The sequence below is a fragment of the Rhodococcus sp. K11/5 genome, assembly GCF_055193735.1.
In genome coordinates this window covers 3,159,401-3,216,573 of the sequence record NZ_CM143721.1, presented here as the reverse complement: position 1 = coordinate 3,216,573, position 57,173 = coordinate 3,159,401, and the positions used below count along the sequence as shown (strand labels likewise).

Below are 57,173 nucleotides of genomic sequence, written 5' to 3'. Positions count from 1 at the left end.
GGGAGCCCCGAAGTCCGGTGCCGCGAAGATGTCGCTGGGCAAGCCGGCCGGTGCGGCTGCTGCAGCCACCGCCGCAGCGTCCGTTGCGTCCGAGGCCTCGCCGTCCGAACCCGTCGCCGAGACCCCGGCCGTCGATCTCACCAAGGCCGAGTCGGGGACCACGGCGATCGTCGGGGGCGTGGCGATCCCGGCGGACGCCGACACCGAGTCCTTCCCGGTGGTGCCCGGCGCGAAGGTCGTCGATTCCGACGCGCGGACCGAGTCGATCCCCGTCGTTCCGGTCCTGCTTCCCCCGCCGCCGGAGCCCCGTTCCCCGCGTCGGCTCCAGGCCCTGGTGGGCGTGGCTGCGCTCGCACTGGTCGCTGCCGGCATCGGCTCCGCCGTCGTGTTGTCGGCCGGATCCGACGAGTCACCGCCGCAGAACGCTGCGTCGACTCTGGAGAACCGAGTGGCCGAGGGCGGCAACGCGAACGCGGCGGCTCCTACCGCGGACGTTCCGGCGGCGGGCGCACCCGCCGCCCCGCCGTCACCCGTTCTTCCGCCGCCGCCGCCCGTCGACGATCCGGCCACCGCGATCGACGAGAGCGTCGTTCCCCCGGCACCCGGCACCACGCCCGAAGCGGCCGCGCCTGCCCTGGCTCCGCGCGTGGCGACACCGTGGACGTCGACGCCTGCCGCTCCGCCGCCCCCGTCGTGGACCGCGCCGCCGGCAGCATCGAACCCGCCGCCGACGTCGGTGACGAAGCCGCCGTTCGCCATCCCGGTTCCCGAATCCGATCCCAGCAAGTCCCCGCAGCAGTTGCAGGACGAAGCGTGGGCTCGGCACTGGGCGGAAACCGGCCAGTGGCTGAACCAGGAACTCGTCAACTAGTCCGACGCGGTGCAAGACTCGGGGTATGAACGCTCCGACGACCGACCTTCTCACCACTCTGCGCGCACGCGTGACGGCAGACATGCCGCGCGTGCGCGCCGAGTTGTCCGAGCTGGTGTCCTTTCGCTCCGTCGCGGACCCGGACATCGCGCCCGCCTCCGAATGCCGCGCGGCAGCGGAGTGGGTACGCGACAAGTTCGTCGACGCGGGGATCCCGACCGTCGATCTGCACGAGACGATCGACGGTTCGCTCGCGGTGATCGGTCGGCGTCCCGCCCGTCACGGCGCCCCCACCGTTCTGCTGTACTCGCACTACGACGTGCAGCCCGCCGGTGAGCTGTCCCTGTGGGAGACAGAGCCTTTCGAGCTCACCGAGCGAAACGGTCGGTGGTACGGACGCGGTGCGGCCGACTGCAAGGGCAACGTGCTGATGCACCTGGCGGCGCTGCGCGCACTGGGTGACGACGCCGACACGGGCGTCGTGATCGTGTGCGAGGGTTCCGAGGAAACCGGGGCGGGCGGCCTCGAGGCGTTGGTCGAGAGCGATCCCGAGTTGTTCGCAGCCGACGCCATCGTGATCGGTGACGCGGGGAACATCGCCGTCGGAACACCCACGGTGACGACGTCGCTCCGCGGCATGGCGATCGTTCGCGTGGACGTCGAAAGCCTGCAGGGCGCAGTGCATTCCGGGATGTACGGCGGACCCGCACCCGACGCCTTGGTGGCCCTGATCTTCGTGCTCGCGTCGCTTCACGACGCCGAGGGGAACACGACCATCGACGGCGTCGACGGCACCGGAACCTGGACAGGTGCGGATTATCCCGAGGATCGATTCCGCAGTGACGCCGGAATGCTGGACGGCGTCGACGTGGTGGGCGGCGGGTCCATTGCCGATCACCTGTGGGCGCGACCGTCGGTGACCGTGATGGGTGTCGATTGCCCGCCCGTGGTGGGCAGCGCGGCGGCCGTGGTGCCGCGGGCCTCGGCGCGACTGGGGCTACGCGTCCCGCCGGGGACGAACGCCGTCGCCACGCGCGATGCACTGGTCGCTCATCTCCGCGCCGCCACTCCGTGGAACGTGCGACTGACGGTGACCGAAGATGCCGTCGGGTCACCGTTCGAGGCGCGCACGGACGGTCCGGCCTACCGCGCGTTGCTGCAGGCCCTGTCCGACGCCTACGGCGAGCCGGTGCAGTTCGCGGGACAGGGCGGGTCGATTCCGTTGTGCACCGCTCTGCAGAACGCGGTCCCCGACGCCGAGATCATGCTTCTGGGCGTCGAGGAGCCGCTGTGCACCATTCACGCGCCGAACGAGAGCGTGGACCCGTCGGAGATCGAGAACGTCGCCGTTGCCGAGGCCGCGTTCCTGGCGGGGCTGGGGGTCAGAGCTTCAGATCGCGGATGAGCTTGGCGACGTGGCCGGTGGCCTTCACGTTGTACTGAGCCACCTCGATGGCGCCACCGGGATCGACGACGAAGGTCGACCGGATGACACCGTTCACGACCTTCCCGTACAACTTCTTCTCCCCGAACGCGCCCCACGCTTCGAGCGTGGTCTTGTCCGGGTCGAAGAGCAGCGGGAAGGTGATGCCCTCGGCGTCGCGGAACGACGCGAGCTTGGCGGGCTTGTCGGGGGAGACGCCGAGGACGTCGAGGCCCGCGTCGTTGAGCTGGCCCAGGCTGTCGCGGAAGTCGCACGCCTGCTTCGTGCACCCGGGCGTGCCGGCCGCCGGGTAGAAGTAGACGACGACGCGACGGCCGCTGTAGTCGGTCAACGAGACGGTGTTGCCGTCGGCGTCGGGCAGCGCGAGAGCGGGTGCGGGGTCACCGGCGGACAGCCTGGAGGTTTCGGTCACGGCGTCGAATCTAGCCGACGGGTCCGACGTCGAAATCGGTCCCGACGCCGTATGCAGTGCTACCGGGGCCCGTGCTCTAGGCTCGGGGTCTACTCGGGCGAGATCGATCGCCCCTGTCTTCGATCTCTTCTGGGAGGGAACTTCGTGGCACGCAACACCGACAGCATCGAACGTGACATCGAGGCGGCACGTGATCAGCTCGCATCCACCCTCGACGAACTGAGTGTGCGCGCGAACCCGAAGCGACTGGTGGAGACCACAAAGAACTCCGTCGTCGAGACGCTGAACGAGCCCGCCATCAAGTTCACGCTGATCGGCGTGGGTGCCGTGGTCGCGATCCTGGTGATCCGCAGCATCGTCCGCTGACCCGCCTCGTGGGGTGGTCGAGGCCGATTTCACTCCGCGCGTGCCAGATGTTAATGTCTTTCTCGCACCAGTTGAGCGGCTCGCCGCTCCGAGTGTGCATGCGCCTATAGCTCAGTTGGTAGAGCAAGTGACTCTTAATCACTGGGTCCGGGGTTCGAGTCCCTGTGGGCGCACACCGAAAAGCCCCCGATCAGCGGCAACGCTGACCGGGGGATTTTTGTTACTCGACACTCCGGTGCCGACTCACTACTATTTCAAGACTTGCAGGTCGAACAGGGCTGAAAGCGCCGGCAACATCCCCGTCGCAATCCACGCCCGCCCCAAGTATGTCGAGACATCCGAGGTCGCGTCCGCCGAACCGGACCGCCGCGGCGACCTCACCTCGGAGTTCGCCGCCTCGCAGGAACGGCGACGCGGACCGGCCGCGAAGCCGACACGCGCAGTGGCCGCCCGCACCGCCGATACCGCGACAGACCGGACCCGCGGTCTCGGTCCGGACCTGTGAGGCTCCTCGGCAGTGCAGTCGGGATCGGTGACCGACCCGAGCTCGCACCACGCACCCGTCGGCAAGCGGGCTGCCGGGCAGACGCCTACGTTGCAGGGATGGGAAACATGCGCACTGGTGCAGTCGGCCTCTACCTTCTGGCCGTGCTTGTGCGTGTCCTGACATGGGGAGGAACCTCGGCCACAGACCGCAGCGACGACGTTGTCTTCATCCTCCTGGCGGGAGCCGTCATCGCAGCCATCCTGTCCGCTGACCACCGTCGGAGGAAGTCATGACCCACTGGACCGACGTCTTGCACGCGCTGACAACACCGACCGACATCTCGCTGAACGGAACGATTCGCGAGACACCGGCCGAACCTCAACGGGACCCGACTACATTCAAGACAGCTGGGTACCGTCCGATGTTCGTCCGCGCGGGCGACGACTGCACGGTGTGGCTGCGCGGAGCGTCCACCAGAGTCGAATACGACAGACGTCCCGTGTTCGTCACCGACGGAACCACCGCCTGGGACTTCACGCCGGACCCGGAACGTCCCCTCACGGGACCGGTGGACCGAGTGCACTACTTCGGGAGGAACCAGTTCCTGATCCGGAGGCGGTCCGCTGCGGAGTGGGCCGGCACCGACTTCACCAGCCCGGCCGGTCCGATCGACACGGTGTCCTTCCTCGGGCGCGACTGCTGGACAGTCGAACTCGCACCGCCGCCCGGCAAACCGCATCCGATGCGAATCTGGGTGGACATCGAGACCGGCAGAATCCTCGGTCACCACGTCGACCTCCTGGACACCGGCGCTCACTACGTCGACGTGACGGTCGGCGAGCCGCTCGATGACGGCCTTTTCACGTGGAGCGGACCGACCCAGACGCAACAGGAACGGCAGCAAGACCTACAACGTCGCGGCGAAGAGGCGCGCCGCCAGCAAGCGGAATGGTTCGCGGCAACCGTCACCAGAACTCCTGTCGTGGCGCGTGTCCCGGTCGACTTCACCCCAACCACGGTGCCGTTTCGCGACGACGAGACGGGCGCTTTCGACGGGCACAACGACCACACCATGCTCGCCCGTTCGCCGCGTTCGACGGACGGGTGCTGGGCGCCGCGATGGGGTCCTCTGCACTACGTATGGTCGACCCCCGAATGGGATTGGGCGGCAGCGATTATGGAATTCGACCTCGACGAGGACACTGTCCGCACCCTGCAGTCCATCCTGCATCCGGGTGTCAGTGTCGACCGCCAGCGGCGCATCGACCCACCACGCCGCGGCCGGGTCGACTGACCCACCTGAGCGCTCACCTCGGACGCCCCCGTCGCCGGTTGCTTGTCGGGTCGTGCGTTTCGTCAGTGTCCTGAGCTGGAGAGGAACAGGGTCACTCGTTGTTCGTCGTGCGTGAGGAGGGTGGTGACGGCGTCGGACCATCCTGATGGTGGATATTGGGTGGTCAATGTGCCGGGGCCGCGAACGAAATCGTGACCGGGCCAGTTTGCCGGTGGGGCTGCAGTAGCTTCTGTCCCAGCAGCGCGAGATGGAGCGGCTTGGCAGCGAGTTGACCGAACTGGTGCGTCAGGTCAACCCAGCGTTGCTCGCAGTGCCGGGCATCGGCGTTGAAAACCCGTCCAGCGCCGCAGCAACTGCGGTGGAAGAGCTTCCCAGTGCTACTACTGCGGCAGTACCTGCGGTAAGCAGCACATGGCGGCACGAGCGGGAAGCTGAACAGTCAGCCTTACGATACGAATATCGCCCGAACCCGCCAGTCCGTTTCACGACCACTGCTGCGGGCCAGACCGGAATCGACCGCCCATGAATGGATCGGTTGTAACGCCAGCAACACGGGCAGCGCTTGTAATGAGGTGCAGCCGAAGCCGGACCTGGTCGCTCCGCACTCGGACTGCACGCCATGGCCGGGACGCAGACGACGACTGGCACGGTCGACTCCATAACGACGAAAGTGAACTCGTGAGATTCAAACTCGCTGTCCTCATCCCGGCCTTGATACTTGCCCTGACGATGTCCGCATGTGGAGGCGGCGAGATTGATTCCAAACCTTCACCCACCTCATCCGTGACGACAACAGAGTCCAGCGAAGTGGCGACGCCACCTCCGTTGACCACGGCCGCGGTCGCCCCACCCGAGGCGCCGGCACCTGTCGCGCCAGAACCGACTCTCGTCACGATCGTGGGGTGCCAGTCGGGGTATGACCCAGTCGCGACAACATGGTCGGACGGGACAATGACCGGATACTCCGATTACTGCCAAAGCGTGCGCGACGAATTCCTGCAACAGCAAGTAGTTCCGGAGTCAGGCCCGACCGAGTATGTGTGCGAATCCGGTTACGCGTGCGGCATCACCGAAGCCGATGGCGTGGTGTGCGACGAAACCGGCTGCCACGCAATCTGAAGATCGGAAGCTTTGCCCAATGTACAACTGAATACCTCTGGCGGTCGTACAGTCGCCGATCTGCACTCTGATACTTATTGGGTATGAGTGAGTCAGTCGGCGGCGTTTACGAACCCGCCGCGTCTGCAAGCCCGTTCCGCTTTCGCCGGTGACGGAGCTTTCCGTGATGCGGCCGCGGGTTGCTAAGCAGTCAAGCAGAGACGGAGGCAGTCCCCTGGTGTTGTACCGTCCTACTATGGCCAAGTTCCCCAAAGTTCGAGAGCAGCACATAGCCGTCTTCGGCGAGAGCGGTTCTGGCAAGACCGTTCTCGTTTCGTCGTTCTTCGGTCCGACCCAGGAGGGCTCCTACAAGAACGATCTCTGGGATCTTTCAGCCGATGACATCGGCCAAGGGGTCCGGCTCTACAAGAATTATCTCGGCATGAAAAACAAAGCGTCTACGCCGATGCCCACCCGCTTCAAGAGCACTACCTACTATTTTTCCGTCAAACTCAAAGGCGGAGAAGATGACGTAGCCAAGAAGAGGCCCTTCGACGTCCTCAGGCTCGCGTGGCACGACTACCCCGGCGAATGGTTCGAAGAAGAGCCCAGCCGCGCAGCAGAACAAGACCGGCGTAGCGACACCTTCCGTTCGCTACTTCGATCCGACGTCGCAATTCTGCTGGTGGACGGGCAGAAGCTACTCGATCATCGTGGCGAAGAACAGCTGTACCTCAAGTCGCTCCTGTTCAACTTCCGGCAAGGGCTTCTGCGACTCAAGGACGACCTGCTCGAGGACGGGCCCATCGTCGAGTTTCCCCGAATCTGGATCTTGGCCCTGTCAAAGGCCGATCTGTTGCCAGACTGGGACGTCGAAACATTTCGCGATCTGGTCATACTCGAAGCAGCCGAAGACATCGAACACTTACGATCAACAGTCGCCGAACTCATCGAGTCGCCCGCTGCCCTGTCGATCGGCGAAGACTTCATGCTGCTCTCATCCGCCAGGTTCAAACTCAGATCCGATGACCCGCAGCATGTCGACATCGACTTGACGAAACGCGTCGGCCTCGACCTGGTCCTTCCGGTGGCGTCTCTTCTTCCGTTGGAACGGCGCGTGCAATGGCAGCAGAAGTTCAACATTCCATACAAAGTGCTCGACTCACTCGCCGACGGCGCCGAGTTGCTCGCAGTCGGCCTGACCGGCGGGAAGTTCCCAGCAGTCGAAAAGTTGCTGAACAAGATGGCCAAGCTGGACACGCGAGGCAAACTCGCGTCCATTGCGCTGTCGATCCTCGTCGATGCAGTCAAGTTGGCTGGACCGAAACTCAAGGAAATGAACGAGCAAGCGCGGGCGCGGCAGGACTACCTCAGAGCAACTCTGACGCAGTTCAAGCTCGATCTTGAGCAGGGCGTCAACGACAAGGTGATCAGGAACCCGAAGTGAGCGGCGATCCCGCGCGCCCGGAGGACTTGATTTGGGCGACCCGCGGCCGGAATTGGGGCTTCCGATTTCTTCTGGACTCCGGACTCGCAGACCCCCTCCCCGCCTACGAGCGCGCCTTCAACGACCTCTCCGACACACCGGCCGCATGGGGCCGGCAAGGGAGGCAAGTCGCGTTGCGCATCCCTGACCCGCTCGGGCGTCGAGACTCCGCCGGGCGTGTAATCCCCCACGAGTTCGTCATCTTCGGGGACCTCGCTGCTGCAGTTGGATCCGTCGAGGACGGTCTACAACAAGTGTGGCCATTAGTTGCCGATAGGTACGCGAACATCTGGGAAGCCCAGAACGCGCAGGATGCTCGATAGCACGTGCCGGGCAACTACGAGTACCGAAACTCCATCACTCGCCACACGAGGGCCAAGTCATGACTTACTGATGACTTTCAACGCGAATCCACCTGAACGCCGGTGAACTCAACGGGAAATATCACCAAATAGACACCTGTTCAGACGGCCTTGCAGGTCCACGTCGAGTGAACTCGTGGCACCGGAACGTCGGCGCGGCCCAAGAACGCCGGCGGTGCGGCACCGCAGGAAAGGAATCACACACAAGGCAACTGAACGAAGCCCCTGGTGCCTGACTTCGCCGTGCGCACGGAATACGCGCCAAAGGACACCTAGCGGACGCCGATTCGTCCGCTGCACGTCGACGTGTCAACGAAACGTGTTGCAGGGCGGTATGGCACGTTGCGCCAGGCGCACGTTCGACGCGTCGATGACTCCGGGGTAGAAGTAGTGGCCGTTGTGGGATTCGACGTGGTCGGTGTGGACGATTCCGTCGACCTCCCATAGGTCGACGTCGCCGCCGGTGTTGTTCATCTGCACGAACCAGTCCCGCTCGTGGGCATCGGCGGCGAGGAAGCATCCGTGTTGCTCGGGTCGGGTGCTGCCGGCGATGCCGCGCGCAGCGCCCAGGTGGTTCCAGTCGAGTCCGTGCAGCGCGATGGATTCGCGGTTGCACGTCGACGTGACGTGCCAGTGGGTCATCGGTCGGAATCCAGTCGTGTCGGGCGCCGCAGAAAATTCGGTTCTCGTGCCCTGTGATGACGGTTGTCAGGGTTCGGCGCATTCGGCGGTGAATCACCCTAGGTTCTGTGCCGCCTCCAATCGGGGCTGATCCTCGTTGGTGAGGCCAGAGTAGTGCAGTGTCTCGTACTCCCCCGCGAGCGGGAGGTACCCCCAGATCGGGGGCATGTAGCCGATGCTCGAATGCAACCGTGTGTTGTTGTACCAATCGACCCACCCGGCCGTCGCGAACTCGACTTCGGAGGCCGTCCGGTACGGGCCGGAATGGAAGATCGTCGTGCGGATGCACTCGGTCTTGTAGAGCCCGTTCGCCGACTCGATGAGGGCGTTGTCGTAGGCGTCCCCGACGGACCCGATGGATGCGGCGATGTCCGGGGGTGCCAATCTCTCCGTCAGCGTCACCGACGTGTACTGGCTCCCGGCGTCCGAATGATGTATCAGCTCAGCAGCTTTCACCGGATGACCTTCCCGCCGGCGTTGCCACAACGCCATCCTCAGCGGCACCGTCACCAGCTCCACCGACTTCGACGTCGAGGCGTGCCAGGCGATGATGCGGCGGGAGAAGACGTCGACGATGAACACCACGTTCCCCCAAGCACTGCGTGCAGGGAGGTACCCCCACCCCACCCTGCCCACGATCTGACATACGTGAAGTCAGTAACCCATACGCGGTTGGGTTCGTCCGCACGGAACTGCCGGTTCAGCAGATCCCCGGCCCGGTTGCCGTCGGCGGACGGGATCGTGGTCCTGATTCCCTTGGCGCGCCGGATTCCGTTGTGCTGCAGCGTCCTCATAGCTCGATCGACGGCCCCGTAGGACACACCCGGAGCGACCACACGGTCGAGGTGAGCGCGCATCTTCACCCGCCCGTACAGCCCTTCCGGCGTCATCCGCCGCCGTCCGTCGTCGTCGGTTCTCCACACCACGTCCCGTACCGCGTCGACGACCACGGCGTCGGAGACCGTTCGCGCCGCCGGCCGGCGCGTCCTCCACGCCCGGTAGGTTCTCGCGGCGATCGCCACGCCCTGCTCACGCAGGACCCGGCAGATCGACTCGACCGCGAAACCGTTGGAGCGCAACGAATCTATGAATCCAATGATCAACGGCCCAAGGGGGTCAGTTCCCCCGCGAAGAAAGTCGTCGCCGCTTTGAGGATGGCGACGTCCTCGCGCAGCTGCTTGTTCTCGGCTTTGAGCTTCTCGAGCTTCGCGGACTCTTCGGTGGTGGTGCCGGTCCGTGTTCCGCCGTCGACCTGAGCTTGCACCGCCCACCGGCGCACCGTCTCGTGACCGACACCGACCTGCTTCGCTATCGCCGCTGCCGCCGCGGTCAGCGACGGGTACTCCTGGCCGTGGGTCTCCAACAACCTCAGGGCCCGCGCACGGACCTCCGGATCGATCTTCTTGGGCATGGCGTGCATCCTTCCAAACTCAGAAGGAAGCGGCACGATACCTAGGGCGATTCAGACTGACCCCGGTTCGGTTGCCTCTGATCCGTGAGGATCGCTCGGTATTGTCCCCACTTCAGTTGACGTGGGGGTAAGGGATTTCTAGGCTCCAAAATGGAGCGCCCCTGGCATGCGAGCGCCGCCAGGAATTGCGGTGATCGACGCACGTGGTCACGACGGGTGCGGAACTGCTGTTTCGGGTGTGCAATTCCCCGTCGTGATCCACGTTGCGCGTAGATCGAATACGTTTCGCGTGATTGCCGCCCCGGCATCCGGCCTGGTTCCGAGCCGTTATGGACTGGTCGGATCATGTCTGAGTTCTCGGGCCCAGGTGGCGAAGAACAGTCGTAGTTCGGCGACGCTGTCGGCGTCCACTGGAATGTCGTCGTCGGTGAATCGTTGGAGGCTGTCGACCATGGTGGCGAGGATCTGGTGGTCGAATCCGGCGTCGACGTCGGCCGCGAGGGTCAGCAAGGTGTTCTTGTCGTACCGCGTGGTGAGTGCATGAACGTCTGCGAAGTCTCGGGCTTCGGCGCGGTCGAAGAGTGCGACGAGTTTGCGGCCGGCGAGTTCGTCGGGTGCGAAGGTGGGCCCGGCGATGCTGGCGGTGGCGGGCATGCCGGGCGGGGAGTCCAGAGCGAGATCGATGAGTAGGTCTTCGGGTCCGTGGACGAGCATTCGGCAGAAGGTGTCGGTGTCGTGGATGCGGTCGACGGTGCAGCCGCGGGTGTGGGCGGCGTCTTCGAATTGGTCTCGGGCGTCGGTGACGGTGCTTTTGCCGCGGGAGGTGAAGAAGTCGAGGTCCCGGGTGGGGCGGGTGGTGAGTTGTTGGGCGATCGGTGCGGCCCCCGGCGAGGAGGAAGCCGTCGCTGGCTGGGAGGGTGAAGAACAACTGTGCGACCGTGGTCTGAAAGTCGGTGAGCACGATCAAGTTTCGGATCGTGGGTGTGTCGCGCTCGTGTGCGGGAGGTACCCCTCGATGGTCGGTGTCCAGGCCGCCCTGAGGCTGCGGGGAAGAACGAGTTCGGGCCAGAGGTCCAGCAGGAGTGCCCCGTCGATGTAGGTGAGGACGTCGGCGGGGGTGCCTTCGCGGAGGACGATTTCGTATGCGAGGGCGCGGTCGGGTCGGTGGCCGAGTCGGTAGGTACGGCCGGGGTTGGACCAATTCAGGGCCAGGGGAAGCTCGATGGTGGCGAAGGCGCGGTGGAGGGGGAGGCGGGGGAGGACGTTCGGGACGAGATGTTCTCGTCCGCCCGAGCCGGGTACGGCGCGGAAGGTGATGGATGGGGTGGCGTCGAGGTCGAAGCCGGCTTGGGCGAGCAGTCGCTGTGTCGTGGCGAGGGAGGGTGACTTTCGGCCGTTCTCGTAAGCGGACAGTGTCGGCCTCGAGGTGTGTGCGCGGCGGGCGAGTTCGTCCTGGCTGAGTCCGGCGTTGCGGCGGGCGCGTTCGAGGAGGGTGGGTCCGTCCATCGGCGTGTCTCCATTCTCGCCATAGGTATCTGATCGGATACCTTACCGTCACCCGCGCTGATATGCGTGCCCGTGCAATCCCCGTCGACGCGGTGTCGGACGGGATTGCGACGGTGGTGGCTCACCTGAGCCGGATGATCGGCGCGGAGATCGGCTCGGCCTCGCTCGGCCGACCCGCCGCCGATGTGGTCGGCACCGGCCTCGGTGTCCTGACCGCACGGCTCACGACGACCGGGCCGCGGCGAAGTGGTTCAGGGCGGATTCATGTTTGTCAGCAGCGTCGATACCGCCAGTTCGAATGCTGCGTCGACCCTCTGTACGTCGTCAGTCGCGATCAGGTCGAGGTGCAGTCCGCGGAACAGCGCGAGTATCAGTGTCGCCGCAGCGGGTGTCCCTGCATGCGGACCCGACATCTTGCGGAGCTGTTCCTCGATGAGGTCGAGCCATTGGGCGACCACCGAATCGAGGAACCATCCGTATCGGTCCGGTGTGGCGATGGCCAGGCCGTACAGCTCGAAGCACACTGCGAACTCCCGGCGCCGGCGCGGGTCGAGCAGCCATCGGCGCCAGAGTGTTCGAAGCAGCTCGTCGGCTGTTCCGAGTTCGACTTGTGGATCTGCGTTCAACTCCACGGCCAGCTCGGCGTTGATGTCCTCGGCGACCGCCCGCAGCAGCGCATCTTTGGACCCGAACTGGCGAATCACCGTCGCGATGGTGACACCCATGGCTTCGGCGACCGGGCGCAGCGTCATGTTCGACACGCCGTTCTCGAGCACGTACTCACGCGCCAAAGCGAGCAGTTCGAGTCGGCGTCCCGCCCACCGCGTCGTTCGACCGTCGACTGCAGTCGGATCCGAGATTGCCACCCGACCATGCTATCCAGCCCAGCCTGTTCGATTTATCCGCATCGATTGATTCGTCGAATCAGTCGATGCTGATACTCTCCGGGTCATGAGCGCACCGGAGCACGTCGTACTGATTCACGGGACCTGGGGGAGCGGCAACGCGTGGACCGAGGCGCGGGTCGCGTTCGAGGCCCGTGGATTCGTGGTGCACACCCCGACTCTGCGCCACCACGAATTACCGTTACTCGAAGGCTCCCAGCGCATCGCGACCCTGAGCCTGCGGGACTACACGGACGATCTGGTGCAGTTCGTGACGACGTTGGATAGCCCCCCGATCGTGGCGGGTCTGTCGATGGGGGGGTTGCTGGCGCAGCTGGTGGCCGCACGGATCGCCCACGCCGGCTTGATCGCTGCGGCGCCCGCGCCCGCCGCCGGCATCTGGGGTGGATACCCCAGCACCATCGGAGTCGTTGCTTCGCATTACTTCCAAGCGCGCCCGTGGGCGAAGCCGTTCATGCCCACCTGGGACCGCTGGTCGAAGGGTGTGGCCAACGAACACCCGCGGGAGTTTCAGGAGCAGTTCTACACGCAGCTGGTCGCCGAATCGGGACGCGCCTACTGCGAGATGGCGTTCCCGTGGCTCGACCGGGCCGATGCGTCAACCGTCGACTTCGCGGCCGTGACAGGTCCGGTCCTGGTCATGGGCGCACAGAACGATCGCATCATCCATCGACGCATCGCACGAGCGACAGCCCGCCGTTACCCATCGGCGCGGTACATCGAGATTCCCCACTCGGATCACATGATGTTCTTCGGCAAGTTCCTCGCCCCCACCATGAATCACGTCGACGACTGGCTGCGGGCTAACGATCTGAACCGCTGACCACCGGCCTGCGCCGCTCCATCGAGCAACCATGGTGCGCGGCGTCGTCGTCGGTGCTCGGGGACGGCGAGATCGCACCGCCGAGGACGGGTGAGGTGCTGACGGGCCGTTGACGCTCGTCGAGATTCCGGAAGTTTCGACCAGCGAAGTGGCTGCCGGGGTAAATGTTCGGTGTCTCACGGGGAAGTCGGGTGCCCGTGGGTTTGCTATTTCGGGGCCGGAAGTGAAGTGGCGGCCGCATTAATGACGGTTCTGAGCCACTGTGATGCTGGGTCGGAGTCAGCGCGTTGGTGCCACCGTTGCTCGACGGTGGCGACGGGGAGACCGACAGGTACTCGGTGCGCTCGGATGGGAACGCCACGCTCCTGGAGGTGTGACGCCAGTCGCGAGGGGATGAGGCAGAGCACATCGTCCTCGAGCGCCATCAAGGCACCGACGGCATAGGTCGGGACCACGGCGGCGACCCGTCTCGCGTACCCGACTCGTTCGAGTGCGCCATCCAATGGTCCTCGATCGAGACCGCGTCGCGATGCCGACACGTGGGGCACCGAGCAGAGATCGTCCAGGGTCAGGGTTCGTTTTCTCCCGAGTTCGGACGAGGACGACACGACGGCGACGAAGATGTCGGTGAAGAGGATCGAGGACAGAACATCGGGTGGCGCGGGATCGGCCACACCGATGTCCAGATCCAATGTCCCGTCGCGAAGCAGATCAGCCTTTTTCGTCTGTTGAGCAACGAATCGCAGTTGTACGTGCGGCGCTTGCTCGGCCACGACGCGTGTCAGGCGTGGAGCCAGCACAGGGGACAACGCGTCGTTGATTCGGATTGCGAAGGTCCTACGCCACGTGGACGGGTCTCCCACCGTGTCCAAGCGCAGTCGATCCGCTTCGTCGAGCAGGTATTTCACGCGTGCGGCCGTGCGCATCGCGAAGGGTGTGGGGACCATTCCGCGGCCTGCCCGCACGAGTATCGGATCGTTCATCGTTTGCCGGAGTCGGCCCAGTGCCCGACTCGTCGCCGGTATCGACAGGTGAAGCCGATCGGCGGCTTTCGAGACGCTGCTGGTGTCCAGAAGTGCGTCGAAGACTCGGAGGAGATTGAGGTCCATCTGCGTAGCATCCACCGGATAATTGTGCCAAACGCAAGACAACGTTATCGATGTTGCGCTTTTCGACGTACCAAAAACGGTTCACGATGAATCCGAGCCACGTGGTTCTCGCTTCCCGTCCCGGCGATCGGCCGGGCGCTGACACTTTGGAGGTCTCATGGCCAGGATCGTGCGTCCACACGCCTTCGGCGGTCCCGACATTCTCACCGTTCGGGAGGTCGACGTCCCGACTCCCGGAGCGGGCGAGGTCGTCGTTCAGGTTCGCGCAGCCGGGGTCAACCCGCTGGACTGGAAGCTGTACAGCGGCGAATTCCACGAGGTCGACGACGACCAGAAGGATGCTGCGGGCCTTGCCGAATCGTTGCCCACCCTCGGCATGGAGTGCGCGGGCGTCGTGAGCTCGGTCGGTTCGACGGTCCAGGGTGTCGCGATCGGCGATGACGTGATCGTGTATCCCGCCGTAGCCGCCTACGCCGACTACGTCGCTGTCCCCGCGTCGTCACTGATACCGAAGCCCGCGGGGCTCGGGTGGGAGGAAGCGGGTGCCCTGATGCTTGCGGGATTGACTGCCGCGCACGCCATTCACGCCGCTGGAGTTCATGCCGGTGACACGGTACTCGTTCACGGTGGGGCCGGGGGTGTCGGCCTGATGGCCGTGCAACTCGCCACCGACCTCGGAGCGTCCGTCGTTGCGACCGCGGCCGCGCGGAACCACGACCTGCTCCGGAGACTCGGCGCAATCCCCGTCGTTTACGGCGACGGATTGGTAGACCGAGTCCGTGCTGCAGCACCGCACGGCGTGGATGCCGCGATCGATACGGTCGGCTCCGACGAGGCCCTCGATGTCTCCCTCGAACTAGTGCCCGACCCCGCACGCATTGCCTCGATCACCGGCTCCGACCGCCGATTCGGCACCGGAATCAAGCTGCTCGGCTACGGACCCGGCCAGGATGCCGGAACCGAATATCGATTTTCCTTCAGAGCCCATCTCGCCGAACTCGCCGCCGCCGGCGATGTACAGGTGATCATCGCCAAGACTTTTCCGCTTGCCGACGCCGCCCGGGCGCATGAGTTCGGCCAGACCGGCGGCAGTACCGGCAAGATAGTCCTTCTGCCGTGACTGGCTCCTCGATCGCGGTGTCCCCGACGGTTGATACGCCAAGAACGGCCGGGGACCGAAACCGGGTTCGCACACGCCATTCCCCTGTGCGAACAGAGTGGACTGCGCCGACGAACTGCCAGGTATTGCCCCGGCGCATCGACTTATTCGACCCGGATGCGAAGTGTGCGAACGCACCACGTGGGCCAGATGGACATCGGGTCAGATTTTCGGATTGTGCAGCGACTCGATGATGCTCGACAGAATGCGCCGGGTCGCGACCTGGTCCTGATCGGACAACCCTGCGAGCATCTGCCTCTCGATTGCCCTGACGGCAACCGTGGCTCGGGCCAATCTCGCTCGTCCGGCGTTAGTGAGACTGGCGGGCAGGGTCTTCCCGACGGGTGCTCGAGCGGGTCGACTGACATATCCGTCGCGTTCGAGAGATTGCAGGAGAACATTCATCGCCTGCCGCGTGACGAAGGTGCCCCGTGCCAGATCCGAGTTCGACAGTCCAGGACGCTGCGAAAGAAGTTCGAGGCACGAGTAGTGGGTCACCGTCATCCCGAGGGGGCGAAGAGCAGCTTCCATTGCGGTACGAAGTGCACTGGAAGCCTCCTTCAACTGGTATCCCAGAGACGTCTCCAGGTCGATACCCTCATCCGCTTGACTCATGTCAGTATTTTGACATACGTTGGCTCGTGTCAACAAACTGACAAACATCGAGGAGCGACACCATGGCTGTCACCGGCCCCGACTTCATCAATCTCCAAGCAACCGACCTCGCTGCATCGCAAGCGTTCTACGAGCATTACCTCGGTCTCGTTCGTTCGCAGGCCGGCCCGCCTCACGCCGTTGTATTCGATACGTCTCCAATCGCATTCGCGCTCCGCGAGGTCATCCCCGGCGTCGACATCGCGTCTACCCCGCAGCCCGGCATCGGTGCGGCAATCTGGTTGCACGCCACGAATGTCCAGGCCATCCATGACGCCCTCGTCGCCGATGGCAAGACGATCGTCTCCGCCCCGGTCGATGGACCGTTCGGCCGCACGTTCACCTTCGCCGACCCCGACGGCTATCACATCACCCTGCACGACCGCGCCTGAGCGCGCACGCCGGCGTTCGGTACCAGAGCTGTCGGCGAAGCACTCTGCGCCATCGGTGCACCGGTGAGTCGTCACCACGAATGATCCACAGTCGACCGTTTCGGGTCGCGTGGGTCAGATGGGCGGCGCGGGGTCGTATTGGATTCCTCGGCGGACCTGTCGGGCGCGGGCCGTGCCGGCGAGTCGATCGACCAGGTGCAGGGCCATGTCGATACCGGCTGATACACCGGCCGAGGTGATGAGGTCGCCGTCGTCCACCCAGCGGTCGTGCTCGCGCACTTGCACGGTCGGGTCCGCAGCGCGGAGTTCGTCGAGGGCGCTCCAGTGGGTGGTGGCCGGCCGTCCGGCGAGCAGTCCGGCCGCGGCGTACACCAGAGAACCGGTACAGACGCTGGCCATCAACGGCACCTGAGCGCGTTGTCGACGCACCCAAGCCAGGTGGTCCGGGTCGGCCATCAGCCCGCGCGTGCCGCGTCCTCCCGGATGTATGAGCACCTGTAGCGGCGGGGCGTCCGTGATGGAGGTGTGGGATCCGAGGACAAGGCCTTTGGCGGCGGTCACGGGTCGTCCATCGGGTGAGAGCACGGTGACGGCCCATCCATCGTCCGCATGGTGCTCCGTCCAGTAGGCCAGTACTTCCCAGGGGCCTACGGCGTCGAGTTCCTCGACCCCGTCGAACAACAGGATGCCGATGGTGCGCACTTCGGGTGTCGTTGTCATGGGATCAGCGTGCCCTAGTCGTCATGACCCGTAGCGCCGGCCGACCCGGAAGTGTTCGGGCCGATCCTCACCGAATTCGTCGTCGGCTGATTCGACGGAGTCGGGCTGATGGCCCCGAGCACCGGTCCGCCTCCGTGGGGCGGTGCGTGCTCAGATCTCCCGAGTACCGCCATCGCGTTCTGTGGACCGTGAGGTCGAAGAGAGGTGACAGCGCCGACCGGCGGCCTCGAAACGAACCCGCCGCGACCATCGGAGCCCGAGAACCGTGCTCGGTGACCACCAGCGCCCGAGACTCGGACCGCAGGTTCGTTTAGTTCGGCGATCCAGTGGTTTCGAACGCGAATCCGTTGCGCAGAAAGTAGATTCGCAACTGACAGTCGTTTCGGGGGACGGTGTTCTGTCGCTCGTTAACACCCGTCGACTGTGAGGTTGCTACACCACATGACAGACCTGAAGCCCTTCTTCAAGAACGTTCAATCGCATTACGACCTGTCCGACGACTTCTTTGCGCTCTTCCTCGACCCCACGTGGACGTACAGCTGCGCGTATTTCGAGCGCGAGGACATGACGCTCGAGGAGGCGCAGCTCGCGAAAATCGATCTCGCCCTGGACAAGTTGGGGCTCGAGCCGGGTATGCGCCTGCTCGACGTCGGCTGCGGGTGGGGCACCGCGATGATCCGTGCCCGCGAGCGGTTCGATGTGGACGTGGTCGGTCTGACGCTCAGCGAGCACCAGTTCGGACGCGTGCGGTCTCGCCTCGACGACCTGACGGGCGACCGCAAGGCCGAGGTGAGGCTGCAGGGCTGGGAAGAGTTCGACGAGCCCGTCGACCGGATCGTCAGCATCGGCGCCTTCGAACACTTTCGCCGCGCACGCCACGTTCCCTTCTTCGAGAAGGCACACTCGCTGCTTCCGTCGGACGGGGTCATGTTGCTGCACACCATCGTCGGTTACGGCTTGGACGATCTCGAGGACAAGGGCGTCCCCGTCGACAAGCGCGATGCAGTCTTCATGCGTTTCATTCTCCGGGAGATTTTCCCCGGCGGAGAGCTCGAGCGTCCCGTGACGATCCAGGAACGTGCTGCATCGGTCGGATTCTCCGTGGACCGGGTGCACTCGCTGCAGCAGCACTACGGCCGCACGCTGGAAATCTGGACGGAGAACCTCGAGGCGCGCAAGGAAGAGGCCATCGCGATCGCCGGGGACGAGGTCTACGACCGCTACATCAAATATCTCGATGGATGCGCGAAGCAGTTCCGCCGCGGCACCATCGACATCATGCAGTTCACACTGTCGAAGTAACCCGTTCGACCCAGGTCGGTCGGGACCGCACCGCGTCGGACCACTGCGATTGGGGCCATGCCGGGCGAAGCCGCCGGCATGGCTCTGCGAAAGTCTGGGGGTGAAGGGCTCGGGATCGGCGGCAGCGGCCAGTGTTCATCTGGGATCCGCCCGGAGGTCGCTCCGTCGCCGACTGCGCGGACGGGTTCACGACCATACTTTCGCGAGGTGACGGCGGCCCGGTCATCTTCTCGTGGCGAACGCCGCGACGGGGGATGCGGTCCTCGAGCCGTTGAATTTTCGAAGCGCCGCCCATCGCGACGGAGGAGATCGATGCACACTCGCCCGACGCTTCTGCTTCTTCTGACGATCGGCGTGCTGTTCGCCCTCTACCCGGCTCTGAGGCCCTACTCGAGCGAGGTCGGGAAGGCGGGTGCGGAAGCGTTTGCGTCGCCTCTGTGGCTCGCGGCGCACGTCTGTGCGATGTTCGGGTTCACCGCACTGGCAGTGTTCGTCCGTCAGGTGCGTGCCGGCGCACTCGTGGAGTCGGCCACTCTCGTGGGTGTCGCACTGGTGTTGCCGTACTACGGCGCCGAGACGTTCGCGCTGAGTGTGGTGGGTCGGGAGGCCCTCGGCGCCGGGAGCATCGATCTCGTGGATCTGGCCGATCCGATTCGGTACGGCGCGGTCCAGGTGGTGATGTTCGGAGTGGGTCTGGTCCTGATCGCCGTCGGGGCGGTGGTGTTTGCGGTTCGGACGGGCGGCGTGGCCGCCGCGGTGTTCGCAGCAGGCTTCGTTCTGTTCTTACCGCAGTTCTTCGCGCCGCCCTGGGTGCGGATCGCTCAGGGCGTGCTGATTCTCGTCGGCGCTGCTGTGTTGGCTCGCCGCATCGCGTCCGGCACGGTTGCCTCTCGTTCGAGCGTCGGGTCCCGTTCGCGGACCGGAAGCGCTGTCGGCTAGACGTCGATGCTTGCCGGCGCAGGGGACTGCGTCACGTCCATGCCAACCGAGACCGGTTGGCCCAGTAGCTTTCCGGCGATTCGGCGAGGTCGAGATCGCTCGCGTCGATCAGGTTGGGGTCGACGTCGAGTGCCGCGACATTCTGTTCGAGTTGCTCCACGGTGGCCGCGCCGGACAGCACGACATCAGCCCACGGTTGCGAGAGTGCAATCGCCAATGCGAGAGCGTCCCGGCCGACCCCGACCGAATCCGCACGTCGGGTCAGTTGCGACTCCTCGGCGACGAGTCGTCCATTGGCCATTGCCTCTTTGATCACGACGAACCAACCGGCGTCGTGTGCACGGGCCAGGGCTGGGCCGACGGACGGTTCGAGTGGGTTCCACGTCGACTGCACCGAACTGAACACCGCGATGTCGAGCGCCGCACGAACGACATCGGCTTGATGCGGACCGCTCGTGCTGATGCCGATGCGGGTACCGCGCTCGGCCAGGGCGCGCAGGTCGTCGAGAAGTGCAGGGTCGCTGAGGGCAGGACTGTCCGGGGTGACGCTGTGAATCAGGTAGTGGTCGGGTGCCCCGCCGAGGTCGCGCAGGGTCTGGGGCCACTGCTCGGCCAGGCGTGCCACCGAGTGCTCCTTGACCTCGTGAACTTCGGCTCCCCGCTGGAAATCGGCGACGTAGGAGTATCCCCATTTGGAGCCGATCGTCAGGTCCTCGCGCCGATTCGGCTGTCGTGACAACCAACTGCCGAGGAATTGCTCGGCCGACCCGTAGGACCGGGCGACATCCAGGTGCCGAACTCCGCTGTCCCACGCGGCGTCGAGTACTGCGTGGCACAGCTGCTCGAGGGCGACCGGATCGAATCGTCCGCCCACGGCAGTCGAGTGCCCGACCGTCAGGTACTCGGGGCGTCCGAGGGCAGCAAGGCCGAGGCCGAGTTGTGTCATGTCGTCAGCACTTTCTGTGGCGTACCGTCGTCTGAATGACGTTGAACTATTTCAAATTGGGAAATGGTAGCCCTCTGTTGCTCGTGCACGGTCTGGGCGTCGGGTGGCGATCCTGGTCTCCGATCATCGACGAGCTGGCTGCACACCGTGAGGTCATCGCTGTCGACCTACCGGGGTTCGGCGAGACGCCGCCGCTGACCGGCGAGGTATCGATCGCTGCTCTCGCCGATTCCGTGGCGGACTTCATTCGCGAGCACGATCTGGGTGGCATCTCCACCGCCGGTCAATCGATGGGCGGCCGAATCGTGCTCGAACTGGCGCGGCGCGGAGTCGGCGGCGACACCGTGGCACTCGACCCCGGTGGATTCTGGAGCGATCGCGAACGCACCGTCTTCGGCGCCACCCTCAAGCCGTCGATAGCACTGGTCAAAGCGTTGCGAGGCGCATTGCCGACATTGCTCGGCAACCCTGCGGGCAGGACCCTGTTGCTGGCACAGTTGTCGGCGCGGCCCTGGGCGCTCTCGCGTGAGACCGTGTTGCCCGACGTGCGCGGGCTCGCCGACTCCCCGTCGACCGGAGCCGCTCTGGATGCGCTCATTCACGGGCCGAAGCAGGAGGGCGCCGCGCCCGGAACGGTGCCCGGGCGGGTCACGATCGGCTGGGGGCGACGAGATCTGGTGACCGTGCCCAAGCAGGCCACGCGTGCGTCGGAGCTGTTCCCCGACGCGGTTCTGCACTGGTTCGAGCGATGCGGTCACTTCCCGCAATGGGACGCACCGAAGGAAGCCGTTCGACTGATCCTCGACCGCACCGACTGACGAAGGCGGCGTGGTTCGACGACGTCGGGCTTGTCAACCGAACACATAGGCGTCGGCCACCGCGACCACCACCGCCGACACGATGCCGATCCCGCAGCCGGCGGCGATCTGGACGCGACGCGACCGTGCTCGCGCGACGTACCCGGCTGCTGCGCCGATCACCGCGATGGCCACGGCTCCCGCCAAGAACGAGAACAGCGTCATGAACAGGAGCATCGTGATGATCGCACCGAGTGCGGCCCCGACGCTGCGTCCATCGGTGCCCGCGATGGCAATCGGAAACTGCCACACGAGGGCGGTGAGCCCTGCGGCCACCGGTGCGGAGACCGACGCCCAGAATGCGCCGTTCTTCATGCCTCTCGTAGCGGCTTCTCTCATCACCGCACACTAGGGCAGGCCGACCGGTGGCGACGTCTCGTCGGCCGGAACGTCAGGGACTCGAGTCTCGAAGGCTGTCGGGCCGCCGCCCGTCCTCGGTGACAGCTGCCGCTCCGCCCGAGCGTTTGGCGACGTACATCAGCTGATCAGCCGCTGTCAAAGCCGTTGCGAGAGTGTACGTCTGATCGCCCGACGTCAGGGTGAGTCGCACCAGCCCTGCACTCAGCGTCGCTCGGGGCGCGGTGCGGCCGGGCGTCGACACGGGCAGGGCATTCGCGAGTTCGCCGATGGAGTTCTGTGCCCCGATCGGTATCAGCATCGCGAGCTCCTCACCCCCGGTCCTGGCAACCTGAGCCTTGCGCGCCACGGCGAAGTCGTTCAACATCTCGGCTACCTCGCCGATCACGCGGTCTCCGACGTGATGGCCGTGGGTGTCGTTGATCGATTTGAAGTTGTCGATGTCCAGCACCGCGACGGCGTACGTTGCCGAAGGCTCGTTCGATGAGGGATCCGTCAATCGGAGGAACACGTGCTCCAGTCCCGAGCGGTTCAGTAGACCGGTCAATGGATCGATCAACGACCGTGCCGCGTAGACCAGCAGACGTGACCAGGTCAGCCGTGAAGCCCACGGAGTGAGGACCGCTGCGACCATCAGGACGTACGCGGCGAGTATCGCCGACGACGCCGACCAATCACCTTGATTCGTCGCCCGAACCGAGCAAGTGACGATCACCGTGACCGCCACCGCCAGGTGAAGGGTCAGCCATCGAGTTGCCATGAGGAGGGTGAACTGAGCGCCGAGGACCGCGAACAGAGAGCAACCGACGAGGCCGTAACGCGCGTCCGGTAGGGACAGAACGACGAACGCAGTGCCGATCTCGGCGAACACTCCGAAAGCCGTACACGGTAGGGCAGTCAACATCCAGTCGGTCGAGGCCCAGAGCACGGCGACGACGGCAGCAATGGCGGCCGCCCCTCCCACCGCGATTCGCGCGAGCGGAGAAGCAGGTCCGACAGAGGTGTCGAGGGCAACCCACAGGGCGATCGACGCGAAATTGAGCGTGCCGAATCCGATGCTGATTCTGAGGGTCGTGGCCGTCCCGGTTCCCGCGATGAGGTCGTACAGGCCAGGCGTTTCGAACTTCGCGGCTCGGGCGGTCACGGCGTGGCCTCTCGAGGACAGCGTGCAGAGTCCGATGTCACTCGAATGGCACGACAACATTTCCGACCGGTGTCGAACATAGCAAACATCCTCGTGTCCGCGACGCCGTTCCGAAATGGCGGGCAATGGTGAGTGGCCGGGGCCATTCGTACTGCTCGCGGGAACGCACTCGGCCGACCTACAGGGTGCAGCGGCTGCCGACCGGTGGTGACGTCCCATCGACCAGATAGTCGGCCACGATGTCGTTGACGCACTGGTTCGCGCCGCCGTACGCCACGGTGTGTTGCTCGCCGTCGACGGTCAGCAGGGACCCACCCAGGGTGTCCGCCAGGCTGACGCCGCCCTCGTACGGTGTGGACGGATCGCCGGTGATCGAAATGGTCAGGGTGTCGGGAAGCCCGTCGATGTCGGTGGCGTAGGGAATCCCGAGATTCGGTTCTGCGGGCCAGAATTCGCAGGGATCTCGCGCTCCGTCGGGTCCGAGTCCGGCGTCGGTGAACGGGGCGATCTCCTGAATTCTTCGTTTGAGCTCGACTTCCTGCTCCGGGGTGTTGCGGTCCTCGTCCATGCAGTTGACGGCGTACAGGGCCTCGGCGAAGTTGGGGTAGGAGCCGTCGTCGCTTCGGCCGCCGAACGCGTCGAGAATCCTCAGCATCGTGTCCGCGTTGCCGGCTGAGATCTCCGCGATCCCCCGGATGACGACCGGCCATACCGACGAGTCGTAGAGACCCGCGACGACGGCTCCGTAGGCGGCGTCGAAGTCCAGTTCCCGACCGTCCTCGGCGACGATGGGCGCGTCGATGAGAGGTCGGACGATGTTCTGGAAATTCTCGACGGCAACGTTCGGGTCGGTGCCGAGAGGGCAGTCGGGAGTGGCCGCGCAGGCAGCTGCCATCTCGTCGAAAGATCGTTGGAAGCCGGTGAACTGATCGAGTCTGCGGTCGGTGGTGCCCTGTCGGGGGTCGATCGCGCCGTCGAACACCATGGCCCTCACGTTCTGCGGAAACATTTCGGCGTACACCGCTCCGAGGCGGGTTCCGTAACTCTGGCCGAGGTAGGTCAGCTTCTCGTCGCCGAGCGCGGCTCGGAGAATGTCCATGTCGCGCGCGGCATCTCGTGTTCCTACGTGCGCGAGTACGTCCTCCCCGCCCGATCGCTCTGCGCACTGCTCCACCAGCCGCCGTGACCCGTCCTCGGACAGAGTCCTCGACCCCGTCAGCACGGTCGTGTAACTCTCGCCGGCGTCGTTCTCCTCGTCGGTGAAGCAATCGATGGCGGGGGTGGACGCACCGACCCCGCGGGGGTCGAACCCGACGAGGTCGAACCTCTCGGTCAACGGGCTGTCGGCCAGCGTCGTGGCTCCGCCGGCGGCCATAATCATGCCGGGTCCGCCCGGTCCGCCGGGGTTCATCAGCAGTGAGCCGATTCGCTCACCGGTCGCCGGTGCTTTCAACAATGCGATCTGTGCGGTGCGGCCGGTGGGGTCGTCGTAGTCGAGCGGCACGTCGACGCGGGCGCACAGAAACGACGGGTCGCTCGCGAAGGCGGCCTCGTCGGCCGAGGTCGTGGCGTACCCCTCGCAGGGTTCGAACGTCACGTCTTGGTCGTAGAACGCCTGCAGGTCGGGTTGGGGTCGACTGCAGCCACCGAGGACGAGGAGTGCTATCGATGCGGTGGCGACGATGGACGTCGCTCGGGGTGTGAATCCGGGCATGGGGGCCTCCGATCAGCAGGAACATCGTGGTTCGAACGGGAGTGGGCGAACAGTGTCGACCGTGCCGTGGGGGCACGGTCAAGGTCGGCCGACGAGGTGCGTGCTGGAGCGGCGGAACGCCCACACGGTGACCACGACGGCAAGCGCGAACAGCGGGGTGCCCATCGAGATCTTCGCGACGGCGAGCCATCCGGTGGCGTCCGCGTCGTACAACCGATCCTGCACCACGTAGCGGGCGGCGAAGAGCGCTGCGAACGCGAGGGTGGCAAGGTCGTGGGCGCGCAACACCGACGGGTCGGACCGCCATCGATACTTGTTGCCGTACAAAGCGTTCCACAGCAATCCGGTGAGCGGTCGGCGGATCACCAGCGACACGAGCACGGCCATCGCGCACGCCAAGCTGGTCCAGATGCCGACGAGGAAGTAACCGCCGGCGCTACCGGACCACGCCGCGACACCACCGGCCGTCACGACGCCGACGAGGCCGCCACTGGCCTGAGCGGCCGGCTCACCCCGCCCGAGTCGCCAGGCAGTGAGAACGAGAGCAACCGCCACGGCGACGGCGATCGCAGCAGGCAGGGGGACGATCGCGTTGGCGGTCACGAAGGCGACCACCGGAACGGCGGTGTAGACCATGCCGCTCGTGCCGCCCATGTTCTTCAGCAGCACCTGCGTGGCATCGATGTTCTGGGGGTTCTGCACCGACGTCGTCATCGCGTCCTCCTCGTTCGTTCCTCCGGCTGGGTGCTTTTCGCACGTCTCAGAGTCGTCGCGAGGGACGGATCGCGACAGTGCACCCGGACATCGTTTGCGATTACGCCGTCACCGATCGGTCATGACAGGTGTCATGAGCCTCCGAGTGTCACGTCCGGGCGAAGGGGCTCAGGTCCGAGGCTGCCGAACGTTCTTCTCGCGCCCGAACCGGGCGAGGTAGTGCCACACACGTTTGAGCGACTGCAGATCGAACTCCCCGGACCGCGCCGCCCGTCCGATGATGTCGGGGGCCAGGACCTCGCCCAGAGAGCGGGCGAGTTCGACGATCTCGATTCCCCGGTACTCGGGATCGAGGTCGTCCGTACGCATCCGAAACCCGGGGTGAAAACTCACCTCGCAGCCCAGCTTCTCCGCCGAGGCCTCGATGGCCGTTCCTCGTAACGAAGGATCGAGTACGACCGCGGCCACGTCGGTGGCGAACCGGACAGGCCCGTGAACGTGTGCTTCCACGTAATCGTCGAGATCGTCGAGTCCAGCCGCGTCGGCCGACGAACACAGCCGGGAAAGTACCTCCGGCCCTCCGACATCGGTGGGATCGAACACCGAGTCGGGGAAACAGAACGTCGTCCGATCCACGACCGACGTCCGCAACAGCGCGTACGCCGAACCGAATCGAACGGCACCCCCGTAGGGATCGCACCGTCTGTTCCACGCCCCGTAGACCGGTCGATCGGTGCCGTGAGTGCCGTCGTATCGACCGTCGAACAACCTGCTTTCCCAGCGCCATCGGGCGCCACCGGCGAACGCCGTGAGACCGCCGTTCGAGATCGTCGTCGCGAACTGCGAGAGATATTTGCCGTCGTCGGCCATCGACTCGATGACGGTGCGACCGGAGTGCGGCCAGTCGGGATGGAACTGGAGCGTGAGGGCGCCGGGGGCGTGGTCCATCATCGGCCTCCCGATCTCGAAGATTCGCGGTCGATCGTATCGCCGTCGACGTCGCCGTCGTCGGATCGGTTCCCCGCGACACCGTCGACCTGACGAAGGACGGTGACGACTCACAAGGCGTCGGGCCGGTCAGAGGACCGGCCGTCCGATACGGTTCGGCCACCGAGTGTGTCGAAGTGAGTACGGGGGTCGGCCGACGTGACATCCGCAAGCAGTTCGTCATGAGTCTCACTCGCGACTACTCGGAATGGAAGGCACTCGGGCCGGGCGGCCTGCCTGCCAACGTGGTGGGCTGGGCCGTCACCAAGGTCCTCACCCCGTGGGGGCGTGACCCGCTCACCGTCCGAGACGTGACGCGCTCGTCGACGGTGTGGGACCTGCCTACTCGCCCCGGCCCGCGCCCCACCGTCGCGCCGTACCCGATACCGCATCGCCAGAAGGACGGCCTCGCCGACGGCGGACCGGTGTCGGTCTTCGAGGTGCTGGAGTCCTACGCACGTGAGCATTCCGACCGGATGTACCTGTCACGCAGCCACTTCGAGAAGCGTGGAGACGCCCTGTACGTGGTCCGCGAGCACCGGCCGCCGGGTGTGGTGTCGCAGGCAGAGGGGGAGATCGCACACGTGCATTCCAGCGACGGGTCGCTGCACGTCGTGGCTCAACCGGCCGACGCCCAGCAGATCATCGACGCCGGGTGGGGCGAGTTGCACCCGCTGGCCGGACGCTCGGCCCTCGGACTGCCGGAGCCGTACGTTCTGCTGTATTCACCGCGCGACTCGGAGGACGCCGACGCGATCACGCGCATCCTTCACCGGGTGGTCGAGTCGGCGGTGGCCACCGGCCCGGCCTGATTCAGGGTTCGAGCAGGCGGAGCAGCCGACACCGCGTCGGCTGCTCCGCGTGCGGGAGGGAGTGCTACTTCGACGTGGCCTCGGCGGCCAGGCGGCCGAGCGTGTCGCCCAGCTGATCCTCGGTCACCAGCGGGAACTTCACCTTCTCCAGCAGCTTCTTGTCGGTGACCTTCGACCAGTCATAGGTGTGACGAACCAGCGTCTCGTTGGGACCCCGGGACTCCAACTCCCACAGCCATTCCCATCCGGGAGGCTCGGTGCCGGCGGGTGCGGTCTTCCATGCCAGCAACTTGTCTTTTGCGTACCCGGACACGTGATTGTCGGTCTGGTACTCCCCGCCCATGTGATCGCCCTGCATGTTCATCGTGAACACGTCACCGACCTTCTGGATGCGATCGGCGTGATCGACGCCGCGGATGAATCCCGAGCCGTCGAGGGCCTGGTGGCGTTCGGGGTTGGACAGGACGTCGAATACCGCGTCGACGGGCGCCTCGATGGTGCGTTCGACCGTGACCTTCGTTGTGTCGTTCATTGCTCCACCCTGCCTGCACTTCGTCGCCGGGGCAACGTCGGAAATGTCGGAGTCGGTCTACCTGCTGCCGGTGTCGATCTTGTAGTACGAGATCTTCCGGTACAGCGTCGCCCGGCTCATGCCCAGCAACGACGCCGCCCGAGCCATGGTGGGGTGACCGGACGACAGCACCCGGACGATCTCGCCCCGCTCGAACGCCTCGATGGTGCTCAGCCGATGCGTCGGACCCGCCAGGATCTCCGAGGGCAGTGCGCCGACGTCGACGGTGTCGGAACGGCTCACCGCGTGCGTCGCGACAGACACGAGCTGCGATGCGTTGCCCGGCCAGTCGTACTGGCGCAGAGCGCGTTCCGCGCTCGCAGTCGTGACGACCTCGCGTCCACGCACGGACCGGGCCACGTGTTGCAGGAGCGGTAGGACGTCATCGGGGCGGTCCCGCAGAGGAGGTAGCGACACCACGGACGTCACCGACGTCGCGAACGCGGCGGGTACGTCCGCCAGGTTCTCGATCGTCAGGATGGTCGGCATCGACTCTCCGGCGAGGGTCAGGGCACGCAGCCGGTCTGCGACGTACGCGGGCATGGCGTCGGCATCGCGGAGCACGACGACGGTGTCCTGACGACCGGCTTCGAAGGACCAGAGCTCGAACCAGGAGTCGAGCCCGTCGGGCTCCGGGACCGCGGCCATCAGGATTCGGTGGTGTGGGAACGCGAGTCTGGCCGCGGCCGCCGCGGCGGTGGCCCGTCCGGATCCTGGCTCGCCCGCCACCGCGACGACGGAGCCGGACGTGAGGCCGGTCCGGATCGCGGCGGTTGCGTCGTCCCACTTCGTACCCAGATCTGCCCAGCGCACGCTGGCACCGTGGTCGACGTGGAACAGGGTGCGGCGTGATCGTGCGGGGCGGTGGCCGTCGGAGCCGCGGGCCAGCATCGACGCGCCGATCGTGCCCGCCGCGGACCGCGCGAGGGTCAGGAGGAGGTCGCTCGACGTGTTCGACCACGTCGTCAGATTGACCGCCCCCTCGAGTCGGTTGGTGGTGGGATTGACCACGGGTGCTGCGGCACAGGTGAATCCGGTCAGGCTGTGCGAGTAGTGCTGGTCCGCACGCACCAGGGTGGGAGCGAGATCCGCGAGCGCGAGCCCGAGGCCGTTGGTGCCGACCTCGCGTTCGGAGTAGCCGAAGCCGGGTGCGAGATGGACGTCGTCGAGAGCGCGGAGAAGAGTTCGGTCGCCACTGACGCGGGTGAGCACGATGCCGTCCGCGTCGGTCAGCATCATGCCGACCGGCTCCGACGTCAGGGTCCGATAGAGGTCCGTCAGGACGGCGTCCCCGCACTCGTGGAAGAGCGATTCCGGAGCGTCCGTGCCGGCGAACACGGGTTCGACGGCGTCGATCGGAATGCCGTAGCGCTCGCTGCGTTCCCAGGACGCACGCAACCGGGCCGGCACCGGCCTGTCCACCGACTCGCCGCGTCGGGTGTCGAGGGCCCGGTGGCCGTCGATGTGTTCGGGCACCTGCACCTCCTCCCGCCGCGGCCGACGCATGGCCGTCACTGCATGTGACTCACATTACAGAACCGAGTGGGGGGTGTGTGTCTCAGATTGAGACGAGAACGGTCGCCCCCGCCGCAGTCGTGGCTCTTACGGTCGGGTCATACGTTGTGGCGCCAGTCACACAGGGAGGACCGATTCATGTACACCAAGGGCGACACCAGCTTCTTCATCGTCGATGCGCACGTTGCACTGTGGGACGCACGGGTGGAGAACCAGCGCAACATCCACGGCAAGCAATTCATCGACTGCTTCTACGACTACCACCGCAACCTGTCGCCCGAGAGCGAGCTCTGGACGTACGAGGAGTACCTGTACCAGGGCGGCGAGCGACTGATGCACGATCTGTTCGACATCGGCTACGTCGATCACGCCATCTTCCAGCCCGCGCACCTCGGCGAGTTCTACCACCGCGGTTTCGGCCAGACGGAGGAGGCATCGGCGCTGGCTGCCGCCCATCCCGACAAGCTGACCTACAACCACCACTTCGACCCGCGCAACGGTGAGCGGGGCCTCGACCAGTTGCGCGCCGACGCCGAACGCTTCGGACTGAAGGGCGTCAAGCTGTACACGGCGGAGTGGAACGGCGATTCTCGCGGATACAAGCTCGACGACGACTGGACGCGGCGCTACCTCGAGGTGTGCCGCGAACTCGGCATCAAGAACATTCACGTGCACAAGGGGCCGACCATCCGTCCGCTCGACCGCGACGCGTTCGACGTGGCGGACGTCGACCACGTGGCCACCGACTTCACCGACCTGAACTTCGTGGTCGAACACTGTGGACTGCCACGGCTCGAGGACTTCTGCTGGATCGCCACTCAGGAACCCAACGTCTACGCGGGTCTCGCCGTCGCCATTCCGTTCATGCACACGCGGCCGAAGTATTTCGGCCAGATCATGGGTGAGCTCCTGTACTGGCTGGGCGAGGACCGCATTTTCTTCTCCTCCGACTACGCGCTCTGGACACCCAAGTGGCTTGTCGAAGGGTTCGTCGACTTCCAGATTCCCGAATCCCTCGACGAGTACGCGCCCATCACGATCGAGCAGAAGAAGAAGGTTCTCGGTCTGAACGCGGCCAAGCTCTACGACATCGACGTGCCGGTCGAGCTTCGGCTGCCCGACGCCGACGAGACCGCGACGGGACCGCGTGGGGCGGATCGTGCGGCGGACGAGCAGTTGGTGGGTGCCTGAGCCATGACCAGAGCAGCCGCCGTGTTCGACGCGTTGAACGCCGTGATCGATCCCGAACTCGACGAGCCCATCACCGATCTCGATTTCGTCCAGTCGGTGACCGCGTCGGACGACGGTGACGTCGTCGTCCACCTCCGTCTGCCGACGTCCTTCTGTGCGCCCAACTTCGCGTACATGATGGCGTCGGACGCGAAGGACGTGCTGGCGGCCTTGGACTGGACCCGCACGGTGACAGTCGAATTGGACGACCACCACGATTCGGCGATCATCAACGCCGGCCTGGCGGCCGACGCGGGATACCGCGGGACCTTCGCGCACGAGGCCGACGAGGATCTGGACGAACTGCGGGCGATCTTCTTCCGCAAGGCACACATCGCGGCGATGGAACGGTCGCTGACCGCGTACGTCAAGCGGAACCCGGCGATGGATCCCGCGTCCGTCGCGTCGGTGACGGTGCGGGACCTGCCCGACGACGTGACCACGCGAGAACTGCTGAAGCGCCGCAGCACCCTCGGGCTCCCGGCGACGCCCGACGCCCTGGTGATGGTGGACCACCGGGGGGAGGGGTACGCCGGACTCGATGTGCAGCTCGCCCTGCGCCGGGCCCGATCGACTCGCATCTCCATCGAGGGCAACGCGCATTTCTGTCGCGGACTCCTCCGTACCCGCTACGACGACCCGAACCGCACCACGGTGTCCGCGTGATGCCGCATTCTCGGAAAGAAGGCTGAATCCATGAGTTCGATGCGAGCAGTACAGGTCGTGGGGTACCACGAAAAGCTGCAGATGACCGAGGTCCCGGTACCCACACCCACCGGCCCGTTCGACGTGATCGTCAGGATCGGTGGGGCGGGGGTGTGCCGGACCGATTTGCACATCCTCGAGGGCCAGTGGGCCGAGAAGTCGAACGTGCAGTTGCCGTACACCATCGGCCACGAGAACGCGGGCTGGGTGCACGCCGTCGGGTCCGCCGTCACCAATGTGGTGGAGGGTGACAAGGTTATCGTGCACCCCCTCATCACGTGTGGGCTGTGCCGCGCGTGCCGGTCGGGAGACGACGTGCACTGCGAGGTCAACCAGTTCCCCGGCATCGACACCCACGGTGGCTACGCGGAGTACCTCAAGACGTCGGCACGCAGCGTCGTCAAGATCGACGATTCGCTGGAACCCGCGGACGTGGCCGCGCTCGCGGACGCCGGACTGACGGCGTACCACGCCGTCGCCAAGGCGTCGCGCACGCTGACGCCACGCGACAAGGTGGTCGTGATCGGCGCAGGAGGGTTGGGCCACATCGGGATTCAGGTTCTGGCGGCGCTGACTCCCGCAGAGATCGTCGTCGTCGACCGCAATCCCGACGCGGTGAAGTTGGCGCTGTCCGTCGGCGCGCACCACGGTGTGGTGGCGGACGGGTCCCAGGTGGATCAGGTGCTGGAGTTGACCGGGGGATCGGGCGGTGAAGCGGTCATCGACTTCGTCGGCGAGGGTGGCGCGACCAAGCAGGGTGTCGCGATGCTGCGCCAGGCCGGGGACTACTACGTGGTGGGGTACGGCGAGAACATCGACGTTCCCACCATCGACATGGTGTCCGCGGAGATCAACATCCTGGGCAATCTGGTGGGGTCGTACAACGACCTGTGCGACCTCATGGCTCTCGCGGCGCGGGGGTCGGTGGTGCTGCACACCGCGAAGTACGCGCTGGACGACTTCCAGTCGGCGATCGACGATCTCGATTCCGGGAAGATCCGGGGGCGCGCGATTCTCACTCCGTAATCTCCACCGAATCGTGGACCTCCACGCCCGCTCAGCGGGTGTGGAGGTCCACGATTCCTCTGTCTCAGGGGAGCCGGTCTGCACCCCAGCTGCGCTGGATGTACCCGAGGACACTGTCGACGGCCGCAGCCGGCACCTTCTCCGGCTCCCCGTTCTCCAGCGGATCGGTGTGGTAGATGTACAGCCGAGATGCGAACTGGTCGAACGGAAGTGACCCTTCGCCGGCCTTCTCGCCGTTGGTCGCCGTACCGACGACCACGCCGTCGCCCCAATCCTGACCGCTGTCGTTGTTCGGGTTGAAGAAGAACACCCGCATGATGCCGTCCGGATCCGGAGCCACCCGCAGGATCGTGATGGCGTGCCACCCGACGTAGCGAGCCGCGCTGTCGGTGACCGCGACCCCCGCCGGCTGGGGGTGGATGAGCGGCTGGCCGCCGTTGTACTCCGGGTGATACGACGCGTGAAACTGTCGGATGAAGTCGTCGAGATCGATGAGGTTGCCGGTGGCGACGTCGACGTTGATGTGGAATCCGCGCGCCGACCACCACCCGTGGAACTCCGGATTGACCCAGCGGTGCGGATCCCCCGGACGGTCCGAGCAGCGGCGACCCATCTCGGCGTAGATGCGGTCGAGGTGGGGGACCAGGAGTTGCGAGACGGGGTCGAGGTCGATGGGCGACGCGGTCGCGACCCCGCCGACGCTGTCCTTCGACGAGATCGACTGTCCCTCGAAGTGCATGACGATCTCGTCGTCGCGCGCGGCCCAGACGACCATCTGCAACAGGTAATCGGGATCGTTGTACGCCCACATCGACAACGCACGCGCCGACTGGCACGTGGGGTTGTCGCCCTGACCGATGCCCAGGGGCTGACCCAGCATCGACACGAGCCCGCCGAGCAGCCGTGCTTCGGGCGCCGGCGTCGGGCCGAACAGATCGAGCAACCGCTGGCGCACATCGGGGGCCAGCGTCAGGTTCATCTGACGCCACAACGACGGCACGACGGGCGGTTGGTGCAGAATTCCGCGATCCAGGAGAAGCGCGATGCCGTACAGGCACTGTGCGGACTCCGGATGCACGGCCGCGGTGACGAGTGCGTGCATCAGTTCGGGGTAGCGCTGCAAGCACGTTCGGCCGGTCTCCGACACGCCCAGAGCTTCGCCCAGCAGGTACGGATTGTGCTCGATGAGGAACCGCGCCAGGGTCGCGTGGTACGGCGAGACCAACCCGGTGTCGTGCATCGCGCGCGCGAATCCGCGCGCCTCGAACTCGAGTCCCTCCGCGTCCATGACGTCGAGTCGGGAGCGGTACACCTCGACACCGGGGTCCTCGCGGCACGACTCGGTGGGGCCGAAGAGGGCGGAGATCAGACGATCGAGACCCTGTCCCGACGCGCCGAGGTCCACGTTCGGATCGCCGCGGTAGACGGCGATGCGCGTGACGATCGCCTTGACGTGGTCGACCTGGATCGGGCGCTGCCGGAGCAAGCGCCAGACCTCCTCGCCGAGCTCGTCCAGAATGCTGTCGTACCCGATCTCCTCGGCGACGTAGCCGAAAAGGTCGCGCACGAGGTGAGCCATGCGGCCCGAGCGCACGCGCTCGGCCTCCGACGGCGGCGAGAACAGAATCTCGAGGTTCATCGCCAGCACCTGGGACAGGAACCGCCGCGCGTCCTCCGCGCTCAGCGCCGGATGCTCGTACTCGCCGGCGATGATCGCGAGCATGCGGAGCTCGCTCGTCGCTTCCAGCACGACGGTGTCGACGTTGCCGCTCTTCATGCCGACCCCGACGAATGCGGGCACGAGGATGTCCGGGCTCGCCCAGTCCGTGCCCGCGAACAGGCCCGCCTCCTCGAGCGCGGCGGCGCGGTGACGCACCGCCGCGCATCCGCCCTTCTGCAGCAGGACACGCTGCAAAGAGTCCAGGACGCGCCGCACCTTGGTGTTCTTCGAGAATTCCGGTGCGGCGGCCAAGGATTCGGTGGCGTTGTCCAGCTGCGCCAACCGCGTGGTCAACGCGGGATCGATCTCGGGCCCACCCTCGTCGGCGTTCATCGTCTGTGACACAGCATCGAGTCCGTTCCCGAGTTCTTGCCTCACACGTAGAAGTCCAGTTCTTCCTGACGCTTGAGCAGGTCACGCATGCGGTACGGGTCGTCGCCGAAGAAGTACAACAGACCCCAGTGCGTACCGAAAGCGGTGCGCTTGGTGACGGTCTCCTCCAGCGGTGCCGCGAGATCGTTGGTCTCGTAGTAGTCGTCGTCCGCCGTCTCGGCCGGGATCTCGAGGTTGCTCACCACGCGACGGCGAGGGTAGACGCCGAAGCAGCCCGCGATCCCGTTGGCGTCGACCACCTCTCGCGGGAAGAACGCGTCGATCTCTTCCTCGGTGGTCTTGGGGTCGAACGCCAGCGCGAGGCCCTGGTAGGCGTTGAACCCGTAGGCGCGCTCGAGCAACTCGAACACCTTGAAGCCCGGCGGCCGGTACGCGACCTCACCGAAGTACATCTCGCCGTCGCTCGTGACGAAGTACTCCGGGTGGATGAACCCGAACTCGATGTCGAAGGTCTTGATGAGCTTCTCGATCTGCGCGGTGATCGCGGGCCGGTACTTCTCGAGCTCGGGGGTCGCGGGAACGAACACCGAGTATCCGAGGGTCACGTACTCGGAGATGTTGAGGAACTTGATCTTTCCGTTGTGGATCCACGCTTCGACGGCGAATTCCCAGCCGTCCAGGTGCGATTCCATCAGGGCAGGGAACTCTTCGTCCGGGATCGCATCGACTTCGTCGGGGGTGCGAATGACGCGGTGCCCGAGGCAGCCGGCCTTGTCGAACGCCTTGACGTGAATCGGATCGTTGGGGTCGCCGTCGAGCTTGAGGAGCGTCTGGTTGACGCGGCGCAGGAATCGAATGATGTCCTCGCGGTCGTGCGCTTCCTCGAAGATTCCGACGCGAATGCCGCCGAGCTGGGCGCGGCGCTTCATCAGCGACTTGTCGCGCAACAGCATCGCCTGACCGAACAGGCGGGGGTTGCCGAGCAGCACCGAGTTGATGGCACCGGCCCACTCGACCGTCTCCTCGTAGAGCGGGATGGCCACGTCGACGCCCTTGTCCTGCAACGTCTCCGCGATCTCGAGCGACCTGTCGTTGAGGCGCTCGAAGTTCCACGGGATGAAGGGGATGTCGTGCTCGGTGCAATACGCCTCGGCCCATTCCGGGGCCACGACCACGTACCGACGGTCGAAACTGTCCAGAGCTTCCACCGCGGCCAGGCTCCAGCCCAGCAGTGCGACGTACCCCTTCTCCGGGTTCTTCTCCAGCCGTGCCGACTGCGGCATACAGGTCCTTTCCATCGGTGTGTTCGTGGTCCGGTCGCACCTCACGTTACAGACAAGGGTGTCCCGCACCCCAACCGCGACGGGACCTACGAGGGCTGCTCGAACGATCGAACCGGTCGGTGTCGGGGGCGTCCGCGCAGGTCGACGCGGTTCGCCCCACGGATGACCGCCACCTGGCCGAACGGGCAGTCTTCGCCCGAACGAGCGTGGATCGCGTCCGAGGTGCTTAGCGTGGATACCGAACCTGCGACGAAAGGGTCGACCATGACCGAGTTCCCCGGGCTGTCCCACGTGGCCGTCACCGTGTCCGATCTCAGCGCGAGCACGGAGTGGTATTCGCGATTGTTCGGCTCGGAGCCCGTTCTCGACGAGGACGAGGAGTCGGGGAACTACCACCACACGGTCTACGCGCTCGGTGGCGGCATGTTGTTCGGACTGCACACGCACACCGCGGGCCGGACCGAGGGAGAGTTCGACGAACGCCGCTCGGGTGTGGACCACATCGCCTTCGCCTGCTCGCAGGACGATCTCGACGTGTGGGCGGCCAGACTCGACGAACTCGGCGTGGCGCACGGCGGAATCAAGCACGCCCACTACGGATCCGGTGTGTCGTTCCGCGATCCCGACGGCATCGCGCTGGAGTTCTTCGCTCCGCCCGCGTGAGGAATCGTGGACGTCTGCACCCGCTGAGCGGGCGTGGAGGTCCACGATTCGGTCGGGGAACAGTCCGATTCTCGTCTGCTCGAGCCTGCGGGTCATTACGCTCGAACGATGTTCGTACCCTTCGCAGTCAACGATTTCCTCGACCGAGCGGCCACGGTCTACCCCGACCGCGTCGGTGTGGTCGACGAGCCCATGCAGGTCGCGTCGAGCCAGGGTGAACTGACCTACGGGCAGATCGCGGACTTCGCGCGCCGGCAGGCGGCCCGACTCGACGAACTCGGCATCGGGGTCGGTGACCGCGTCGCCATCGTCAGCCACAATTCGAGTCGTCTGCTCACCTCGTTCTACGGGGTGAGCGGATGGGGACGGGTGTTGGTGCCCATCAACTTTCGCCTGCGCCCCGACGAGATCCGCTACATCGTCGAGGACTCCGGCGCGCGAGTTCTCTACATCGATCCGGAACTCGAGGAATCGCTCGCCGACGTCGAGTGCGAGCACCGATTCGTCCTCGGCGACGACGCCGATCTGTACGCCGCCGAGGGGTCCGTTCCGCGGCCCTGGGACGCGGACGAGAGCGCGACGGCGACCATCAACTACACCTCGGGAACCACCGCGCGCCCCAAGGGCGTGCAGATCACGCACCGCAACATCTGGGTGAACGCCGTGACGTTCGGGATGCACGCCGCGGCGGGGGATCGCGACGTCTACCTGCACACGCTGCCGATGTTCCACGCGAACGGGTGGGGACAGCCGTTCGCGATGACCGGGGTCGGCGCGAAGCACATCGTCATCCGCAAGATCGACGGCGCCGAGATCCTGCGTCGGGTCCGGGACCACGGGGTGACGGTCATGTGCGCCGCGCCCGCCGTCGCGGCCGCGGTACTCGACGCCGCGCAGACCTGGGAGGGAGAGATCCCGGGCCGCGATCGCGTGCGCATCATCATGGCGGGCGCCCCGCCGCCGACCAAGACGGTCGCCCGCGTCGAGCGAGAACTGGGATGGGAGTTCATCCAGATCTACGGTCTGACCGAGACCTCGCCCCTGCTGACGGTCAACCGCACGCGCGCCGAGTGGGATCACCTCGACCCGGAGGAGCGCGCGGCCAAGCTCACCCGGGCCGGCGCCCCCGCCCTCGGGGTGCGGGTGTCGCTGGACGCGGCGGCCGAGGGATCGGGGGAGGTGCTGGCGCGGTCGAACGTGGTGATGGAGGGCTACTGGAACAAGCCCGACGAGACGGCCGCCGCGCTCAAGGACGGGTGGTTCCACACCGGCGACGGCGGAGTCATCGGGGACGACGGGTACCTCACCATCGCCGATCGCAAGAAGGACGTGATCATCACCGGTGGCGAGAACGTCTCGTCCATCGAGGTCGAGGACTGCCTCTTCTCGCACCCGGCGGTGGCCGAGGTCGCCGTGATCGGCGTCCCGAGCGAGAAGTGGGGCGAGACCATCAAGGCGCTGGTGGTCCTCGCGCCGGACGAGGCAGTGACGGAGGCCGAGCTGATCTCGTGGTGCAAGGAACGTCTCGCCGGGTACAAAGCGCCGACGACGGTAGAATTCAGAGGTGAACTCGCCCGCACCGCAACCGGAAAACTGCAGAAGTTCAAGCTGCGCACTCCGTACTGGAGCGGTCTGAATCGTGAGGTCAACTGACACCGTCCCGCACGCACCGGCGCGCACGGCCGTCGATGGAATTCTGCCCTGGCTGCTGCTGATCGGTGGCCTCCTCGGCTTCGCGGCCGCGACCGTGTTGACCGTCGACAAGATCCGGCTCGAAACCGATCCGGCCTACACCCCGAGTTGCGACATCAACGCCACCGTCAGTTGTGGATCGGTCATGCAGTCACCGCAGGCGGCGGTGCTGGGCTTTCCCAACTCGTTCATGGGCGTCGGTGGCTTCGCGATCGTGGCCATGATCGGCGTGGCCCTCGTCCTGCGTCAGCATCTCGACCGATGGCTCTGGGGCGCGGTGCAACTGGGTGTCACCGCAGCCGTGCTCTTCGTGCACTGGCTCATCGCGCAGAGTCTGTACGTGATCGGTGCGCTCTGCCCGTACTGCATGGTGGTCTGGGCGGTGACGGTGCCGATCTTCTGGTACGTGACGCTGTGGAACCTGCAGCTGTGGAGCCGCTCGACTCCGCACGCGGAGAACCGGGTGGTGGACACTCTGCCGCGCCGCCACTGGGTTCCGGTGGCCGCCTGGTACGTGGTGATCGCAGTGCTGGTATGGCTGCGCTTCGGCTCGACGATCTTCTAGGTCAGCCCGCGAACGTCGGCGGGACCGCGTCGGACACCGACGCCACGAAGTCGCGCGCCACGTCACGCAGACGTCGATTGACGCGCTGCGATTCCGTCGACAGGACCGCGAACGCCGCGGCATCGTCGATTCCGCGCAGCGCCATCAGAATGCCCTTCGCCTGCTCGATGGGCGCCCGGTGCGCCGTCGCCTCCCGCAGACCGTCGATGGTCGCGAGCAGGTCGCGTTGCTCGTCGTGCCGCCGCAGCGCGTCCTCGACGGCGCCGACCAGGGTGGCGACCACCTGGCGGTCCACGTCGTCGAACGAGTGGGGGACGTGGGCGAACAGAGTCAGGGAACCGATGGCCCGGCCCGACGCGGTGACCGGAGTGCACATCATCTGCGCGATGCCGGTGGCGCGCGCCGCCGCACCGAAGTCCGGCCAGCGGGGATCCCCGGCGACGCAGTCGACGAGCACACCCTCGCCCTGACGGGCGGCGTACAGGCACGGGCCGTTGTCGGCGTCGTACTGCTCGAGGTCGATGGCGGTCACGGTGTCGGACGATGCGGCTGCCGCGAAGGGGACACCGTCGAGTTCGACGGTGATGCCGCAGTGATCGGCGCTGGGGATGCAGTCCAGGGCGATGCGCACCAACCGCTGCATCAGCTCCGCCGCGTGGTCGTCGTCGACGTCGAGGCCCGCGAGGCCGCGCACCGCGTTCGCGATCACGAGTGCAGAGGGTGTGGTGGCAGGAGTCGTCACCCCCACATTGCATCACGCGGCGTGCAGAACGCGCGGGCGGGCGGGCCACGGTCTCCGGTCGAACCCTGGTGACACCTCACCGTGATCGTTTCGAAGTTCCGTCGCTTTTCCCTCTCCACCTCGGTCGTCGGTACCCCGAGGGTTTGACGTCCTCCTGGTACGGGCACCCACGCTTCGCTTCGGAGCCATCCGCGCTCCGCACACGAAGGGCAGTCACGACATGAGTACTCACGAACCCACACCGCGCCGGGACGACGGCATCGTCGACGCGAGGACGACGGCGACACCGCACGCCACCGCCGCGCCGCTGACGTCCGACGGTCATGTCGATCGCCGCGAGATCACCGCCCGTCAGAAGGAGCAGTTCGGTGGCATGAAGTTCGGGTCCGCCTTCTTCGGTTGGCTCACCGCCACCGGCCTGACGGTGCTGCTCGTCGCCGCACTGACCGCCGCCGGTGCCGTGGTGGGTACGAGCACCGACACACCGCTGGACGAGGTGACCGGCGTGGTCAGCCAGGACGCGGAGACCGCCGAGACCATCGGTCTGGTCGGCGGCATCACGCTTCTCGTCGTGCTGTTGATCGCGTACTACTGCGGTGGATACGTGGCCGGCCGCATGGCCCGCTTCAACGGCCTCCGTCAGGGCCTGGCCGTGTGGATCTGGACCATCCTCGTCGCGATCGTCCTCGCGGTCGTCGCTCTGGTGGCCGGCGCGGAATACAACGTGCTCGAGCAGCTCGACGCCTTCCCCGCCATCCCGCTGGACGGCGACATCGGCACGGCCGGTCTGATCGCCCTCGGTGCGGCCGCTGCCGCCAGCCTCGTCGGCGCACTCCTCGGCGGTCTCGTCGGCATGCGCTTCCACCGCAAGGTGGACAAGGCCGGTCTGTAGTCCGACCTGCACCGACAATCGTGGACCCCTACACCCGCTCAGCGGGCGTAGGGGTCCACGATTCTTCTGTCACCGAGGCATCATCGCGAGCGCCTCGTCCAGACCGAGCACGTCGGCGTACTTGGCCCGCAGATCGAGCAGGTTCGACTCGTGCATCCCCGGCTCGCGATCTCCGCACGCGTCGGCGACCACCAGCGGCCGGAACCCGTGCTGCAGGGCGTCGGTGGCGCTCGCGCGGATGCACCCGCTTGTGGAGAGCCCACACAGGAACAGCGTGTCGACACCGCGGGCGGTGAGCGTCGCGGCCAATGACGTGCCGAAGAACGCGCTCGCGTACTGCTTCGTCACCACCGTCTCGCCGGGAAGCGGCCGCGGGTCCTCGACGAAGTCCGCGAGCGGGGATCCCTCGTCGAACACGCTCAGCGCCGGGATCTTCCGCTTGAACAGTCCACCGTCGTCGCCGCCCGGCTGGTAGCTGACCCGCGTGAACACCACCGGCACCCCGGTGGCCCGAGCCGCCGCGACCAGCGTCGCCGCCGCCTCGACGGCGTCTTCCACCGGGGCGCGCAATGGGGAGTCGTCGTCGAGGTACGCGCGGACGATGTCGATCACCAGCACCGCCGCGCTGCGCCCCGGCCCCAGATCGCCGGCGAAACCCGACTGCTGGTAGCTCGCGAGCGTGTCGCTCACGCGCGCACCGCTTTGCGCACATCCACCGGCGGCCGCGGAGCCGGCAGTCCGGTCTCCTCCTCGCACCGCTCGAGCAACACCTCGATCGACGGGCCCTTGTCGAACACCGGCAGTTCGCCGCGCTCGCCCGCCATGCTCTCGCGCAGAGCGGTGGTGGCGGCGCCGTCCACCACGCCGGCCGCGTCGCACACCACTCCGTACCTCGTGGCGCCCTCGACGCTGACCAGTCCGCGTCGAATTTCGAGGGCGACGAGTTCCGGGTCGCGCTGAAGTGGGTCGCCCCACCCGCCGCCGCCCCAGGTGACGAAGTGCAGGACGTCTCCGGTGCGGACCTCCACGTCGTGCACCTTGCTGGGCAGGATCTCGGTCTCACCCGACGCGCGAACCAACCATTTGCGGCCACGCGCACCGGGGGTGCCGCCGTTGACTCCCCACGGGTACGTCAGCCAGCGGTCGTCGTGGATGGCGATGGTGCCGGGCTGCTCGAAGAAGTACGTCACGTCGACGCCGTTCCCGCCGCGGTGGAGTCCGGCTCCGCCCGTGTCGGTCACGGTCTCCCACCGCTCGATCCGCAACGGGTAGTAGGACTCGAGGTACTCGCACGGGATGTTGACGAACGACGGCCACAGCGAATGGCCGTCGGGTCCGTCGCCCATCGGCCGACCGGGGATGCCGCCGAAGCCGATGGAGTAGAGCTGGAACCATTCGCCGTCCCGTGGTCCGCCGTCGTAGTGGCCGGAGTACATGAAGTGCGGGGAAGACGAGAACCCGGCCGCGTTGAGTATCTCCGGATTGTTCTTCCCCAGCAGCCCGCCGAAGAGATCGAAGACGCGGCCGATGCCGTGGTTGCGGCCGTTGAGAGCGGCCGGGTACCGCGGCTTCCAGAACGAGTCCTCGGGAATGGTCACGTCGATGAGCGGATAGAACCCGTCGTTCCACAGAATCTGGGGATCCGCGACCGTGATGACGTAGATGCCGAAGAACATGCGGACGAGGTTCTCGTTGATGAAGTAGTTGATGGGCCCGACGGCTTGCGGCGCATTCTTGCTGAAATCCAGGTGGATCTTCTCGCCGTGCCGAGTGAGCTCGATCGTCAGCTCGTACGGTCCGTACCCGCAGCCGTCGTCGCAGATGAAGTCGCTGAACTCGATGGTCTCGCCGTCGACGAAGAGCATCGCGAGAAGTACCTTCATCGCCTGATAGTTGCGCTCCAACAACGCGTCCAGGGCCGAGAGGTACACGTCGACCCCGAAGCGATCGCACAGTTCGACGATGCGCCGCGACGCCGTGGTGCACGCCGCGACGAGTCCGTTGAGGTCCGCGCGGTTCCAGTCCGGTTTGCGGACCTGGTTGAGGATGATCTCCAGCGCGGTCTCGTTGAGCTCGCCCCCGCCGTAGAGCTTGAAGGGCGGGATCACCACACCCTCCTCGAAGATGGTGTGCGCGTCGGTGGGCATCGACGACGGGGTCTTGCCGCCGACGTCCGACATGTGCCCGAACATCGACGACCAGCCGACGACGCGGCCGCTGTGGAAGATCGGCAGCACGATCAGCCAGTCGTTGGCGTGACTGATGGCCGCGCCGCACGCGTACGGGTCGGAGGTGAGCAGGATGTCGCCCTCCCCGACGGTGCCGTCGAAATTGTCGAGGAAGTCGGGAACCGACAGCCCGAACTGTCCGACGACCATCTTTCCGCTCGGATCGGCGATGAGCGGAAACTCGTCGTGCTGTTCGCGGATGCCGGGGGACAGCGCGGTGCGGAAGAGCACCTCGTCCATCTCGGTGCGGGCGTTGCGGAGGGCGTTCTCGATGATGTCGAGGGTGATGGGGTCCACCGGAACGGTGGTGAACGGGGTCTGCGAGGTCTCGATGATGGTCGCCATCTAGGGCTCCTGGATTCGGCGGATCGGATTCGACGGGGTCACGAGCGGGGTGTGATGAGCAGGCTGGCGCTGGAATGCACGGTGGCGGAGTGGCCGGACAGCACCAGGGTGGTCGAATCCATCTCGGTGATCACCGCCGGCCCGTCGATCACGTTGCCGGCGAGCAGCTTCGAGCGGTCGTACACCCGGGCGGGGACGTGCTCGCCGTCCATCCAGACGGTGGATTCCGAGACGAACGCGCCCGACGGATCCGCGTCGCCGTCGTCCAGCGCCGAGAACGCCACCTCCGGACGTGGACCGCTGACGGTCACGCGCAGGTTGATCACCTCTCGCTCGTTCTTCAGCAGGAAGGAGAAGAGACGCTGGTGTTCGGCGTCGAACGCCGCGCCCAGGGTGTCGAGCAGTTCTCCGGACTCCAGCGTCGTCGCCTCCAGGTCGACGGGAATCTCGAATCCCTGCCCCTGGTATCGGAGATCCACCTGAAATTTCGCCGTTTGATGATCGCTCGAGACACCCTCGGCGGACAGTCGGTCGGCGGCGGCACCCGCCAGTTCGACCAGCGCCGAACGCAATTCGTCGTCGCTCAGCTCGGAGAACGCGCGGACCATGGTGCGCGCGGTCTCGTCGCGCAGGCACGTGGTGGCGTCGCCGTACGCACACAGCACGCCGGGGGAGGGCGGAACGATCACGGGCCACGACCCGGTCAGTCGGCCGAGAGCGTTGGCGTGCAGCGGCCCGGCGCCGCCGAAGGCGACCAGCGCGAAATCGCGAGGGTCGTACCCCTGCTGAACGCTCACCAGTCGCAGCGCACCGAACATGTTCTCGTTGACGATGTCGACGATTCCCGACGCGGCGGCCTCCGGACTCGCGAGCGTCATCGCGTCGGCGATGGAAGCGACGGCGCGTCGGCTGGCGTCGACATCGAGAGTGACGGCGCCACCGGCCAATTCGCGGGGCAGATAGCCCAGGACCACGTTGGCGTCGGTGACGGTGGGCTCGGTGCCGCCGTTCCCGTAGGCGGCGGGGCCGGGATCGGCGCCCGCGGATTGGGGCCCGACCCGGAGCGCCCGGGTGAGTTCCGGGACGTGCGCGATGGAACCGCCGCCGGCTCCGACGGTGCGAACGTCGACGCTCGTGGCTCGCACCGCGAGATCGCCGACCTTGGTCTCGCGCCCGATGCGAGGCTCCCCGCCGAGAACGAGGGCGACATCGGTGGACGTTCCGCCCATGTCGAAGGTGAGGAAGTCGGAGTACCCGGCCTGCTCGGCGAACCACACGGCGCCGGTGACGCCGCCCGCGGGACCCGAGAGCAGCAACGAGACCGGATCCTCGGCGGCCTTGGCCGACTGCACCAGCCCTCCGTCGCTGCGCAGGATCGACAGCGGCGCCGTGATCCCCTTGTCCTGCAACGACCGGTCCAGGTTGCGCACGTACCGCGAGACCTCCGGCTGCACGTAGCTGTTGACGACGGTGGTCAAAGTGCGCTCGTACTCGCGCATCTCGGGCAGGACGTGGCTCGAGATCGAGATCGGAATGCCGGGCAGTTCCTCCTCGGCCCAGGCGGCGACCTGTTTCTCGTGGGTGTCGTCGGTGTAGGCGTTGATGAGCGAGATCGTCAGGGCCTCGATGTCGGCGTCCGCAAGTTTCCGGAGCTCGGTGCGTGCCTGCTGCTCGTCGAGCGGCGTGATCTCGGTTCCGTCGGCTCCGAGTCGGCCCACCACCTCGACGGTGTGCTCGAGCTTCGCCAGGGGTTCGGGTTTGGGCCAGATGATCCACCCGGCGAGCCCGCCGGGGACGTACGACCGGGCGATCTGCAGTACCTGTCGGAACCCGTCGGTGGTGACGAGGCCGACACGAGCTCCGCGTCCCTCCAGGATGGCGTTGGTGGCGACGGTGGTGCCGTGGAGCACCTGTCCGACCTCCGAGGGGTCGATGCCGGCTTCCTCGCACACCTGCGCGACGCCGTTGAGCACACCGACGGATTGGTCCGCGGGCGTCGACGGGGTCTTGGCCCGATAGGTGGTGCCCGAGGTTTCTTCGAGGAGCAGCACGTCGGTGAAGGTCCCGCCGACGTCGACTCCGAGTCGATAACGCATGGTGTTCTCCCGTGGGTGCGTGAGGGCCGGTGTGGCCGTGATCAGATGACGCCGCGTTGCTCGAGCGCGGACCGTTCGGTGTCGGACAGACCGAGCAGTCCGCCGTAGATGTCCGCATTGTGTTCCCCGAGTTCGGGTCCCGGATGGTTCACCGATCCCGGGCTCTCGCTCAGTTTCGGAACGACGCCCGCCATGGGAATCTCCCCGAAGTCCGGATGGGCCAGCCGCACGATGGCCTCGCGGGCGGCGAAGTGAGGATCGGAGAACATGTCGCGCGCGGTGTAGATGCGGCCGGCGGGCACGCCCGCTTCGTGCAGGACGTCGAGGACCTCGTCGGTGGCCCGAGCCGCGGTCCACTCGCCGATGGTGTCGTCGAGTTCGGTCATGTTCACCCCGCGCGACGCGTGGTCGCCGTAGCGGGGATCGTCGATCAGATCGGCGCGGTCCATGGCCGTGGCCAGTCGACGGAACACCGAATCCTGGTTGGCGGCGACCAGGATCATCTCCCCACCCTTGGTGGGGTAGACGTTGCTCGGCGCGATGTTGGGCAGCACCGACCCGGTGCGTTCGCGCTGATACCCGCCGATCTCCCATTCCGGGAGCAGCGATTCCATCATCGCCAGCACCGCCTCGTAGATCGCGGAGTCGACGAGCTGACCGCGGCCGGTGTTCTCGCGGTGGTGCACCGCGGTGAGGATGCCGATCGTGGCGAACACGGCGGCCAGCGAGTCACCGAGCGAGATCCCGGTGCGCGACGGGGGCATGCCGGCGTCGCCGGTGACGTATCGGATGCCGCCCATGGCCTCGCCGATGGAACCGAAACCGGCTCGGGGAGAATAGGGTCCGTTCTGTCCGTACCCGGTGACGCGGGCCATGATCAGACGCGGATTGATCTCGCGCATCTCCTCGAACCCCAGTCCCCACCGTTCCAAGGTGCCCGGGCGGAAGTTCTCGACGACGATGTCCGCGTCGCCGATGATGCGTCGGGCCAGGTCCTGGCCCTCGTCGCTGCGAAGATTGCACGTCACGGACTTCTTGTTGCGCGCCACCACCGGCCACCACAGCGATCGGCCGTGCGCCTTCTCCCGGCCCCACTGCCGCATGGGATCTCCCGTGCCCGGCGGTTCGAGCTTGATCACCTCCGCGCCGAAGTCGGCCAGCAACTGTCCGCAGAACGGTCCGGCCAGCAGCTGCCCCATCTCCACCACGCGTAGATCGGACAGCGGTCCGGATGCCTTGCTCATGAATGCTCCTTGGGGTCGTCAGCAGAGGTTCGGGACGGGAGAGACTGCAGAAGAACGTGTTTCGCGGCGCGCACGTGAGCGCGCATGACCGAATCGGCCCACACCTCGTCGCGGGCCCGCAGGGCCGCGACCAGGTCGCGGTGGTGGGCGTGGCTGCGTGTGAGGTCCACCGGTGCGTAGCGATGGAACGTCCGCATCACCAGGGGGAGTTGAATGACCGCCCCGAGCATCGTCATCAGCCGGGCACTGGCCGCGGCGGCGCGCACGATGGCGTGGAACTCGTCGTTGAGCTGCGCCATGAGATCGAGACGTTGCTGCGCCCCGGCGGCTGCCGCGTCCTCCATGAGGTCGCACAGCTCGTCGAGCCGGTCGGTGTCCTTGTCGTCGATCCGTGTCGCGGCGCGGGCGGCGGCCATTCCCTCGAGGGTCATGCGGAGGTCGTAGATCTCCTCGAGGTCCTCGGCCGTCCACTGGTAGACCCGCGCTCCACGATGGGGGAGCACCTCGACGAGCCCCTCCACCTCGAGCCGGCGCAGTGCTTCGCGCACGGGGGTCCGGCTGGTCTCGGTCAACTCGGCGATCTCCACCTCGCCGAGGCGGGCGGCAGGCGCGTACCGGCCCGAGACGATGCCGTCCCGAATGTGGGAGTACACGCGATCCACGGCTCTGGTCATGAGGAATTCGATCCGATCGTCGGGAGGAATTGTTCACAACGTATGCCTTCGATGTGTCGGTGTCTCGACTTTCGGCGTTAATGATCGGTTACATCGGAGTCATTGCATGCAATGTGCGTCCGGTGCAGGATGGACCGATGACAACGGTGGACCTCGTGGAGGTGGGGCCGCGCGACGGCCTGCAGAACGAACAGACCCTGGTGTCCGTCGAGGACAAGATCGAGTTGATCGAGCGCAGCATCGCGGCCGGAGTCCGTCGCATCGAGGCCGTCAGCTTCGTGAATCCCCGGCGCGTCCCGCAGATGGCAGGCGCCGAGGAGGTGATGGCCGGAGTGTCGCGTCGGGACGACGTGTCCTACATCGGCCTCGTGCTCAACCGGCGCGGACTCGAACGCGCGCTGGCCGCGGGCGTGGACGAGGTGAACGTGGTGGTCGTCGCGAGTGAGGAGTTCAGTCGGCGCAATCAGGGGTGCTCGGTGGCCGAGGGCATCGCGACGGCCGTGGACGTGGTGCGCGATGCTCGGGCCGCGGGAGTCGCGGGCACCGTCACCGTCGCCGCCTCGTTCGGGTGCCCGTTCACGGGCGAGGTCGACCCGGCCCTGGTGGGCACCATCCTGGCCGAGGTGGCCGCGTCCGAACCTGCGGAGATCGCTCTCGCGGACACCATCGGGGTCGGAGTGCCGGCGCAGGTCCATCGGCTCGCCGCGATCGCGACCGACGCCGCGCCGGGAATTGCGCAGCGGTGGCACTTCCACAACACGAGGAACACCGGCTACGCGAATGCGTTGGCGGCGTTGGAGACCGGCGCCCGCGCGCTTGACGCGAGCATCGGCGGCTTCGGCGGCTGCCCGTTCGCGCCCGCCGCCACGGGGAACATCGCGTCGGAGGATCTGATCTACGCCCTGGACCGGTCGGACGTCGAGACCGGGGTCGATCTGCGGACACTCGTCGACGCCGCCGACTGGCTGGCCGGGGTTCTGGACACGCGCGTCCCCGCCCTGCTCGGCCGAGCGGGCGGCTTTCCCCCCGCCGGATAGAGCGTCGGGTCAGGCCACGAGGGCGACGACGGAGCCGGCGACCGCGACCAGCGGCAGGACCCCCTGCTTGATCGCGGCCTGCCGCTTGGGGACGTTGGACACGAACAGCACGATGGCGGCGGCCAGCATGGAGCCGACGCCGGCGAGAACCAGCGACCATCCGGCGGCCGACCGATCCGCCGCGACCAGCACGATGCCCACGACGGTCACGATCGCGAGAAACAGGTTGTAGAACCCCTGATTGAAGGCGAACTCGCGCGTCACCTCGACCTCCTGCGCCGTCGCCGGACCGAACGTCGCGCGCGCCTGGCGGCCGTCCCACGCCAACGACTCCATGTAGAAGATCGCCACGTGCAGAGCCGCGGCCAGTCCCGCGAACAGCAAGGCGAAGCTATCCATGTCACTCCCGTGATGCGTGTGCGTCCGACCGCACCAGTGATACCAGGTCGCGGCGATCCGTGGGGTGACCCGGGAACGACGCGTTGCTACCGTGCACGCCATGGCGAGCGACGAGGTATCCCGGTCCCGCATCATCGTCTTCGTGGTTCCGTGCGTCGTGGCGATCGTGGTCAACATCGTTCTCGACGCCGCGCTCGACACCCCGATGCCGGTGCGGTGGGCCATCGCCGTGGCAGTGGGCGTCGGTGTCGCGTGGGTGGTCGAGTCGGTGCGGGCCCGACGGTCGGCGCGGTCGCGTCGCTGATCGGGCCGGGCGCACGTCTCGCGCACCCTCCAGTGAGACGCGCACCGTGCACGGTGCGCGAGATGCTGGAGGGTGCGCGGGGGCCGGTGATGTTGGAGGGTGATGGGGGGCGGTGATGCGCGCCGGCCCGGCCCGTCACTCCGCCGCGGCGATGTCCCGCCGGTAGGTGTAGATGCTCGCGGCCCCGGCGACCATGGCCGCCGCGAGGAGCATCCAGCCGCCGCCGATGAGGAGTCCCACCACGCCACCCGCGGCACCGCCGGCGATGAACGATGCGTAGAGAATGGCGTATCCACTCCATTCCGACCGGGTGCCGCCGCTGATGTGGCGTTCGATTCCCTGGCCGAGTTTGACCACCGTTCCGGTGACGTAGCTGAGCGGAACGGATACCTCGCCGTTCTTGACGAAGGACGTGTTGAGTGCGCCCATCGCGAAGGACACGAACGAGATCGGCACGATGCCGAGTGTGGTGTTGAACGTACCGGACGACGAGATGTCGGTGAGAGTGGCGATCAGCAACGCGAGGGTGGTGAGGTTGGTGGCGCCGTTCGGATGGTTCTTCCACAGATGTCGCCGACACAGCGACGCGACGACCACGCCGAGGATGAACACGGAGATCAGGATGAGTGCGGCGACGGCCATGAACGGATCGCCGTGGAAGTAGCCGAGCACCGCTCGCTCCGTGTTGCCGGTCATGAAGGTCACGAAGTATCCGGTCGAATGGATGAACGCGGCTGCGCCCACGAACCCGGCCAGCGCGGCCAGCACGCTCGACAGCCTTGTCTCCGACGTCTCCCTGTGTGCGCCGACGGTGACGTCCGCGATCACGTCGATGGTCGTCGTGACCCCGGAATCGATGACAACTTTGGTCTTTCTGAAGATCCCCACTCGTGCGTTTCTACCTGCTGATCCGAAAGTTGCATCTTCACAGCCATTTTCGTGGGAAACATCACCTCCGAGGCGAACGCCGTTGTTACTCGGCCACGATCAGGCCCTGGGCGTGCACGCACGCCAGGGCCTGCATGGTGTCGATGGTCGCGCCCGCCAGGCGGGCGGACGTCCAGAAGGTGGCGTCCATCGCGCTTCCGCGAAGGTCGGCGCCGTCGAGTTTCAGTCCGGCGGTGCGCGCTCCGGTGAAGTCCGCGCCCCGCAGGATCGCCTTGCGGAGGTCGGTACCGACGAGGTTGGCCTCGCGCAGCCGACAGTTCGACAGATCCACCTCACGCAGGTCCAGGCCGCCGAGCGAGGTGAGGGTGAAATCGACCTCGTCGAACGTGGCGGGACGCAACCGCGAATCCGCGATGGTCGAACCCAGGAACGACGAGTGACGGAAGGTGCTCTGCCACAAGCGGGTCCGCCGAAAATCGCAGGTACGGAAAGCGGAACCGCGGTGTACCGAGTCGGTGAGATCCGCCCCCGCGAAGGTGCAGTCCGTGAACACCACGTTCTCGGTGGTCAGTCCGCTCAGATCGGCGTCGACGAAGCTGCAGGAGGTGTACGTGCGTCCCGACCACGTCTGCCCGTGCGCATCGATCTCGTCGAAACTCCGACCCTCGAACTCTTCCTGATCACTCACCGCCCGAGCCTATTCCCGGTCGTCGGAATTCGAGAGGCGAGCGATCAAGGCGGACAGTGGCATCGGACGACCCAGGTGATACCCCTGCGCCATCTCCGCGCCGACGTCGTGTACCCGATCCAGGCCGTCGACGTCCTCGACACCCTCGATGACGATCTCGGCGTCGAGCGCGTGCCCGAGTTGGACGGCCGCCCGCAGGATGTTGCCGCCGCGTTCGCTGCCGAGCGAGCGGTTCAGCAGGGATCGATCGACCTTGATGATGGAGGGCTCGAGCCGATCCAGCAGCTCCAGGTTGGAGTATCCGGTGCCGAAATCGTCGATGCTGATCCGGGCGCCGAAGCGGCTGAGCACCGCGAGCGTGTCCCGTGCGCGTCCGGTGTCGTCCAGAAGGACGGATTCGGTGACCTCCACGACGAGCTTGCCGAAACCGCCGGCGGGCGACCACACCAGCAACCAGTCGATGATCTCTCGCTCGTCGAGCTCGGCGGCAGAGAGATTCACCGCCACATCCGGTCTCGCATCGCCGAACGCTTCGTGGAGCGCCGTCAGATCGTCGTCGAGCAGGGACAGCACGATCTTTCCCAGGGCGCGGAGTTGGCCGGTCTGCACGGCGTGGTCGATGAACTGTGCGGCGGAGACGATCTCGCCGTCGCGACGCCACCGCACGAGGGCCTCGACGATGGTGACCTCCCCGGTCCGCACGTCGAGGATGGGCTGGTAGTGCAGTTCGAAGTCGCGGTTGCGGACCGCCTCGCCGAGTTGGTGGCGAATCGCGGCACGTTCGTCGGCCGCCTCGTTCATCACCGACGCGAAGTACATGTGGCGGTCGCGGCCGTTCTTCTTCGCCGCGTACATCGCGGTGTCGGCGTTGTGCAGCAGTTCGTCCGCGGTGGCGGCGTCGGCGGGGTAGACGGCGATCCCGATCGATGCGGCGAGGTAGGCCAACGAGTCCGGAAGCGCGATGGGTTCCCGAATCGCAGCGAGGACCCGATGAGCCAGCAGCTCGAGACCGTCGAGATCTTCGTGGCGGGTCACGAGGATCGCGAACTCGTCGCCGCCGAGGCGGCCCACGATGTCGTGGCGACGTGCCGCTCGGCGCAACCGGCTGGCCACGGTGGCCAGCACGACATCGCCGGCGCGGTGTCCGAAGCGATCGTTGAGCTCCTTGAAACCGTCGAGATCGATCCACAGGGCCGCGACGCCGGCGACATCGGTGGCGATGATGTCCACCGTGGTCGAACGGAAGAACTGCCGGGTGAGCAGCCCGGTCTGCTGGTCGAACTGCTCCTTGGCCGAGAGATCGGCGCTGATCCGGCGCATGCGCGAGATGTCGTAGACGACGGCGACACGATGGGACGCGGTGTCGGAGCTGTCGGAGCCGTCGGCGGCGGCGACGTCCTGGAACTCGATCGTCACCGGCCTCGACACCCCGTCCGAGTCGACGACGGTCCAGTCCTCGGCGGCGTCCGGACGCTCGTTCGGCACGCGGCTGAGCATCATGGCGAGCGGAGTGCCGATCAGTGCAGCGGCGTCGTACCGGGTCAACAGCGCGAAACCCGCACTGACCCCGAGGATACGGTCGTCGGCGTCGAGCACCACGATGCCCGCGGTGGCCGTCCGCAGGAGCGCCCGGAGGACTTCCTCGCGCTCGTTCGCGACGCCCTCGAGGCGGTGGCGATCGGTGACGTCGACGGCGCTGCCGACGATCATCGCGCGGTCCCGGCCCTCGCCGGGGACGGAGTGGGCCGACTCGTCGATCCACCGAATCGTGCCGTCCGGTCGCCGGATCCGGTACTCCATCCACCAGTCGCGCCGCGTGCCGGCGTACACGGTGGCAACTCGGTCGCGGTCCTCGGGATGGACGGCGGACAGCAGCAGCGACGGATCCGCGAGCACCTGTCCGCGGTCGAGACCGTAGAGGTCCTCGATCCGCGAGTTGACGAAGGTGAGGCCACCGTCCGGGTCGCGTTGCCAGACGAGTTCGCGGATGGAGTCGGTGGTGATCTCGAGGTTGCGCAGGGCCCGATCCCGAGCACGTCGGGCCGCACTCACGTCGCTGACGTCGGTGACCACCACGATCACGCCCTGCACGTCGCCGTCGGCGCCGACGTACGGCTGCGTCTGCAACAGATGATCGGAGTTGCCGGCGTGCAGTTCTCGCATCTGCGGCGTGCGGTTGTGCAGCGTGTTCAGAAGGTCGTCGCGAAGACCGTCGATCGGCACGGTCGTGGGGACGGCGAGCAGCGGCCGCCCGTGATCGGAGTCGATCAGCGAGAACAGGCGCACCGCCAACGGGGTGAAGCGGGTGACCTTCAATTCGCGGTCCACGATGACCAGCCCACTGGTCAGCGACAGCTGGATGTTGAGCAGGTCGGTGTTGACGCGCAGGGCTTCGTTCGTTCGCTCCTGCAGTTCCTGATTGAGCGTCGTGAGTTCCTCGTTGGTGGCCTCGAGTTCCTCGTTGGCCGCCTGCGCCTCCTCGCCCGTCGCCTGCAGTTCCTCCGAGGACGCCTGCAGTTCCTCGTTCATCGCCTGCAGTTCCTCGTTGGAGGTACTGAGGTCGTGCACGATCAGCTCGAGGGCACGTTGCGCCTCGTCGAGTTCGGCCGCCACGTCGGCCGGCACCGCGCCGGGAACGTGTGTGACGGGCCGGTCCTCGGCGGGGCCCTCGACGGCGCGGAACACGACCATCGAGCGTTGCGACTGCTCGCCGGGGAGCCCCGCCACGGTGATGTCGACGGTGGAATCCTCGTCGGAGACCACTCGACGCACCTCCGCCGCGCCGCCGTGATGGAGCTGTCCGAGCATGGTGCGCACCACGACGCGAAAGGGCTCGCGCAGCACCTCGGACACCGCGCCGGTCTGGCGACCCTCGGACACCGCACACCAGCGGCTCACGTCCCCGATGATCTCGATCAGCAGATCTCGCTCGTCCAGCACCAGCGTCGGCGGTGCGACGGCCTGCAGGACCCGCCGGTAGGGAACGCGCGCGGCATCGGTCTCGTCCTCGGCGGGTCGCGAGACCGCGTCGCTGCCCGCGACCTTGATCGGATTGAGATAGCGGCTCACCGAGAGCGACGGAGGGCGGGCGCTCTCGCCGCGGCGGTAGATGCGGTTGGGGTGGTCGACTGTGGTGAACACGGCGTCGATGTGGGGGATGCGTTCGGACTGACCGAGTACGACGGATCCACCCGGCACCAACGAGTAGTGCAGGAGGTGCAGAACGCGCTCCTGCAGGCTCGGCTCGAAGTAGATCAACGTGTTGCGGAGCGAGACCAGGTGGATGCGGGGGAAGGGCGGATCGAAGGCGACGTTGTGTCGTGCGATGACGATGCACTCACGCAGTTCGGGTGACACGGCGAATTCGGAACCGATGCGGTCGAACCATCGGTCCCGCAGACGCTCGGGCACGGCCGCGACGGCTGCTTCGGTGTAGCGCCCCCGGCGCGCGACGGCGAGGGCGGCCTCGTCGAGATCGGTCGCGAAGACCTTGAGGTGGGTCGTGACGTCGTGGACTCCGGCCTGCGTCAACGCGTCGGCGGCGACCATGGCCAGGGTGTAGGCCTCCTCGCCACTGGCGCACCCCGGGACCCAGAGGCGTAGGGCTGCGCCCGGTTCGAGGGCGTCGACGATGGAGCGCACGTGGGCGGCGACGGCGTCCCACACCCGGAGGTCACGGAAGAACGAGGTGACGCTGATCAACACGGCCCGGCCCAGGCTGTCCGCCTCGGTGGCACTGCGCGCCACGAGGTGGGCGTACTCCAGCGGGGAGGTGTCGGTGATGCGGCGGCGCCTCACCACCTGACGGTGCAGGGTGGACCGCTTGTACCCGGAGAAGTCGATACCCGTCGACTTGTACATGCTCAGAATGATGCTGTCGAGATCGCTGATCTGGGTGTCGGTCACGTCGCCGAAATCCAGGTGATCCGGGTCCACCTGGTCGGCAACGGCGGGATCCGACGCGCGATTCGGACCGAACAGCAGGCGTTCGAGATGCTCGGCGATGGTTTCCGCGGTCACCGAGAGATCGACGGATCCGGTGGCGAACGCGCTGCCCGGCATGTGCGAGTACGTCGCGGTGGTCGGGTCCTGGACGGCGACCACCGCACCGGCCGCGCGCAGGGCTTCGACGCCGGAGGCGCCGTCGTCTCCGGTTCCGGACAGCACCACGCCGACGGCGCGTGTTCCGTGGGACTCGGCCAGCGACATCATGAGCCGGTCGATGTCGGGCCAGGGTCGACGGTCCTCGTCGCCCGCGGGCAGACGCAGGGTGGTGCCCTCGACCGTGATGTCGGTGCCCTGAAGGGTGACGTAGACGGTACCGGGTTCCACCGTGGTCCCGTCCTCGGCGGCGACGACCTTCAGCCGCGTGGTTCGCGCGAGAAGGTCGACGAGCGCGGTGTCGTGGGACTGGTCGAGATGTTGAGCGACCACGAAGCACCACGGAAGATCGGCACGGGCGGGTGCGAGCAACTTCGACAGCGCATCCAGCCCGCCGGCCGAGCTTCCCACGCCGATGATGCGGAACGCGGACGCATCGTCGTCGGGTCCTGTCATGCAACAGACCTCTCTGGCCGGAGTCGCCCCACCTAACCACGAAACGGTCTCGCATCTTCGGTGGATAGGCCGACGGGTCTGTTTCGGACCGCCGATTCAGCGAGTGGCCCAGGCGGACCACAGTTCGGCGTACCGGCCTCCCGCGGCCAGGAGTTCGCCGTGCGTCCCCTGCTCGAGGATCCGGCCGTGTTCGAGCACCACGACGCGATCCGCCCTCGCCGCCTGGGTGAGCCGATGCGCGACGACGAGGGTGGTGCGGCCGCGGGTCGCGGCGGCCGCCGCGTCCTCGAGTTCGCGCGCTCCGGCGCTGCCGGCCTCGGCGGTCGCCTCGTCGAGCACGGCCACGGACGGATCGGCCAGGACCAGACGAGCCAGGGCGAGTTGCTGCGACTGTGCGGCGGTCAGATCGTGCCCGCTCTCCCCGACGACGGTGTCGAGGCCGTCGCTCAGACCGGCCACCCACGACGCCGCGCCGACGGTGGTCAGGGCGGCCACGAGGGCGCTGTCGTCGGCGTCGGGCGCGGCGAGTCGAAGGTCGTCGGCGAGGGTGCCGCTGAACACGTGGACCTCCTGGCTGACGATGGCCACGTGGCGGCGCAGGCCGCGAGAACCGAGATCGGCCAGGGAGACGCCACCGACGCGGACCGTGCCCGCCGTCGGTGACGTCGATCCGGCGGCGATCGCCGCCAGGGTGGATTTCCCCGCGCCGGTGGAACCGACGAGTGCGACGGTCCGGCCCGGCTCGATCCGTAGATCGATCCCGTGCAACACGTCGTGACGGCCGTCGTAGGAGTGCCGGAGGCCGCTGACCTCGAGCCCCGAATCGGTCGGCCGGGCGCCGGTGCCCACCGCGCGATCGTCGGGAATGTCGACCACGCCGACCAGGCGTGCCAGGGAGGCACCGGCCGACTGCACGTCGTCGAACGAGTACATCAACATGCCGATGGGGTTGAAGAGCCGGTGGAACAGCAGTGCGGCCGCCGTCGTCTGCCCGACGGTCACGGCATCGTCCCGCACGAGCAGGAAGCCGACCGCGAGGATGACCGAGAGCCCGATGCACTCGGCCCGGTTGCTGCGGGATCCGAACCGGGTGAACAGCCGGAAGACGGTGATCGCGATGTCGCGCGCACGTCCCGACGCGGCGTCGATCCGGTTCAGATGGCGGTCCTCGAGGCCGTACGCCCGGACGGTGCGGGAGCCCTGCATGCTGCTGATCAGGGCCTGGGAGCGCTCACCCAAGGCCACGCGCTCCGCGGCGTAGAGAGGGGCGGACTTGGGCAGGTACCAGTGCAACGCCATCGCGTAGAGCGGGAGGGCGACCATGCCGGCCAGCCCGAGTCGCCAATCCAGGCCGAGCATCGCGATCATCGACATCACCACCAGTAGCACGGCCGCCAGGATGTTGGGCACCACCTCGCCGATGGACTTGGCCATCACGGCGACGTCGTCCCCGACACGCGAGAGCAGATCGCCCTTGCCGACGCGTTCGAGAGTGCTCGTGGGCAGGTGCAGCGATCGGGCGAGCACCCGTTCGCGCAGCGACGCGAGGATGGACTCGCCCAGCCGGCCGATGAGGTACGACGCGACGGCCGTGAACACCCCGCCGATCACGGCGGCCACCGTGATCACCGCGACCACACCGAGGATCGTCGAGGCCGGTGCGCCCTCGCCGACACGATCGACCAGGATCCCGAACACGTAGATGGGGACCAGCGCCGTGGCGGCGGCCACCGCGCCGACGATCAGGGTGAGCGCCGCGGGAACGCGGCGGGCTCGGAGTTCGGCACCGAGGAATCGCCAGGATCGACCCGCCGTGGCGATCGGCAGGATCTCGGGTGTCGCGGCGGTCATCGGAGCACCGAGTCCCGATAGCGGGAGTCGTCGGCCGCGAGTTCGTGGTGCGTGCCGTCGGCGACGACGCGGCCGTCGTCGATCACCACCACTCGGTGCGTGGCGGCCAGCAGGGCGGGACTGGTGGTGATGACGACGGTGGTGTGCGCCGAGGAATCGGCGTGCCGCAACCCGTCGATGCCCTGCGCGATGGCGTGCTCGGTGACGGCGTCGACGGCGGTGGTGGGATCGTGCAGCACCAGAACCGGACTTCCCGTCGACAGCGCCCGGGCGAGGGCCACCCGCTGACGCTGGCCGCCCGAGAGGCTCGCCCCCCGATCGGTGACGACGGCGTCCAGCCCCTCCTCGTGCAGCTCGGCGACGTCCGTGGCCGCGGATGCGTGCAGGATCGACACGAGCCGCTCCTCGTCGAGGTCGGACGTCGCGGTCACGTTGCTGCGCAGCGTGCCCGCGAACAGATCGGTGTCGTGGGGCTCGACCAGAACGGTGCGCCGCACCTCGGTCGGCCCCAACCGGGCGGTGCCGATTCCGCCGATCTCGACGGTTCCCGTGTAGTCGTCGGGGGAGACGTGTCCGGACAGCAGCGCGGCCAGCGCCTCCGCGTCCTGCGGGCGGTAGGCGACGACGCCGACGAGCTCACCCGGAGTCAGAGTCAGATCGACGGACTCGAGGGACCGGTACCGGACGCCGCGGACCCGCACGTCCGTCGCGGTCGGCGCCTGGCCCGAGCCGACCCCCAGTACGTGCGGGGCCCCCAGGACCAGGGCGAGCCGATCCGCGGAGCCGCGCACCACCGCGGCGACGCCGGGCAGGCGCGAGAGCGATCCGAGTGGTTCGATGATGAACTGCGAGAGTCCCACGACGGTGATGAGCTCACCGATCGAGATGCGGCCCTGCAGCGCGAAGTAACCCGCGGCGCCGGCGATACCGACCGACAGCAGCGCGCTCACCGTGGCGGCGACGCCCAGATAGA

General features: G+C 66.7%; 52 protein-coding genes, 1 tRNA gene and 1 pseudogene (2 of these 54 running past the window's edge). 23 read left to right on the top strand and 31 right to left on the bottom strand.

Features of this window, described 5'->3' with window-relative positions; all coding sequences use genetic code 11:
* A protein-coding gene (locus tag ACY466_RS15150; RefSeq protein WP_463246257.1) for a hypothetical protein crosses the window boundary here: on the top strand, positions 1–871 show its 3' portion. Its footprint begins 695 nt before the window's first position; the window shows 871 of its 1,566 coding nt (coding positions 696–1,566); the start codon falls outside the window, past its left edge; its stop codon occupies positions 869–871.
* A gap of 25 nt (positions 872–896) precedes the next feature.
* Complete coding sequence (locus ACY466_RS15145) at positions 897–2,276, top strand: M20/M25/M40 family metallo-hydrolase (protein WP_463246255.1); 1,380 nt, start codon at positions 897–899, stop codon at positions 2,274–2,276.
* On the opposite strand, the gene bcp is transcribed toward ACY466_RS15145, so the two are convergent.
* Positions 2,254–2,727, bottom strand: a complete 474-nt coding sequence (gene bcp, locus ACY466_RS15140; protein WP_463246253.1) for a thioredoxin-dependent thiol peroxidase — start codon at positions 2,725–2,727, stop codon at positions 2,254–2,256. The two genes, ACY466_RS15145 and bcp, sit on opposite strands and share 23 nt — an antisense overlap.
* Positions 2,728–2,871: 144 nt before the next feature.
* Between bcp and ACY466_RS15135 the strand changes: the two genes are divergently transcribed.
* The 5 genes from ACY466_RS15135 to ACY466_RS15115 all read left to right on the top strand — a co-directional run bounded on the left by ACY466_RS15135 (position 2,872) and on the right by ACY466_RS15115 (position 7,419).
* Positions 2,872–3,093 carry a DUF3618 domain-containing protein gene (locus tag ACY466_RS15135; RefSeq protein WP_463246251.1) on the top strand — a complete coding sequence of 74 codons (222 nt, stop codon included), beginning with the start codon at positions 2,872–2,874 and terminating at the stop codon, positions 3,091–3,093.
* Between the two features lie 100 nt (positions 3,094–3,193).
* Positions 3,194–3,266, top strand: a tRNA-Lys gene (locus ACY466_RS15130).
* A gap of 1,068 nt (positions 3,267–4,334) precedes the next feature.
* Positions 4,335–4,874: a hypothetical protein gene (locus ACY466_RS15125; RefSeq protein WP_463246249.1), complete on the top strand. Its 540-nt coding sequence runs from the start codon at positions 4,335–4,337 to the stop codon at positions 4,872–4,874.
* Between the two features lie 678 nt (positions 4,875–5,552).
* The gene (locus ACY466_RS15120) at positions 5,553–5,993 is read left to right on the top strand and encodes a hypothetical protein (protein WP_463246247.1); all 441 of its coding nucleotides are present in this window, start codon (positions 5,553–5,555) and stop codon (positions 5,991–5,993) included.
* A 235-nt stretch (positions 5,994–6,228) separates the two neighbouring features.
* Entirely contained in the window at positions 6,229–7,419 is a 1,191-nt protein-coding gene (locus tag ACY466_RS15115) for a TRAFAC clade GTPase domain-containing protein (protein WP_463246245.1), read from the top strand.
* A 710-nt stretch (positions 7,420–8,129) separates the two neighbouring features.
* Here ACY466_RS15115 and ACY466_RS15110 read toward each other — a convergent pair.
* From ACY466_RS15110 to ACY466_RS15090, 5 genes and pseudogenes are all read right to left on the bottom strand, one after another.
* Positions 8,130–8,462, bottom strand: coding sequence for a hypothetical protein (locus ACY466_RS15110; RefSeq protein ID WP_463246243.1), 333 nt, complete (start codon positions 8,460–8,462; stop codon positions 8,130–8,132).
* Positions 8,463–8,555: 93 nt separating this feature from the next.
* Positions 8,556–9,912, bottom strand: a pseudogene (locus ACY466_RS15105) (IS3 family transposase).
* Between the two features lie 327 nt (positions 9,913–10,239).
* Positions 10,240–10,785, bottom strand: coding sequence for a nucleotidyl transferase AbiEii/AbiGii toxin family protein (locus ACY466_RS15100; protein ID WP_463252313.1), 546 nt, complete (start codon positions 10,783–10,785; stop codon positions 10,240–10,242).
* Positions 10,786–10,875: 90 nt separating this feature from the next.
* Positions 10,876–11,418, bottom strand: coding sequence for a helix-turn-helix domain-containing protein (locus ACY466_RS15095; protein WP_463246241.1), 543 nt, complete (start codon positions 11,416–11,418; stop codon positions 10,876–10,878).
* 251 nt (positions 11,419–11,669) lie between these two features.
* Positions 11,670–12,284, bottom strand: a complete 615-nt coding sequence (locus ACY466_RS15090; protein ID WP_463246239.1) for a TetR/AcrR family transcriptional regulator — start codon at positions 12,282–12,284, stop codon at positions 11,670–11,672.
* 85 nt (positions 12,285–12,369) lie between these two features.
* Here ACY466_RS15090 and ACY466_RS15085 point away from each other — a divergent pair, with 85 nt between their 5' ends.
* Positions 12,370–13,146 carry an alpha/beta hydrolase gene (locus tag ACY466_RS15085; RefSeq protein WP_463246237.1) on the top strand — a complete coding sequence of 259 codons (777 nt, stop codon included), beginning with the start codon at positions 12,370–12,372 and terminating at the stop codon, positions 13,144–13,146.
* A 206-nt stretch (positions 13,147–13,352) separates the two neighbouring features.
* On the opposite strand, the gene ACY466_RS15080 is transcribed toward ACY466_RS15085, so the two are convergent.
* Positions 13,353–14,270, bottom strand: coding sequence for a LysR substrate-binding domain-containing protein (locus tag ACY466_RS15080; protein WP_463246235.1), 918 nt, complete (start codon positions 14,268–14,270; stop codon positions 13,353–13,355).
* 142 nt (positions 14,271–14,412) lie between these two features.
* On the opposite strand from ACY466_RS15080, the gene ACY466_RS15075 reads away from it, so the two are divergent.
* Positions 14,413–15,375, top strand: coding sequence for an NADP-dependent oxidoreductase (locus tag ACY466_RS15075; RefSeq protein ID WP_463246233.1), 963 nt, complete (start codon positions 14,413–14,415; stop codon positions 15,373–15,375).
* 201 nt (positions 15,376–15,576) lie between these two features.
* Here the strand turns inward: ACY466_RS15075 and ACY466_RS15070 are convergent, their stop codons facing one another.
* Positions 15,577–16,029, bottom strand: a complete 453-nt coding sequence (locus ACY466_RS15070; protein WP_463246231.1) for a MarR family winged helix-turn-helix transcriptional regulator — start codon at positions 16,027–16,029, stop codon at positions 15,577–15,579.
* A 62-nt stretch (positions 16,030–16,091) separates the two neighbouring features.
* Between ACY466_RS15070 and ACY466_RS15065 the strand changes: the two genes are divergently transcribed.
* Complete coding sequence (locus ACY466_RS15065; protein ID WP_463246229.1) at positions 16,092–16,460, top strand: VOC family protein; 369 nt, start codon at positions 16,092–16,094, stop codon at positions 16,458–16,460.
* 114 nt (positions 16,461–16,574) lie between these two features.
* On the opposite strand, the gene ACY466_RS15060 is transcribed toward ACY466_RS15065, so the two are convergent.
* Positions 16,575–17,180 carry a DJ-1/PfpI family protein gene (locus ACY466_RS15060; protein WP_463246227.1) on the bottom strand — a complete coding sequence of 202 codons (606 nt, stop codon included), beginning with the start codon at positions 17,178–17,180 and terminating at the stop codon, positions 16,575–16,577.
* A 441-nt stretch (positions 17,181–17,621) separates the two neighbouring features.
* Between ACY466_RS15060 and ACY466_RS15055 the strand changes: the two genes are divergently transcribed.
* Entirely contained in the window at positions 17,622–18,482 is an 861-nt protein-coding gene (locus tag ACY466_RS15055; RefSeq protein WP_463246225.1) for a cyclopropane mycolic acid synthase family methyltransferase, read from the top strand.
* A 312-nt stretch (positions 18,483–18,794) separates the two neighbouring features.
* Positions 18,795–19,421, top strand: a complete 627-nt coding sequence (locus ACY466_RS15050; protein WP_463246223.1) for a hypothetical protein — start codon at positions 18,795–18,797, stop codon at positions 19,419–19,421.
* Between the two features lie 31 nt (positions 19,422–19,452).
* Here ACY466_RS15050 and ACY466_RS15045 read toward each other — a convergent pair whose 3' ends face one another.
* Positions 19,453–20,367 carry an aldo/keto reductase gene (locus ACY466_RS15045; protein ID WP_463246221.1) on the bottom strand — a complete coding sequence of 305 codons (915 nt, stop codon included), beginning with the start codon at positions 20,365–20,367 and terminating at the stop codon, positions 19,453–19,455.
* 35 nt (positions 20,368–20,402) lie between these two features.
* Between ACY466_RS15045 and ACY466_RS15040 the strand changes: the two genes are divergently transcribed.
* Positions 20,403–21,185 carry an alpha/beta fold hydrolase gene (locus tag ACY466_RS15040; protein WP_463246219.1) on the top strand — a complete coding sequence of 261 codons (783 nt, stop codon included), beginning with the start codon at positions 20,403–20,405 and terminating at the stop codon, positions 21,183–21,185.
* A 33-nt stretch (positions 21,186–21,218) separates the two neighbouring features.
* Here ACY466_RS15040 and ACY466_RS15035 read toward each other — a convergent pair whose 3' ends face one another.
* The 5 genes from ACY466_RS15035 to ACY466_RS15015 form a co-directional block, all read right to left on the bottom strand.
* Positions 21,219–21,563 (bottom strand): hypothetical protein, encoded by a 345-nt coding sequence (locus ACY466_RS15035; protein WP_463246217.1) that lies wholly within the window; start codon positions 21,561–21,563, stop codon positions 21,219–21,221.
* Between the two features lie 52 nt (positions 21,564–21,615).
* Complete coding sequence (locus tag ACY466_RS15030) at positions 21,616–22,725, bottom strand: GGDEF domain-containing protein (RefSeq protein ID WP_463246215.1); 1,110 nt, start codon at positions 22,723–22,725, stop codon at positions 21,616–21,618.
* A 178-nt stretch (positions 22,726–22,903) separates the two neighbouring features.
* Complete coding sequence (locus tag ACY466_RS15025; protein WP_463246214.1) at positions 22,904–24,439, bottom strand: alpha/beta hydrolase; 1,536 nt, start codon at positions 24,437–24,439, stop codon at positions 22,904–22,906.
* A gap of 78 nt (positions 24,440–24,517) precedes the next feature.
* Complete coding sequence (locus ACY466_RS15020) at positions 24,518–25,153, bottom strand: DUF3159 domain-containing protein (protein ID WP_463246212.1); 636 nt, start codon at positions 25,151–25,153, stop codon at positions 24,518–24,520.
* A gap of 168 nt (positions 25,154–25,321) precedes the next feature.
* Complete coding sequence (locus tag ACY466_RS15015; RefSeq protein WP_463246210.1) at positions 25,322–26,104, bottom strand: DUF3626 domain-containing protein; 783 nt, start codon at positions 26,102–26,104, stop codon at positions 25,322–25,324.
* Between the two features lie 218 nt (positions 26,105–26,322).
* Here ACY466_RS15015 and ACY466_RS15010 point away from each other — a divergent pair, with 218 nt between their 5' ends.
* Positions 26,323–26,952 carry a luciferase domain-containing protein gene (locus ACY466_RS15010; RefSeq protein WP_463246208.1) on the top strand — a complete coding sequence of 210 codons (630 nt, stop codon included), beginning with the start codon at positions 26,323–26,325 and terminating at the stop codon, positions 26,950–26,952.
* Positions 26,953–27,016: 64 nt separating this feature from the next.
* Here ACY466_RS15010 and ACY466_RS15005 read toward each other — a convergent pair whose 3' ends face one another.
* Entirely contained in the window at positions 27,017–27,484 is a 468-nt protein-coding gene (locus ACY466_RS15005; protein WP_463246206.1) for an SRPBCC family protein, read from the bottom strand.
* Between the two features lie 57 nt (positions 27,485–27,541).
* The gene (locus ACY466_RS15000) at positions 27,542–28,999 is read right to left on the bottom strand and encodes an AAA-type ATPase lid domain-containing protein (RefSeq protein ID WP_463246204.1); all 1,458 of its coding nucleotides are present in this window, start codon (positions 28,997–28,999) and stop codon (positions 27,542–27,544) included.
* Positions 29,000–29,176: 177 nt separating this feature from the next.
* Here ACY466_RS15000 and ACY466_RS14995 point away from each other — a divergent pair, with 177 nt between their 5' ends.
* Genes ACY466_RS14995 through ACY466_RS14985 form a run of 3 tightly spaced genes read left to right on the top strand, consistent with a single transcriptional unit; the run spans position 29,177 to position 31,999 of the window.
* Positions 29,177–30,229, top strand: coding sequence for an amidohydrolase family protein (locus ACY466_RS14995; RefSeq protein WP_463246202.1), 1,053 nt, complete (start codon positions 29,177–29,179; stop codon positions 30,227–30,229).
* A 3-nt stretch (positions 30,230–30,232) separates the two neighbouring features.
* The gene (locus ACY466_RS14990) at positions 30,233–30,934 is read left to right on the top strand and encodes an iron-sulfur cluster assembly protein (RefSeq protein WP_463246200.1); all 702 of its coding nucleotides are present in this window, start codon (positions 30,233–30,235) and stop codon (positions 30,932–30,934) included.
* Positions 30,935–30,973: 39 nt separating this feature from the next.
* Positions 30,974–31,999: an NAD(P)-dependent alcohol dehydrogenase gene (locus ACY466_RS14985; RefSeq protein WP_463252312.1), complete on the top strand. Its 1,026-nt coding sequence runs from the start codon at positions 30,974–30,976 to the stop codon at positions 31,997–31,999.
* Positions 32,000–32,063: 64 nt separating this feature from the next.
* On the opposite strand, the gene ACY466_RS14980 is transcribed toward ACY466_RS14985, so the two are convergent.
* Both ACY466_RS14980 and ACY466_RS14975 read right to left on the bottom strand, forming a co-directional pair.
* Positions 32,064–34,052 (bottom strand): hypothetical protein, encoded by a 1,989-nt coding sequence (locus ACY466_RS14980; RefSeq protein ID WP_463252311.1) that lies wholly within the window; start codon positions 34,050–34,052, stop codon positions 32,064–32,066.
* A 41-nt stretch (positions 34,053–34,093) separates the two neighbouring features.
* On the bottom strand, positions 34,094–35,335 hold the full coding sequence (locus ACY466_RS14975) for an ATP-grasp domain-containing protein (protein ID WP_463246198.1): 1,242 nt from the start codon (positions 35,333–35,335) through the stop codon (positions 34,094–34,096).
* Positions 35,336–35,599: 264 nt separating this feature from the next.
* Between ACY466_RS14975 and ACY466_RS14970 the strand changes: the two genes are divergently transcribed.
* From ACY466_RS14970 to ACY466_RS14960, 3 genes are all read left to right on the top strand, one after another.
* Complete coding sequence (locus tag ACY466_RS14970) at positions 35,600–35,998, top strand: VOC family protein (RefSeq protein ID WP_463246196.1); 399 nt, start codon at positions 35,600–35,602, stop codon at positions 35,996–35,998.
* Between the two features lie 108 nt (positions 35,999–36,106).
* Positions 36,107–37,651, top strand: coding sequence for an AMP-binding protein (locus ACY466_RS14965; protein ID WP_463246194.1), 1,545 nt, complete (start codon positions 36,107–36,109; stop codon positions 37,649–37,651).
* Positions 37,638–38,255, top strand: coding sequence for a vitamin K epoxide reductase family protein (locus ACY466_RS14960; protein ID WP_463246192.1), 618 nt, complete (start codon positions 37,638–37,640; stop codon positions 38,253–38,255). The genes ACY466_RS14965 and ACY466_RS14960 overlap by 14 nt, the downstream gene beginning before the upstream one ends.
* Position 38,256: 1 nt before the next feature.
* On the opposite strand, the gene ACY466_RS14955 is transcribed toward ACY466_RS14960, so the two are convergent.
* A complete protein-coding gene (locus ACY466_RS14955; RefSeq protein ID WP_463246190.1) occupies positions 38,257–38,964 on the bottom strand; it encodes a GAF domain-containing protein in 708 nt (235 codons plus the stop codon).
* A gap of 253 nt (positions 38,965–39,217) precedes the next feature.
* On the opposite strand from ACY466_RS14955, the gene ACY466_RS14950 reads away from it, so the two are divergent.
* On the top strand, positions 39,218–39,889 hold the full coding sequence (locus ACY466_RS14950; RefSeq protein ID WP_463246188.1) for a hypothetical protein: 672 nt from the start codon (positions 39,218–39,220) through the stop codon (positions 39,887–39,889).
* 69 nt (positions 39,890–39,958) lie between these two features.
* Here the strand turns inward: ACY466_RS14950 and ACY466_RS14945 are convergent, their stop codons facing one another.
* Genes ACY466_RS14945 through ACY466_RS14925 form a run of 5 tightly spaced genes read right to left on the bottom strand, consistent with a single transcriptional unit; the run spans position 39,959 to position 46,476 of the window.
* Positions 39,959–40,579: an isochorismatase family protein gene (locus ACY466_RS14945; RefSeq protein ID WP_463246186.1), complete on the bottom strand. Its 621-nt coding sequence runs from the start codon at positions 40,577–40,579 to the stop codon at positions 39,959–39,961.
* On the bottom strand, positions 40,576–42,462 hold the full coding sequence (locus ACY466_RS14940; RefSeq protein WP_463246184.1) for a hydantoinase B/oxoprolinase family protein: 1,887 nt from the start codon (positions 42,460–42,462) through the stop codon (positions 40,576–40,578). Before ACY466_RS14940 ends, ACY466_RS14945 begins: the two co-directional genes overlap by 4 nt.
* A gap of 38 nt (positions 42,463–42,500) precedes the next feature.
* The gene (locus ACY466_RS14935) at positions 42,501–44,558 is read right to left on the bottom strand and encodes a hydantoinase/oxoprolinase family protein (RefSeq protein WP_463246182.1); all 2,058 of its coding nucleotides are present in this window, start codon (positions 44,556–44,558) and stop codon (positions 42,501–42,503) included.
* Positions 44,559–44,599: 41 nt separating this feature from the next.
* Entirely contained in the window at positions 44,600–45,802 is a 1,203-nt protein-coding gene (locus tag ACY466_RS14930) for a CaiB/BaiF CoA transferase family protein (protein WP_463246179.1), read from the bottom strand.
* Complete coding sequence (locus ACY466_RS14925) at positions 45,799–46,476, bottom strand: GntR family transcriptional regulator (RefSeq protein ID WP_463246177.1); 678 nt, start codon at positions 46,474–46,476, stop codon at positions 45,799–45,801. Before ACY466_RS14925 ends, ACY466_RS14930 begins: the two co-directional genes overlap by 4 nt.
* Positions 46,477–46,613: 137 nt before the next feature.
* Between ACY466_RS14925 and ACY466_RS14920 the strand changes: the two genes are divergently transcribed.
* Positions 46,614–47,513, top strand: a complete 900-nt coding sequence (locus ACY466_RS14920) for a hydroxymethylglutaryl-CoA lyase (protein ID WP_463246175.1) — start codon at positions 46,614–46,616, stop codon at positions 47,511–47,513.
* Between the two features lie 9 nt (positions 47,514–47,522).
* Here the strand turns inward: ACY466_RS14920 and ACY466_RS14915 are convergent, their stop codons facing one another.
* On the bottom strand, positions 47,523–47,912 hold the full coding sequence (locus ACY466_RS14915; RefSeq protein WP_463246173.1) for a DUF1304 domain-containing protein: 390 nt from the start codon (positions 47,910–47,912) through the stop codon (positions 47,523–47,525).
* Between the two features lie 100 nt (positions 47,913–48,012).
* Between ACY466_RS14915 and ACY466_RS14910 the strand changes: the two genes are divergently transcribed.
* Positions 48,013–48,216, top strand: coding sequence for a hypothetical protein (locus ACY466_RS14910; protein WP_463246171.1), 204 nt, complete (start codon positions 48,013–48,015; stop codon positions 48,214–48,216).
* Positions 48,217–48,351: 135 nt separating this feature from the next.
* Here the strand turns inward: ACY466_RS14910 and ACY466_RS14905 are convergent, their stop codons facing one another.
* From ACY466_RS14905 to ACY466_RS14885, 5 genes are all read right to left on the bottom strand, one after another.
* On the bottom strand, positions 48,352–49,041 hold the full coding sequence (locus ACY466_RS14905) for a YoaK family protein (protein ID WP_463252310.1): 690 nt from the start codon (positions 49,039–49,041) through the stop codon (positions 48,352–48,354).
* Between the two features lie 148 nt (positions 49,042–49,189).
* Positions 49,190–49,792, bottom strand: a complete 603-nt coding sequence (locus ACY466_RS14900; RefSeq protein ID WP_463246169.1) for a pentapeptide repeat-containing protein — start codon at positions 49,790–49,792, stop codon at positions 49,190–49,192.
* A 9-nt stretch (positions 49,793–49,801) separates the two neighbouring features.
* Positions 49,802–54,349 (bottom strand): EAL domain-containing protein, encoded by a 4,548-nt coding sequence (locus ACY466_RS14895; protein ID WP_463246167.1) that lies wholly within the window; start codon positions 54,347–54,349, stop codon positions 49,802–49,804.
* A gap of 96 nt (positions 54,350–54,445) precedes the next feature.
* Positions 54,446–56,200, bottom strand: a complete 1,755-nt coding sequence (locus ACY466_RS14890) for an ABC transporter ATP-binding protein (protein WP_463246165.1) — start codon at positions 56,198–56,200, stop codon at positions 54,446–54,448.
* A protein-coding gene (locus tag ACY466_RS14885; protein WP_463246164.1) for an ABC transporter ATP-binding protein crosses the window boundary here: on the bottom strand, positions 56,197–57,173 show its 3' portion. 733 nt of this gene lie beyond the right edge of the window; only the last 977 of its 1,710 coding nucleotides appear in the window; its start codon lies off the right edge, out of view — the gene reads right to left on this strand; it ends in the stop codon at positions 56,197–56,199. Before ACY466_RS14885 ends, ACY466_RS14890 begins: the two co-directional genes overlap by 4 nt.

What these genes read in the sequence shown, in the direction of transcription:
- ACY466_RS15075 (WP_463246233.1), top strand. Translation starts at nt 14,413, where the DNA reads ATGGCCAGGATCGTGCGTCCACACGCCTTCGGCGGTCCCGACATTCTC.
- ACY466_RS15035 (WP_463246217.1), bottom strand. Translation starts at nt 21,563, where the DNA reads ATGAGAGAAGCCGCTACGAGAGGCATGAAGAACGGCGCATTCTGGGCG.
- ACY466_RS15010 (WP_463246208.1), top strand. Translation starts at nt 26,323, where the DNA reads ATGAGTCTCACTCGCGACTACTCGGAATGGAAGGCACTCGGGCCGGGC.
- ACY466_RS14895 (WP_463246167.1), bottom strand. Translation starts at nt 54,349, where the DNA reads ATGACAGGACCCGACGACGATGCGTCCGCGTTCCGCATCATCGGCGTG.
- ACY466_RS14980 (WP_463252311.1), bottom strand. Translation starts at nt 34,052, where the DNA reads ATGAACGCCGACGAGGGTGGGCCCGAGATCGATCCCGCGTTGACCACG.
- ACY466_RS14965 (WP_463246194.1), top strand. Translation starts at nt 36,107, where the DNA reads ATGTTCGTACCCTTCGCAGTCAACGATTTCCTCGACCGAGCGGCCACG.
- ACY466_RS15020 (WP_463246212.1), bottom strand. Translation starts at nt 25,153, where the DNA reads ATGACGACGTCGGTGCAGAACCCCCAGAACATCGATGCCACGCAGGTG.
- ACY466_RS14925 (WP_463246177.1), bottom strand. Translation starts at nt 46,476, where the DNA reads ATGACCAGAGCCGTGGATCGCGTGTACTCCCACATTCGGGACGGCATC.
- ACY466_RS14990 (WP_463246200.1), top strand. Translation starts at nt 30,233, where the DNA reads ATGACCAGAGCAGCCGCCGTGTTCGACGCGTTGAACGCCGTGATCGAT.
- ACY466_RS15145 (WP_463246255.1), top strand. Translation starts at nt 897, where the DNA reads ATGAACGCTCCGACGACCGACCTTCTCACCACTCTGCGCGCACGCGTG.
- ACY466_RS15005 (WP_463246206.1), bottom strand. Translation starts at nt 27,484, where the DNA reads ATGAACGACACAACGAAGGTCACGGTCGAACGCACCATCGAGGCGCCC.
- ACY466_RS15110 (WP_463246243.1), bottom strand. Translation starts at nt 8,462, where the DNA reads ATGACCCACTGGCACGTCACGTCGACGTGCAACCGCGAATCCATCGCG.
- ACY466_RS15050 (WP_463246223.1), top strand. Translation starts at nt 18,795, where the DNA reads ATGCACACTCGCCCGACGCTTCTGCTTCTTCTGACGATCGGCGTGCTG.
- ACY466_RS14975 (WP_463246198.1), bottom strand. Translation starts at nt 35,335, where the DNA reads ATGCCGCAGTCGGCACGGCTGGAGAAGAACCCGGAGAAGGGGTACGTC.
- ACY466_RS14940 (WP_463246184.1), bottom strand. Translation starts at nt 42,462, where the DNA reads ATGGCGACCATCATCGAGACCTCGCAGACCCCGTTCACCACCGTTCCG.
- ACY466_RS15025 (WP_463246214.1), bottom strand. Translation starts at nt 24,439, where the DNA reads ATGCCCGGATTCACACCCCGAGCGACGTCCATCGTCGCCACCGCATCG.
- ACY466_RS14970 (WP_463246196.1), top strand. Translation starts at nt 35,600, where the DNA reads ATGACCGAGTTCCCCGGGCTGTCCCACGTGGCCGTCACCGTGTCCGAT.
- ACY466_RS14935 (WP_463246182.1), bottom strand. Translation starts at nt 44,558, where the DNA reads ATGCGTTATCGACTCGGAGTCGACGTCGGCGGGACCTTCACCGACGTG.
- ACY466_RS15085 (WP_463246237.1), top strand. Translation starts at nt 12,370, where the DNA reads ATGAGCGCACCGGAGCACGTCGTACTGATTCACGGGACCTGGGGGAGC.
- ACY466_RS15070 (WP_463246231.1), bottom strand. Translation starts at nt 16,029, where the DNA reads ATGAGTCAAGCGGATGAGGGTATCGACCTGGAGACGTCTCTGGGATAC.
- ACY466_RS15095 (WP_463246241.1), bottom strand. Translation starts at nt 11,418, where the DNA reads ATGGACGGACCCACCCTCCTCGAACGCGCCCGCCGCAACGCCGGACTC.
- ACY466_RS14995 (WP_463246202.1), top strand. Translation starts at nt 29,177, where the DNA reads ATGTACACCAAGGGCGACACCAGCTTCTTCATCGTCGATGCGCACGTT.
- ACY466_RS14930 (WP_463246179.1), bottom strand. Translation starts at nt 45,802, where the DNA reads ATGAGCAAGGCATCCGGACCGCTGTCCGATCTACGCGTGGTGGAGATG.
- ACY466_RS14920 (WP_463246175.1), top strand. Translation starts at nt 46,614, where the DNA reads ATGACAACGGTGGACCTCGTGGAGGTGGGGCCGCGCGACGGCCTGCAG.
- ACY466_RS15015 (WP_463246210.1), bottom strand. Translation starts at nt 26,104, where the DNA reads ATGATGGACCACGCCCCCGGCGCCCTCACGCTCCAGTTCCATCCCGAC.
- ACY466_RS15115 (WP_463246245.1), top strand. Translation starts at nt 6,229, where the DNA reads ATGGCCAAGTTCCCCAAAGTTCGAGAGCAGCACATAGCCGTCTTCGGC.
- ACY466_RS15055 (WP_463246225.1), top strand. Translation starts at nt 17,622, where the DNA reads ATGACAGACCTGAAGCCCTTCTTCAAGAACGTTCAATCGCATTACGAC.
- ACY466_RS14915 (WP_463246173.1), bottom strand. Translation starts at nt 47,912, where the DNA reads ATGGATAGCTTCGCCTTGCTGTTCGCGGGACTGGCCGCGGCTCTGCAC.
- ACY466_RS14910 (WP_463246171.1), top strand. Translation starts at nt 48,013, where the DNA reads ATGGCGAGCGACGAGGTATCCCGGTCCCGCATCATCGTCTTCGTGGTT.
- ACY466_RS15065 (WP_463246229.1), top strand. Translation starts at nt 16,092, where the DNA reads ATGGCTGTCACCGGCCCCGACTTCATCAATCTCCAAGCAACCGACCTC.
- ACY466_RS14950 (WP_463246188.1), top strand. Translation starts at nt 39,218, where the DNA reads ATGAGTACTCACGAACCCACACCGCGCCGGGACGACGGCATCGTCGAC.
- ACY466_RS15045 (WP_463246221.1), bottom strand. Translation starts at nt 20,367, where the DNA reads ATGACACAACTCGGCCTCGGCCTTGCTGCCCTCGGACGCCCCGAGTAC.
- ACY466_RS14890 (WP_463246165.1), bottom strand. Translation starts at nt 56,200, where the DNA reads ATGACCGCCGCGACACCCGAGATCCTGCCGATCGCCACGGCGGGTCGA.
- ACY466_RS15040 (WP_463246219.1), top strand. Translation starts at nt 20,403, where the DNA reads ATGACGTTGAACTATTTCAAATTGGGAAATGGTAGCCCTCTGTTGCTC.
- ACY466_RS15060 (WP_463246227.1), bottom strand. Translation starts at nt 17,180, where the DNA reads ATGACAACGACACCCGAAGTGCGCACCATCGGCATCCTGTTGTTCGAC.
- ACY466_RS14985 (WP_463252312.1), top strand. Translation starts at nt 30,974, where the DNA reads ATGCGAGCAGTACAGGTCGTGGGGTACCACGAAAAGCTGCAGATGACC.